A 57146-nucleotide genomic window follows, 5' to 3' on the forward strand; every position below is an offset into this window, starting at 1 on the left:
CAGTGTTTCGCCAAGTCTTGCCGCGCTGGAGGGCAGGAAGAAAACAAGGAAAATGTAGAATGCCAGGATCGAAGCGAAGAGCGTCACTTCGCGCGAGACAGGCACATTACCTTTCTCGGCCGCTTCCGTGAGTTTTTTGGCGGTCGGGTTTTCTGTTTTGCTGTCTTTATCTTCGTCCGACACGGTCCGGGACCACTCGACAATCGCGTTGCGGGGAAGTGGCCCAAACGAATCGGGTCGCCGCCCACGATCTTATCTGATCACCAGCTACCCGCGAATCGAGTCGACAAAAAGGCTGTGGGTACTTGGCTGATTCACGGCGAGGAAGTCGCCAAAACGAAAACGGAGCGGGATCGCCTCCCGCTCCGTCTCTTCCTCGTGCATTATCTTCAGTCTCAGGCGGCTTCGGCCGGCTTGTCGCCGTCCTTCTTTTCTTCCTTCAGAGTGATCTGACCAGAGCTTGCCAGCCGGATCGCTTCCTGGGCGACCGCGCGGCGGGCCATGGCCACTTCGCGCGGGTTGAGGTTTGCCGGCTGCGCGCTGAGATCGCTTTCGATCATGCGGCGCTGGCGCGGGCTGATCGCCGAGAGCACGCATTCCCTGATCTCGTTGCTCGCGCCGCGCAGTGCCATCGTGAGGATGTCGGCTGCAACGTCGTTGAGCAGCATGACGCGGCTGCGCTGCGGCATGTACATGAGGTCTTCGAAGAGGAAGATCTTCGGGCGGACCTTGTTGACCGATTCCTTGCTGATCGTTTCGAGCGACGAGAGCAGGGTATCGACCTGGTTCTTGTCGAGCTCGTTCATCAGCTCGGCGACCTTGTTGGAGCCGTTGGAATTGCGTTCCGCATCGACTGCGGCAATGAGTTCGACCACGCGCTTCTCGATGATTTCGGCAGCCTTGGGGCTGACTTCCTTCATGTTGACGGCGCGGTTCATGATGTCGGCGCGGCGGCTGTCAGGAAGCTGCAGCAGCACCTTGGCACCGAAGTTCGATGGCATCTGCGAGAGGATGTAGGCGACAGTCTGTGGATGTTCGCGGGAGAGGAATTTGCCGACGAATTCCGGATCGGCATCGCCGAGGCGATCCCAGATATTGCCCTGATAGTCATCGAATGCAGCGCGACGGCCGAGCAGTCCGTCGACTTCTTCAGGGGTCAGACCAGCTTCGAGAATGCCCTCGATCGCGGCCGCATTGTCCATGAGGCCCGTTCCTTCGGTGAACAGGTCCTCGAATTCGTTGACGAGTTCGAGAAGTTCGTCCGGCGGAATGGAGCGAAGCGACTGCGCACAGGCGATGATGTTCTGCAACTCGCTCTGCGTGAAATACTTCAGGAGCTTGCCGGCAACCCCCTTGCCCATGGCGAGGAGAACTGCTGCCGCCTTTTCGGCTTTGGACAACGGCGCCGTCGAGAGCGCCGTGCCTCCGAAATCCTCAAAGTCCATCATGGTCTTCCCTCTCTGCCCCAATCATCGGGGTCAGGCTTTTTTCGTGCTCAGTACTTCCGTCAGCCGCACGCCAAATCGCGTGTCGTCGTTTTCCAGAACGGTGATCTCGCCCTTGCCGATGCGCCGACCGTTCACCATGATTTCGACCGGCTCGCCGATCCTCTTGTCGAGTGCGATCGTCGCGCCTTCCTCAAGGCTCATAAGCCCTGAAACTTGCATGCGGCTTGTGCCCAGTACGATCTCGACATCAATCGGGATGTCCATGATGAGATCGAGGTTGGCATTCAGCGCGCTGCCCGGTGCCTGGTAGCTCGACGTGGCGGAAGAGGATGACCCGCCGAAATCGTTGCCACCAAAATCATTGCCACCGAAGCTGGAGCCGCCACCGAAGCTGTCGGCCTGTGCGCCGAAGTCGCTGCTCGGTTCCGGAAAGTCCGGAGCCGTGGTCGCGCCGAAATCCGCATCGAAGCCCGGTACGCCGCCGTCGGCGTCGGCCTTCAAGACGCCGCGCAGATCGTCGATGGCCTGATCCAGCTCGCCGTCATTGCCGAGCGGCATCAGTGCGTCGTCTTCGGTAAGGGGTGTCTTCTTCGTAGCCATGCGGTCATTATTCCTGTTGAAACTTGCGTCAGCCTGCCGTCACGATACAAAAACCGAGCGGCAGTCAGAAGCGTCCTAGCCTATCAGGTGCTGTAGAATTTCGTCGTCCGTGCTGATGTTATCCTTTACACGGACTGTATAGCGCTCGCCGGAGCGCCCAAATTCGCACGAATACATGTCTTTGCCATTTGCGCTGACCTGAACCCTCACGTCGTTGAGGTCCTGGAACGCGATGACATCGCCCTTGGAGAGCTTGGAAATCACGCCGAGCGTCAACTTCTGCAGTCGGATACGCGCTTCGAGCGTCACGTGCGAGCGGCGAACCTGATCGTTGATTCGGTCGGTAAATTCCTGCTGGCCTTTGGAGACCTGAGCCTTGGCTTTCGGAGCCGCAACCTTGGTCTTGAGGAAGGCGCGCTGCGGAATGACGAGCGCGAATTCGGACGTTACCTTGCCGAGTTCGAACGCCATGCGGATCGCAACGCCGAATTCCGGACGGTCGAATTCGTCCGGAGCCGCGCGATCTTCGGCGTTATAAGGGCGATCGAGGCTGGCTTCGAAGCCGCCTGGTGCGTTGACGCCGGAGCGAAGCACGCTGGCGATCTTTTCGAAAACCATGACAGCCAGATCGATCTCGATGTCCGACAGCGGACGCTCGATCGGCTGGAGAATGGTTTCCGGTGCCGCGCCGAGCATCAGCTCCATCAGCGCGATGACGAAGGTGTTGCCGCAGCCGAGCACGAAATTCGGGCTCCAGTTGCGCAGCGAACCGTCGGACAGTGCGAAACCGTCGCCGAGATCGCTTACCAGATCGTTCATCAGGCCCGACGTGCAGCTGACATAGGAAACGCCGATGCGGATGCCCGTTTCGCTGTGGAAGACGTCCGGCAGGAATTCGCTGTAGAGCTGGGCGAATTCGCTGCTGATCTTCTCGACGGTCTTCTTGTCGCCGAGGCCGCCGGTAAGTTTTGCAAGCAGCGCCAGGTCCATTCCCGGCGCGGGTGCAGAAGTTGTTTGGTTTGCAGTCGCTTGTGTGGTCGCCATCATGCCGCCTTTTCACCGCCAGGATTCATCATTTCCTGCTCGACCGAGTCGATCGAGGGTCTTTCCTTGTTGGAAATCGTCTTGCGTCCGTATTCCAGCGCAACCTGCGGCACGGAGCCGTTCATGTAGGCAAGCAGGGTCTGCTTGACGACGATGTAGAGGCGATGCTGCTTGGTACGGACGATTTTGATCTGGGACGTCAGCGGGTTGCAGAGGCAATAGGACAGGAAGATGCCGAGCATGGTGCCGACGAGAGCTGCACCGATGAGACCGCCGAGAACTTCCGGCGATTCATTGATCTTACCCATGGCCTTGATAACGCCGAGAACGGCCGCGACGATACCGATCGCCGGGAAGGAGTCGCCCATCGCGGTGATCGCATGATAGGGCTTCATCCTGTCGGCAAACATGGTGTCGATTTCCTCGTCCATCAGCGCCTCGATCTCGTGGGAGCGGGCATTGCCGATGATGATGAGGCGGACGTAGTCGCAGATGAATGCCGTCAGTTCCTTGTTCTTCAGAACGGTCGGAGCCGTCTGGAAGATCGAGGATTCTTCCGGATTGTCGATATGCGCTTCGATTTCGTTACGCGACTTCGTTCTGAGATCGCGCATCAGCGAATAGAGCACGCCGAGAATGTCGAGATAGTTGCGCTCCTTCGGCACGGCGTTCTTGAAGGCCTCGCCGAGCGCCTTGCCGGAATCCTTCACCACCTTCATCGGGTTTGCCATGATGAAGCTGCCGATACCGGCGCCACCGATGATCATCAGCTCGAACGGCTGGACGAGAACGTCGACGTGCCCGCCCATGGCCATGAAGCCACCGAGAATACAGCCGACGGTGATGACAAATCCGATAACAATATTCATCGCGTAACTCTGCCCGATCGTTTTGGTTTGGTGCTGAGATACGGCCTCTGGCTTGCGTGAGGCTGGTTGTGAGGCCTCTAATAAAGGTTAGCCCCGAACAGCTTCGCACAAGTCTTCGCGCATAGTTGTCGCCAGGATAGGAGCGGATTGTCTGCTTCCTGGACCTGGGCAGAACCACCGTGATCACGACCTATACCAGCTATGCAATGATCGCCCGCGACCTTCCGAAGTCGCTGGAACGCGTCGCGGAAAAGCCGGAAGTGGCCCGCGAGACCGACTATTATCTGGCCAATATCGGCAACGTCAAAAGCGTTGACGATTTCATGAACGACACGCGTCTCTACAATTACGCGCTGAAGGCTCATGGTCTGGAAGACATGGCCTATGCCAAGGCCTTCATCCGCAAGGTGCTGACCGAAGGCACTGACGACAAGGAAGATTTCGCCAACAAGCTGACCGACAGCCGTTACAAGTCGCTGGTCGATTCGCTGAACTTCGCCGCCTTCGGCGCCGGCGCCACCGCTTTCGACAAGGCCCAAAAGGGCGTCGTCGACAAGTTCCAGCGCCAGACGCTGGAGGAAGATGCCGGCGAAGACAATATGGGCGTCCGTCTGGCGCTCTATTTCGAGCGCACCGCGCCGACCATCAAATCGGGCATGGAAATCCTCGCCGACGACGCGCTTTCCGAAGTCGTCCGCACCGCACTTGCACTGCCGGACGAGATCATCGGCGCCGACGTCGATCGCCAGGCGAAGTACATCGAAGACAAGGTCAAGATCGAGGATTTCCAGGATCCGGCCAAGGTCAACAAGTTCCTCGAACGCTTCACCGCGATGTGGGAAATCAACAATCCATCGGACAATTTCGATCCGTTGACGCCGTTCAACAATCCCTCGTCAGGCGGCATTTCGACCGATCTCCTGATCTCCATCAACAATCTGAAACTCGGAGGCAAATGATATGCAATCCGGACTTTATGTCGGCATCTCCTCTCAGATCGCGCTGGAGCGCCGTCTGAACACCATCGCCGACAATATGGCCAACATGAACACGGTTGGTTTCCGCTCGACGGAGGTCAAGTTCGACGAAGTTCTGAGCAAGACCCAGAACGATATCAATGCAAAGGTCGCCTTCGTTACCCAGGGTAACGACTACCTGAACACCCGCACCGGCCAGCTGCAGCAGACCGGCAACCCGCTCGACTTCTCGATCAAGGGCAATGCCTGGTTTGCAGTCGACACGCCTGCCGGCCAGGTTCTCACCCGCGACGGCCGCTTTACCATGGACGAGACCGGCCAGCTGCGCTCGATCCGCGGTTTCCCGGTCTTGGATTCGGGCGGTTCGCCGATCCAGCTCAACCGCGAGGCAGGTCCGCCAAGTGTCGGCGCCGACGGTATCATCATCCAGAACGGCCAGCCGGTCGCGACGCTCGGCCTGTTCACGGCCGACATTACCAAGGGCTTCAACCGCTACGAAAACGAAGGCGTGATCCCGGTCGACAATCCGCAGCCGGTGCTTGAAGGCATGGATAACTCGGTTGTCCAAGGCTACATCGAGCAGTCCAACGTCAACGGCATCAGCGAAATGACGCAGCTGATCCAGGTAAACCGGGCCTTCGAGAGCATTTCCGCGCTCATGAAGGATAGCGAATCCACGCTCGACAGCGCCATCAAGACGCTGGGCGGGTCCAACGCTTAACCGTTAAGGAAGGAGCCCGACCATGACGGAAGCGGCTGTCCTCGACGCAGTCAACGGCGGCAAGCTGGCTCAGCTTGCCGGGCTGGCGGCGCGTTATTCCGATCCTGCATTTTCCATTGCCCATGGCGGTCATGTCAGGACCATCGCGGCAGGCCACTACACTGTGGCCGGCCTTTCCAAGCATGTACGCCTCGGCGAATTCGTCGCACATCGCAGCGCGACGGGCATTCATCTCGGCGAAGTCGTCCGCGTCGAACCGGATATCATCTATGTCTGCCCGATCGAACCGGGCGAACCGATCGGTATCGGCGATACCGTCATTCGCAAGGGCGCCTTCCGCGTGGCGCCCGACAATAGCTGGTGCGGCCGCACGATCAACTCGCTCTGCGAGCCGATCGATGGCCGGGGACCGCTCAGCAAGGGCTTCAATCCGCGCTCGATCGCCAATACGGCGCCGCCGTCAATGACCCGCAGCCGCGTCGAAACCGGCTTCAAGACTGGCGTCCGCGCCGTCGATATCTTCGCGCCGCTTTGCCTCGGCCAGCGTCTCGGCGTCTTCGCCGGTTCCGGTGTCGGTAAGTCGACGCTTCTGTCCATGCTGGCGCGCGCCGATGCCTTCGACAAGGTGGTGATCTCGCTGGTCGGCGAACGTGGCCGCGAAGTGCGCGAATTCATCGAAGACACGCTCGGCGACAACATGTCGAAGTCGATCGCCGTCGTTGCGACCTCCGACGAAAGCCCGATGCTGCGCAAGATGGCGCCGCTTGTGGCGATCACCATTGCCGAACATTTCCGCGATCAGGGCGACAACGTCCTTTTCATCGCCGACAGCATCACCCGTTTTGCCCATGCGATCCGCGAAGTAGCCGTTGCGGCCGGCGAGCCGCCGATCGCGCGCGGTTATCCGGCTTCCGTCTTCACCGAACTGCCGCGGCTTCTCGAGCGCGCCGGTCCCGGCGTCGAAGGTGCCGGCACGATCACCGCGATCATCTCCATCCTCGTCGATGGCGACAACCACAACGATCCGATCGCCGACTCGACGCGCGGTATTCTGGACGGCCATCTGGTGCTCGACCGCTCTCTGGCGGACGAGGGGCGCTATCCGCCGATCAACCCGCTCTCGTCGATCTCACGTCTGTCGCGTAAGGCCTGGACTGACGATCAGGAGAAGCTGGTCTCGCGCCTGAAGTCGCTCATTCATCGCTACGAAGAAACCCGCGACCTGCGCCTCATCGGCGGCTATCGCGCCGGTTCCGATCCCGACCTCGACATGGCGATCAAGCAGGTACCCGTCATTTACGAGGTCCTGAAACAGCTCCCGGGGGAAAAACCCGCAATCGATGCCTATGCGGATCTTGCCAACGCGCTGAGAGCAGCTGCGGGGCAGGGCGCTCCGTCATCGGCGATAGCAAGAAGGTGATCGCGCGATGAGCGACCAGAAAAAGGAAGATGTCGTTTCTGCCCAGCAGGCGGAAGAGGCGGCATCGCGGCTGGGAGACAAGGTGCTGATGGCCACAGGCGTTGCCCTGGCCGCAGCCTCCGCCTTCTTCCCGTGGTATGTCTTCCTCAATGCCGACAAGTTCGGGGTTCGCACCGAGGATTTCGGCCGCACCCGCGATCTGCCCCCGGGCATCGGCCGTCCGGTCGTCACCGTCTCGCCGCTTGCGATGACCGACAGTTCCAAGGACGACTGGGTGAAGATGGATCCGATGGACGGTCTGACCACCGCCACCACGACGTCCGCGCTCGGAGAAACCAAGCAGAACGGCAACATCCGTGAGGAACAGCCGTTCCCCGGAAAGAGTAACTTCCGTCTTCTGCATGTCGCGAACGGCCGGGCCCTCATCGAGGACAGTTCCGGTATGTACATGGTGCGGGTGGGTTCGATCCTCCCCGACAACAGTAAACTTGCCACGCTCGAGCAGCGTAGCGGCCGCTGGGTGATCATTACTTCGTCGGGAGCAGTTTATCAGGACGCGGGCGCTGCACGCCCGTAAGTCCGACACAAGGTTACATCGCTAGGCTTCAGACAAAAGATGGAGAGAAGCCTATGCAGGAGATTCAACTTTTCGCACTCGCATCCCGGCAGGCCGATTGGCTTTCGGTGCGTCAGGAAGTTGTTGCCGGCAATATCGCGAACGCCAACACGCCGAAATTCAAGGCGAAGGACGTAACGCCCTTCAACGCGGTGCTGGACCAGACCCAGCATATGGCGATGGCTCGCACGCATGCAGGCCACATGGCCTCGAACGACCTCAGTGACGAGGTCGACATCAAGGAATCGGCCCTGAACGACGAAATCGGCGTCCAGGAATCCGGCAATACCGTCTCGCTCTCCCAGGAATTGTCGAAGACGGGTGAAATCAAGCGCCAATACGAATTGAGCACAGGTCTCGTGAAATCGTTTCACAGCATGATGCTGATGACAGTTAAGAGGTAAGCAAATGGATCCGCTTTCAGCCTCCCTGAAGATCGCTGGATCGGGAATGGAGGCCCAGGCAACCCGCCTGCGCGTCGTTTCCGAAAATATCGCCAACGCCCGCACCACCGGCGACACGCCCGGTTCGGACCCCTACAGCCGCAAGATCATCACGTTCGGCAACGAGCTGGATAGGGCGAGCGGCACGGACATGGTCAACGTCAAGAAGATCGGCATCGATAAGTCGAAGTTCGTCGAGGAATACGATCCGGATCATCCGGCAGCCGACGCCAAGGGCATGGTCAAGATGCCAAACGTCAACATGCTGATCGAGATGGCGGACATGCGTGAAGCCAACCGCTCCTACGACGCCAACATCCAGACAATCAAGCAGACGCGCGAACTCATCTCCGCGACGATCGATCTTCTGAAGGCCGGCCAATAATGATTGAAAAGATTGCAAACGTCGCCTCGATCTCCATGCCCTCCGGGCTGGAAGAGATCGGCTCCACCTCTTCGAAGTCGATGCTCGGCGCACAGGCTGCGACGCCTGGCCAGAACACCGGCATGGATTTCGGCTCGGTCATGAGCCAGATGGCCACCGACACGGTCAACAACCTGAAGGGCGCCGAAGCGATGTCCTTCAAGGCGATCCAGGGCAAGGCGAACACCCGTGAGGTGGTCGATGCGGTTCTCGAGGCGCAGCAGTCGCTGCAGACCGCCATGGCGCTGCGCGACAAGATCGTCTCCGCCTATCTCGAAGTCACAAAGATGCAAATCTAGTAGTTTTTTGAGGACGAAGACATGAGAGCGCTTTCCGTCGCGGCAACGGGCATGGATGCCCAGCAGACCAATCTCGAAGTCATCGCGAACAACATCGCGAACATCAACACCACCGGTTACAAGCGCGCCCGCGCCGAGTTTTCCGACCTTCTTTATCAAAGCGAACGTGCCGAGGGCGTGCCGAACCGCGCCAACCAGGCAATCGTTCCGGAAGGCGCGAATATCGGTCTCGGCGTGCAGACGTCTGCAGTTCGCAACATTCATACCCAGGGCGAACTGACGAAGACCGAAAACGATCTCGACGTGGCGATCGTCGGCCGCGGCTGGTACCAGATCCAGACTCCGGACGGTCAGACGATGTACACCCGTGCCGGCGCGTTCAACAAGAACGCCCAGGGCCAGCTGGTGACGATCGACGGCTATTCCGTCCTTCCGAACATCACCTTTCCCGCCGACACCAGCGAAACGCAGATCACCCGCACCGGCCAGGTCATGGTGCGTGTCGGAAACTCTGCCGATTTCACCGAAGTCGGCCAGCTGACGGTTGCCAACTTCGTCAACGAAGCAGGTCTGCAGCCGAAGGGCGACAACCTCTTCCAGCAGACGGCAGCCTCGGGCGAGCCGATCATTGCCGCGCCGGAAGATCCGGGTTTCGGCTACCTCAAGCAGGGTTATCTCGAAACCTCGAACGTCGATGCCGTCAAGGAAATCACCGATCTGATTTCCGCACAGCGCGCTTACGAGATGAATTCCAAGGTCATCACCACAGCAGATGAGATGGCTACGATCGTCAGCAAGAACCTGAAGTAACACCACAGGAGACGGGCAGACATGATGTTTCGCCGGAAGAATGCAATTGCCGCCGGGGCAGTGAGGATGGCGCTTGCCATGCCGCTCGCCGTGGCCTTGCTTGCCGGAGCAGCAACGCCGGTATTCGCCGGAGCGGGCACCGCCGTAGTGCCGACCCGCACCATCTATCCCGGCGAGGAAATCGGCGCGGGCGCCGTCGAGGAAGTCGACGTGACCAACCCGAACCTGTCCGGCGAATATGCCCGTCAGTCTGCGGAAGTCGTCGGCATGGTGGCCAAGCGCACGCTCCTGCCCGGCCGCACCATTCCGCCCTCGGCGCTACGCGAAGCCTATGCGGTGACGCGCGGCCAGACGGTGCGTCTGACCTTCTCCATCGGTACGATGACGATCTCCGCTCAGGGCGCACCGCTCGAAAACGCTGCCGTCGGCGACATTGTCAAGGTTCGCAACGTTGATTCGGGCGTGACCGTGAGCGGCACCGTCATGGCCGACAAGACCGTAAAGGTGATGGCGAAATGAGAAACAGCCGCCTTTTCACGGCTCTGACCCTGCTTGCCGCGCTTGTCGGCGCAGCACCTGCAGTTGGCCAGGCACCGCCGGTCGCGCTGCAGGTCTCGGCACCCAGCCAGACCGCGCCGATTGCCGCGCGGATCAAGGACATCGCTTCGCTTCAGGCAGGACGTGACAATCAGCTCATCGGCTACGGTCTCGTGGTCGGCCTGCAGAGCACGGGCGACAGCCTGCGCTCCTCGCCGTTCACCGACCAGTCCATGCGCGCCATGCTGCAGAACCTCGGCATTTCCACGCAGGGCAGCCAGTCGAACGCCAAGAACGTCGCGGCCGTCATGGTGACCGCGAACCTGCCGCCGTTCGCAAGCCCCGGCAGCCGCATCGACGTCACCGTCAGCTCGCTCGGCGATGCGACCTCGCTGCGCGGCGGTACGCTGATCATGACGTCGCTTTCCGGCGCCGACGGCCAGATTTACGCCGTGGCACAGGGCGCACTCGTCGTTTCCGGCTTCCAGGCACAGGGTCAGGCAGCCACCTTGACCGAAGGCGTCACGACTGCTGCCCGCGTGCCGAACGGTGCGATCATCGAACGCGAATTGCCGTCCAAGTTCAAGGATTCGGTCAACCTCGTTCTGCAGCTGCGCAACCCGGACTTTTCGACCGCCGTGCGCGTTGCCGACGTGGTCAACGGCTTCGCGGCACGCCGTTACGGCGGCCCGATCGCCGAGACTCGCGACAGCCAGGAAGTGGTCGTCGCCAAGCCGAAAAGCGCCGATCTTGCCCGCCTGATGGCCGAGATCGAAAACCTCGTGGTCGAGACCGACACGCCGGCCAAGGTCGTCGTCAACGAACGCACCGGCACGATCGTCATCGGCGCCGACGTCAAGGTTTCCCGCGTCGCCGTGAGCTATGGCACGCTGACCGTTCAGGTCACCGAGACGCCTACGGTCATCCAGCCGGAGCCTTTCTCGCGCGGCGAGACGGCGGTCCAGCCGAATACAGATATCCTCGCTCTGAAGGACGGCGGCCAAGTTGCCATCCTTAACGGTCCCGACCTGCGCACGCTGGTCGCCGGCCTCAACAGCATCGGCGTCAAACCGGACGGCATCATCGCCATCCTGCAGGGCATCAAGTCCGCCGGCGCCCTTCAAGCGGAGCTTGTCCTGCAATGACCGAGACCCTGTTCACCATTACCATCTCGAAGCGCCTCGCACGCCGGGTACTTGCCACCGCTGCTGTTCTGACGATCGTCGGCCAGGTCGGTGCGCAGCAGCCGCCGGCGGTGACCGAGAACTCGACCGCGGACGAAATTCAGAAGTTCTGCACCAATATCGCCGATGCTGCGCGCGACCAGCGTTATCTCCTGCAGAAGCAGGAGCTTGAAAAGCTGCAGGCGGGTGTCGACGAGCGTATCAAGACGCTCGAAAACCGCACGGCGGAATATCAGGACTGGCTGAAGCGCCGCAACGACTTCCTGGCCCGTGCCCAGGCCGGCCTCGTCGACATTTTCAAGACGATGAAGCCCGACGCCGCGGCACCGCAGCTGGCCGAGATGCGCATGGAAATCGCTGCCGCGATCATCATGCAGCTCCCGGCACGCCAATCCGCACTTTTCCTGAGTGAAATGAATCCGGAAAAGGCCGGCATGATCTCCACGATCATCTCCAGCGCGACCAATCCCAATACATCCAAAGCACCTGCTGCTCCCAATACTCCGAAGGCACCCTCATGACGAAACGCATTTCCGCCATCATGGCTGTCCTCTTCCTGGCTGGCTGCAATAGCCAGACCATCAAGGAAATCGGCAATGCTCCGTCGATGAGCCCGATCGGCAGCGGTCTGCAATATGCGCAGGCGCCGCAGATGGCATCCTATCCCAAGCAGCCGCAGCGTATGGCCAGTGGCTATTCGCTTTGGAGTGATACCCAGTCGGCTCTTTTCAAGGATGCGCGCGCACTGAACGTGGGCGACATTCTAACGGTCAACATCCAGATCAACGACCGGGCGTCCTTCGACAACCAGACCGACCGCAGCCGCACCAATGCAACGAGCCTCAAATGGGGCGCGACGCTGAAGAACCTGTTCGGCTGGACGCCTGAGGCAGGCACGACCGGCGATCTTGGCACTGATTCGAACACCGATTCGCAGGGCAAGGGCACGACCAAGCGGTCGGAAAGCCTGAAGCTGCTTGTCGCGGCCGTCGTGACCGGCATCCTGGAAAACGGCAACCTCCTGATCAGCGGCTCGCAGGAAGTGCGCGTCAACCACGAGATCCGTATCCTGAACGTCGCCGGTATCGTGCGTCCGAAGGACGTCGATTCGGCCAACACGATCTCCTATGACAAGATCGCCGAAGCCCGCATTTCCTACGGTGGCCGTGGCCGCCTGACCGAAGTGCAACAGCCCCCGGTCGGTCAGCAGGTCGTGGATATGTTCTCGCCCTTCTGACGAAACCGCGCGAAGGCCTCTTGATTTGAAGGTTTGAAGATATGGCGGAAGACGCAAAATCGGCCGAAGACGGCGGTGGAAAGAAAAAGGGCGGCTCGGTCATGGTGATCGCCGCCGTTGCCATCGTCACGCTGGTCGGCGCCGGCGGCGGCTGGGTTCTGGGCGGCATGATCGCCCCGAAGGATCCGGCTGCGGCTGTGAAGCATGAAGAAGCGGCTGCCGCAGCAGGCGGAGAGCACGGCGGCGGCAAGAAGGAAGAGGGGCTTCCCCACATTTCCACCGCGGCTAATGGCGTGATCCTTCTGGAGCCTGTCACCACCAATCTTGCCTATCCGTCCACAAACTGGATCCGGCTGGAAGTGGCGCTTGCCTTCAAGGGGCCGCCGGAACTGACCATGGCGGAGAATATCCATCAGGACATTCTTGCCTATATGCGCACCGTCTCCCTGCAGCAGATCGAGGGCCCGCGCGGCTTTCAATATCTGAAGGACGACCTGGAAGAGCGCATCGATCTTCGTTCCCAGGGCAAAGTCGCCAAGGTGATGTTCCGCTCTTTCGTGATCGAATAAGCATCATTCCAGTGCAGACACAAAAAAAGCGGCCCGGAATTCCGGGCCGCTTTTTTGTGCTCATTTTCTGTAACCGCCGGCATCTTTCAATGCCGGCGGCAAACAAACGAATCAGCGAGTGCGCTTCAGGAAGCCGTCCGGAGCGACAGTGACGAGGAGCTTGTTCTCGACCGACTTGTCGATCTCGAATTCCGGATGCTTCTTCAGATATTCGAATACGGCGGTCTTCGGGTTGTCGCCCGGATTCCATGGACGGTCCAGGAAGAAATCCTTCGGCAGGTCTTCGACGAATGTATCGAACACGGCGCAATAGCAGCCGGGAGTGACGAGGGGAGCGTAGGCCTCCAACTCGGCCAGCACGTGATCGTGCGTATGCATGGAATCGAGGCAGACCATGACGCGCTTGTAAGGAGCGGCGGCCGCGTGCACGGCGTCGATGACCTCCTTGGAGATCGAGGAGCCTTCGAACATCTGGATGCGGCTTGCCATCGGGTGGCTTTCGATCGCTTCGCGATTATGGGCGCGAATATCGATATCGAGGCCGATCACCTTGCGGTTCGACTTGGCTGGGTCGATCGTTGTGCCGGCCTCGATCGCGTCGCACATGTCGAGGAGTGCGAGCAGGGAGGCGCTGAGAATCAGCGAACCGCCATGCGCGATGCCGGCCTCGATGATCAGGTCCGGCTTGGTGGCCCAGACGAGTTCCTGCATCGCCTGGATATCCTGCGGATACTGAATGATCGGGCGGCCGAGCCAGTCGAAGTTATAGACATACCGCTTGGCCATCGACATTTCGCGCCAGGCTGAGCTCAGTGCCTGGAATTCCGCATCCTGCGCATAACCGTCGCTGGTGGCTTTGCGCTCCTGGTTGAATTGTTCGATCGGGTTCATGGCTGAGGTACCTCTTTGTCGAAAGCTTGCTGATTCGGTTAGGCTGTATGGCGACTAGGCTGGTTGGCGATCGAGGATCGTCGGCAGGAAATTGAGAACGGGCGAGGGCGTAAACCCGAATTCGTCCACGATCCTCTCCGTCGCGATCCGCGGGAAGCCGATGACGGGCGCATTAGCGTCCACTGCCACCGAACAGCCGGTAATCCTGGCGATGCCGGATACCCACGCTTGGTGGGGAAGATCGGTCCCACTCGCCACATTATATATTGCTTGGCCGCCGTCGAGTGCGATCCGGGTCAGCAGGTCGGCGACGTCGCCGATCCAGATATAGTCCTTGGCTGAAGCCGGATCGCTTCTGAGCTGAATATGGCCGCGTTGCGCCTCGCGGCACAATTCTCCGACGAATGTGTCAGATTCGGCTTCGTCCGGGCCGATGACGTTGGAGAGCCTGGCGATCCTCACATTCTTCCGCCCCGACGAAAGGCAGATCGATTCGCCTGTCAGCTTGGAGAGATTGTAGAGATCCGACGGATTGGAAGGCCGTGCCGAAAGCGTGGTCTCCTCATGCGCCTCGCCGCTATTGGCATAAACGCGGGTAGAGGAAAGATAGAGGAACGAATCAAAATCCGAATCACGCAACAGGTTCGCCGCGACCGAGACATGTGCTTCGATCGTGTCAAACGGGCGTGTGCGAAAATCCGCTGTCAGTCCGATTGCGTAGATGCAGTGACCGAGATCGCCGCGCTGATCAAAAAAAGTTGAACGCGTCATGGCATCGACCTCGTGGCCGAGCGACCGGAGATGCGTGACGAGATACGCCCCGATAAATCCCGATGCGCCGAAGACCGTGAATTTCATTCGCGATGCCCCAGCGTTTTGAGCGGATTGCTGCCGACGATCGAATAGGCGGCGACTTCGCCACGCACAATCGATCCGGCTGCGATGACGCAACCCTGGCGCAGATGCGCGCCGTCGAGGATAACGCAATTCGCGCCGATCCAGACGTCGTCCTCGATGATGATGCCGCCACGGCTTTCAAGAAAACCCTGCTGGCGAATCAGTTTGCTCTTGTCCTTGAACGCATGGTTGACCGGCGCGAACGTGCAGTTCGCGGCGACCAGGACATGACTGCCGAAGGTAATGCCGTTGCCGGTATAAAGAACGCAGCCGCTGTTGATGTAGCAGAAGCTGCCAAGGGTGAGATCGCCGCTGCCGCCCACCGGCTTGATCTTCACGAAACTGTCGATGACGCTGTTTTCGCCGACGACGATCTTCGTGCCGCGGGTCGAATCCTCGATGTCGGCGAGCGGGCTTACTCGGGCTGACGGGTGGATATCGATCACGGCCTTCACCTTTGAATGCTGAACGCCCGCGATGTGCAGGCGCGAATCACCGCAGTAATTCCCTTATTGAACCTTCAGGCTCGGCACCGCCGTCACGAACTTGGTGCCCTTTTCGGCCAGATGCGCGAGCTGCTGGCGTACTTCCTCGGCAATATTCCAGGGCAGGATCATCACATAGTCCGGCCGGCGCTCGGAAATCACGTCGGGATGCAGGATCGGAATATGGCTGCCGGGCATGAACTTGTTCTGCTTGGCGGCGGCAGCATCGCAGACGAAAGTCAGCAAATCCGGTTTTACGCCAGCGAAGTTCAGGAGAGTATTGCCCTTGGCCGCTGCGCCGTAAGCGGCGACGGTCTTTCCTTCGCGCTTGGCCTGCAGCAGGAAGGCGAGCGCGTCGTCCTTGACCTTTTCGGCCTTGGTCTGGAAATCCGCATAGACCTTGGTGTCTCGCAGGCCGCGGTTTTCTTCTTCGTGCAGCATCGCCTTAACGGCGTCGGTCGTCTCGCGAGCATCGTCCTTGTGGCAGCCATAGACGCGCAGGCTGCCGCCATGGGTCGGCAGTTCCTCGACGTCGAACACGCGCAGGCCCGCAGCTTCGAAAATCGTTCCGACCGTAAACAGCGAGAGATAGGAGAAGTGCTCGTGATAGACTGTGTCGAACTGGTTCTGCTCGATCAGCCGCATGACATGCGGGAATTCCAGGGTGATCGTGCCGCCGGCCTTCAGAGCCGTCTTCATTCCACGGGTGAAATCGTTGATGTCGGGCACGTGCGCATAGACATTGTTGCCGAGGATGAGATCGGCGCTCTTGCCCATGCCGACCAGCGACTTGGCGAAATCCTCGCCGAAGAATTCGCGGATGACCGGAATGCCGAGCGCCTGGGCGGCCTCTGCGGTGCTGTCGGTCGGCTCGACGCCCAGGCAGGGAATGCCGGCGGCCACGAAATTTTTCAGGAGATAACCGTCATTCGAGGCGATCTCGATGACCATGCTGTCCTTGCCAAGGTTCAGCCGCTTGGTGATCATCTCGACATAACGCGCCGCATGCGCCAGCCAGCCCTTCGATGCGCTGGAGAAATAGGCGTAGTCCGGGCTGAAAAGTGATTCGGCGGATGCGTAATCCTCCGTCTGCACCAGCCAGCATTCCTCGCAGACCTTCAGCCGCAGCGGAAAATAAAGCTCCGGCGCGGAAAGGGCCTCAGCCGTGAGATAGGCGTTGGACGGCGGCGCGAAGCCGAGGTCGAGAAAATCGCAGGCAAGCGTGCTGTCGCAATGGCGGCATTTCATAACGTCAGTCCCGTAAATTGCTCTGTCAGGTTCGGGTGGCGGCGATCCCGCTCCGACATTTCGGTGATTTCGAGCGGCCAGCTAATGCCGAGCGCCGGATCGAGCGCGCTGAGCGCCCCTTCCGAGCCCGGCGCATAAGGCACGGAGTGAAAATACAGCATTTCGCAATCGTCCGTCAGTGTCTGAAACCCGTGCGCAAAGCCTTCGGGAATGAGCAGCGATCGGCGATTTTCGGCGGAAAGCTCTTCCGCATGCCATTTCAGAAAAGTCGGCGAATCAGCGCGAAGATCGACGGCGATATCGAGCACCGCACCGCGCATGCAGTTGACCAGCTTCATCTCCGAATGCGGCGGCTGCTGGAAATGCATGCCGCGCAGCGTGCCCCGTTTTGCAGTCATCGTCAGATTGATCTGCGCAATCGGTTTCGCCCATCCAGCCTGCGCCAGTTCTTCCGCACAAAACATGCGCGACAGGAAGCCGCGCGAATCGCCAAGGTTCTGACGTTCGACAAGCTTCAGGCCGGAGAGCGGCAGGTCGATGACGGTGAATCGGCTCAAGCGACAGCCTCGTATTCGGCGATCTCGGCCTCGCAAAGCGTACGGGCGTCGGCGCCATCATGCTGCGCACGATACCATTTCATGGTCCGTGATACGGCTTCGGTCAGCGCCCATCTTGGCTCGATATTCAGCACATGGCGAGCCTTGGCGGTTTCCAGCGCCAGCCATCCCGCTTCGTGCGGCCCTTCGGTGCCGTCGCCGTAAACCACCTCGCCGCGGCCATAAGCTGCCCGGGCGATCTCGATAACCTGGCGCACCGGTGCCGCCTCATGGCTTACCGGTCCGAAATTGTAACTGTCGGCAAGGCTCGCATCGCTCCAGAGGCGCTCGGCGAGGACCAGATAGGCGGAAAGCGGTTCCAGAACGTGCTGCCACGGCCGCTTCGCCTCCGGGCGACGAACGCTCAATAGGGTACCGGACTGCCAGGCGCGGACCGCATCCGGCAGAAGCCGATCCGTTGACCAGTCGCCGCCGCCGATGACATTGCCGGCGCGGGCGCTTGCCACCGCAACACCGTTCTCGCGCAGAAAACTGTCGCGATAGCTCGAAACCACGATCTCGCAGGCAGCCTTGCTGGCGCTGTAGGGATCGTGACCGCCGAGCTGGTCGGTTTCACGGTAAGGGAAGGAATGTTCGAGGTTGCGATAGACCTTGTCGGTCGTGACAGCGACGACGACGCGGGCCGACGGGATGGACCGGACAGCCTCGAGCAGATTGGCTGTGCCGAGCACGTTGGTCGCAAAGGTTCCGATCGGGTCCTGGTAGCTTGGGCGCACCAAGGCCTGAGCGGCGAGATGCAGCACAATATCCGGCGCGGCGTTGCGGGCGATTTCGGCCAGTTTCGCCTGGTCCCGGATATCCTGAAAATGGCTCGCTTCGATATGCGAACCTGCAAGTACGAAGAGGTTTGGTTCGGCAGTTGGCGCAAGCGAAACGCCCGTCACCTTGGCGCCCATCCGGGCAAGCCAGATGGCAAGCCAGGAGCCCTTGAAGCCGGAATGCCCGGTCAAAAGAACCTTTTTGCCATGCCAGAAAGCGTGATCAGGTCGGGCGCCACCGCTCATTACCAGATTTTCCACGGTGCTTTGCCGGAAGCCCAGAGGTCTTCGAGCATGTTCTTTTCGCGCAGCGTATCCATCGGCTGCCAGAATCCGTCGTGTTCGTAGGCCATCATTTCGCCCTGCGAAGCGAGATTCATCATGGGAGCGGATTCCCATGGAATGGTGTCGCCCTCGATCATGTCGAGGCATTTCGGCGACAGAACGAAGAAGCCGCCATTGATCAGGCCGCCGTCGCCGCGTGGCTTCTCCACGAAGCCGGTGACCTTGTTTCCGTCACGCTCCAGCGCGCCGTAGCGGCCCGGGGGATGAACCGCGGTGACGGTCGCCAGCTTGCCGTGTTCGCGATGGAACTTGATGGTTTCGCCGATATTGACGTCGCTGAGGCCGTCGCCATAGGTGAAGCAGAAGCTGTCTTCGGTCCGAAGATATTCGCCGACACGCTTCAGGCGGCCGCCAGTCATCGTGGCTTCGCCGGTATCGATCAACGTGACCTTCCAGGGATCTGCGCTGCGGCGATGCACCTGCATCTCGTTATAGGCCATGTCGAACGTCACGTCGGACATATGCAGGAAGTAGTTCGCGAAATACTCCTTGATGACGTAGCCTTTGTAGCCGCAGCAGATGATGAACTCGTTCACGCCATGGGCGGAATAGAGTTTCATGATGTGCCAGAGGATCGGCCGGCCGCCGATCTCGATCATCGGTTTCGGCCGAAGGTGCGTCTCTTCGGAAATTCGGGTTCCCAGCCCACCGGCCAGAATGACAGCTTTCACGTTTATCTCCCTGCCCATAGGGCGGAACCATCGCCCGTCGGCTCCGCCTTATTCGATCCGGTGCTACGGACCGGCTGACTTATGAGGCCATTCCTTCTTACAGGAGAATGGTCTGGATGAGGTCGTCCTGGGCGAAAACGAGGTTGGGATCATATCCCTGTTCCACGTAGCGTTCGCGCTGATCCGGCGTGAATACCAGTACGGCCGTCTTTTCGATGAAGTCCTTGGTGGGCGCCTCGGGTTCGTCCACGATCGCGATACGCTCCGGGAAATTGACCTTGCGGATGCGCTCTTTGAGGATGATCGTGTCGAGGAAGCCGGACAGGACAAGGTTTTCGACGCCGCCGGCTGCATTGACCTGCCAGGCAAGCGTTTCGAGCGCTGCAGCAAGCAACAGGCCTTCACGGGCCGCAACCACTTCCGGATGCTGGTCCAGGCCGCCGTACATCAGGCGTGTGTAGACTTCATAGGCCTTGACGAACTGACGCGAGCCGAGCAGCAGCCGAAGCGCTACCGTCATGCGGATCAGCGTGAACATCTTGCACATGTAATCCTGGGTGAACTTGTCGTTCTCCCCGCTGGCGATCTGGCCGCGCTTGGTGCCGAAATACAGGAAGTATTCCAGACCGCCGCGATACTGGTCCCAGCCGGACATTGCGATCTCGTGGCCACCCTGCGGACGGTCGCGGCCGAGTTCGGAGCGAATCACCTGCTGGTAGAACGGCGTCTTCAGGAATGCGATGTCGCCCTGGTCGAGGAAATGCGCCAGCAACGGGAAGGCGTAGAAGCAGATATCGCGCGGAACCCAGGTCGTGCGCAGCGCACTGGTGCGGAAAACGGCGATTTCCGGGAAAATGTGCTTGTTGTAGATGAAGTTGAAGACTTCGCCGAAGCTGCGGCGCTGGAAGATGACATCTTCTTCGAGACGATAGAAGATATCCATTTCGCGTTCGAGAATGCCGTCATAGGTCCACCACGGAGCATGGCAGACGTTGACCGCGGGGTTGTCGTCCATGAACTTCAGGGCGTTCAGCAGGCCTTCGTAGATCAGTCGGTCGTCATCTGCGACATAGACCGAATATTCGCCATGGGCGCGCCGGTAGGTGCCGTTGACGTTGACGAACGGGCCGTTATTTTCCGGGCGCAGAAAGTAGCGGATCGGCATGTCAGCCGCGAACTCCTGCACGACTTCCGTCGTGTTGTCCGTTGAAGCATTATCCGAGATCACGATTTCATAGGCGAAATCAAACGAGAACGCCTTGATCCGCTGCAGGCAGGTCCGCAGGTGGGCGGCTCGATTATATGTCGGAATGCAGATGCTGAGCTTGATGGGATTCACTGAGGTTTCCTCGACCGGGGTTTCGAGCGGCGGGTTCCCGCTTCAGGGCGGAACACGTGCGAATGGGATGTCGGTGCTCTGATTCGGTTTCCCGGTCCAATCACCGTCTGATTCGTTCAGGTTCCCGCGCCATCATGACATTGTTGAATTCGACCCTAGGGATTGAGGCTTGTGCAAAACTGAAGCCCAGCCGGGCAAATCTCGGAGAAAATTGGACGCTGCCCGGCCCTGATGACCATCTTTCTGTTCACGACTTTTGGACGGGGCCGTTAAGACGTTGACCGCAAATCGCCACGGTGTCTAACCAAGGTGACCAAAAGGACTTCGTGATCGCATGATTCGGCTGATCTATCTGCTTGTCGCCCTGATCGCGATGCCTGGGCTCGCACTTGCCCAGCAATCGCCGGCGGATCTATTGAATCTGCCGGTAGACGGCTCTGCCGCCGCCTGGATTATCCGTACGTTCGGCCTTCTGACCGTTCTTTCGGTCGCGCCGGGCATTCTGATGATGGTCACGAGCTTTCCGCGCTTCGTGATCGCTTTCTCCATCCTGCGTTCCGGCATGGGCCTGGCAACGACGCCATCGAACATGATTCTCGTGTCCATGGCGCTCTTCATGACGTTCTACGTCATGGCGCCGACCTTTGACCGGGCCTGGAATGAGGGCGCGCAGCCTCTTCTCCAAAACCAGATCACGGAAGCCGAGGCGGTGCAGCGCATTGCGGAACCCTTCCGTGTCTTCATGTCTGCCAATACGCGTGACAAGGATTTGCAGCTTTTCGTGGAGATTGCCCGCGAAAGGAATCAGTCCGTCGGCACGCCGCAGGCGATCGACTATCGCGTTCTGGTCCCGGCTTTCATGCTTTCGGAAATCCGCCGCGGTTTCGAAATCGGCTTCCTGATCATCCTGCCGTTCCTCGTCATCGACATGATCGTCGCCGCCATCACCATGGCGATGGGTATGATGATGCTGCCGCCGACCTCCATCTCCCTGCCGTTCAAGATCCTTTTCTTCGTCTTGATCGACGGCTGGAATCTTCTGGTCGGAAGCCTCGTGCGGTCCTTCGGTTAAGCGCAAAACACCGGACAAAAGAAAAGCGGCCGGTTAAACCGGCCGCCGTATTGTATTGCATTATCAACGATGAATGCGCTGTTCAGAAGCCGCCGCGATCGCTGAACGGACCCTCGCGCGGCGGCAATGCCGGCACGGAGAAATGCTCCGGCTTCAGCTTGGCTTTCGCCCGTTCGACCATCATTTCATAACCGTTTTCCAAGTGACGGCAGAAGCGGTCGGCATCGAATAGCGGCTCCGTGAAGCGGTTCTTCTCAAGCCGGTCGCGGACCAGCTTCAGCTCGTCGCGATGTTTGAAATAGTGGACGGCGCGCTCGACATATTCGTCCGGCGTCTCGCAGACCATGTCCGGCAGGCCGACGGCGTTGAGCAGGCTTTCGCTGACGCGGGACGCGAAGTTGACGCCCTTGAACGCCAGCATCGGCAGGCCGGCCCAGAGTTTTTCCGAAGTGGTCGTGTGACCGTTATACGGATAGGTGTCGAGGCCGAGATCGGTAAGCGCGATGCGGTCGAGATAGGCTGCATAATCGACCGTGCGGTCGCCGAACAGGATGCGCTCGCTGGCGATGCCGGCGTTGGTAAAGCCCTTCAGCAGGTTCTTGCGCGAGCCGAAGGTTTCCTTGCAGATCAGGAAGAGATAGCTGCCCGGCGTCTGCTTGAGGATGCGAATCCACAGGTCCAGCGTCGTACGGCTGATCTTCCAGTGCGTATGGAAGGACGAGAAGATGAACGCATCCTGCGGCATGCGGCAGACGCTGCGGTCGATCGGCCGCGGCAGCGGGCGGTGGATCGCATCGTTCGGGAAGAACGTTTCCGGCATCCAACATATCTTCTCGTGATAATGCTTGAAGGAGCTTTCCGGAACGACCGTGCGGTCGGCGATCAGATAGTCGATATCGATATTGACCACGGTGCCGGGATAACCGAGCCAGGTTGCATGAACCGGAGCCGTCTGCTGGTTCATGATCGGCACGCGGGTATCGGCGGTATGGCCCTGGAGATCGACGAGAACGTCGATATTGGCTTCCTTGACGGCCTCCACCGCTTCGTCGTCCGTCATGCCGCGGATTGAAACGATTCGGCCCCAATTTTCACGGATTGCCGAATTGCTGTCCGTCAGGCTCTTTTCGGCTGCGTTGCAGAAGAGCGTGATATCGAACTTGCTGCGATCATGGGCTTCGAGAACGCCGCGGAAGGCTTTCATGACCGCGTGATCGGTCCAAAGGTCGGCGGAAAGATAACCGATTCGGATCTTCTCGCCCCATTTGTGCGGCATGGTCCGGCGCTTGTCCTTGATCCCGGCCGGAATCTTGACGCGTGCGGCGCCGGCGACGGAGTTGACCGCCTCGTTCGTGCACCAACGGATGTTGTAGAGCGAAATCTCGTCAAGGAACGGCGTGATATCGCGCTTTACCTCGATCTCGTCTTGCAGGATCGGATCGAACTTATCCGTGACCTCGTAATTGTTGATGTCACGCATGATCGTCAGGTAATAATTGCGGACGATCTTGTCTTCGGGATCTTTTTCGAACGTGTCGATGATCATCTTGTGTTCGGCTTCCGTGCGCGTCGCAAGACGGACGGAGCGGACGGAGAAGCGACGGTGCTCGGCATTGTCGCTTTCGGCAAGCGTCTTCTGGAAGGCTTCCATGCCATCCATTTCCTGCCGCATCAGCGCGCCGGACATCAGCATCGCCATGTCGGGATCATCGAGTGCTTCGTTGAGAATTTTCGCACCGATTCGCAGCAGGCTGATATCGTCGTTATTCGCGAAATGGAGGCGCATCGCCTCGCGCAGATATTTTATCTGATGACGGCCTTCCTGCTCGCCGGCAAGCTGGAAGGCCTGCGCGGCCTCGGTCTTCATCCTGAGCTTTACCAGGGTGGCGCCCAGAAGCGCGTAGTGTCGCGGATCGCGATCAACGTCCAGCAGGCGGTTTATGATGCCCAGAACGTCGTAATAATCGGCTTTGTCGAAGCTCTTTTGGGCGGCCGCATAATCCCGTTGTACCTTGAGGCTTTTCAATTCGTGCAACTCCAATCCATCACCTCGCAGCCGGGCCCGGCGCAGAGGGTTCCTTTCGCATCATTGCTCGCGAAGCTTGCTTGAAGCCGACGTCGCGACGCTGGCGAGGGGGAGGGCACGAAATGTTAACCATACAACCAGACCAAGCATTAACCATAAGGAAAGAGCTTATTTGGAAGACGCCCATTTTAAAGAAGTTGGCAAGGATTGGCTGCGAGATTTCTCCTCACACAACGGGTTCGGCCTCACTTCCGAGTTGAAGGAGCCGAGTTGGCATGACGCCGGACCGAAGTGACCGGTAAACCCGGAATGTCCCCCCAAAAAGTATTTCGTTCAAAGGGACAAACAACTATGACGAGCATTCTTACTAACGTCAATGCAATGGCCGCTCTCCAGACGCTGCGCGGCATCAGCGGCGAAATGGAATCCACGCAGAACGCTATCTCTTCTGGTAAGCGCGTCGGTTCGGCTTCGGACAACGCTGCCTACTGGTCGATCGCAACCACCATGCGTTCGGACAACTCCGCTCTGTCGTCTGTTCAGGACGCTATGGGCCTCGGCGCTGCTAAGGTTGATACCGCTTACTCCGGTATGGAAGCCGCTATCGACGTCGTTCAGGAAATCAAGAACAAGCTGGTTACCGCCGGCGAATCTTCTGCCGACAAGTCCAAGATCCAGGAAGAAATCACCCAGCTGCAGAACCAGCTGAAGTCGATCACCTCTTCCGCTTCGTTCTCGGGCGAAAACTGGCTGCAGGCTGACATCAGCGGCAAGACCAACGCTGTTACCGGTGTTGTCTACGCTTCTGACGACATCAACAAGCAGATCGTTGGCTCCTTCACCCGCGACAACAAGGGCAACGTTTCGGTCAAGACCGTCAACATCACGCTCAACGAATCGAACGTCCTGTTCGACCTTTCGGGCGGCGATGCCGGCATTCTCGACGCCAACTCGCTGAAGGGCATGCGCGTTGTTTCCGACTCGCTCGGTGCAGATCGCTACGCCAAGGTTAACACCGCTGCGATGAACGATACCAACATGGTATGGCGCGATATCGGCGGCGACGTATGGCAGAAGGGTAACACCCTCGGCGTCTTCTCCGACGGCACGAACGGCACCTTCCTGATGAAGACCGGCGGCGCATTCGTTGACGCAGTATTCTCGGCTACCGCCAACGAATACCAGGTCAACACCAACGCCCTGATCGCTACCAACGCTTCGGTCACGCTGACCTCTGGTGTATCGGTTTCCGAACTCGACATCACCAAGCTCGACGACTACCGCAAGTCTGGTGACGTCAAGAACCTCGGCATGGGCGACGGCACGAACGCTTCGGACGACGATATCATCGCCGCTCTGACCTCGTTCGTCGATGGCCAGCTCGAAAAGATGACCAGCGCAGCTGCAAAGCTCGGTGCCGTCTCCAAGCGTATCGACATGCAGAACGACTTCGTCTCGAAGCTGTCTGACTCGCTTGATCGCGGTGTAGGTCGTCTCGTCGACGCCGACATGAACGAAGAGTCCACGAAGCTCAAGGCACTGCAGACCCAGCAGCAGCTGGCGATCCAGTCGCTCTCGATTGCGAACTCCGACTCCCAGAACGTCCTGTCGCTCTTCCGTTAATCGGAACAGACATAGGAACAGGCGAAGTGGTGCGGAGGCTGACCGCACCACCGAGCTTAAAAAAGGCCGCGCCCGACACCGGGCGCGGCTTTTTCATTTTTCTTTTCCGGCTTCAATCTTCATTAACCAAATTGGGGTTACCTAGAGCCATCGAAACGGCGAGTTAACCAAGAAAATTAACCGGTTAGCAAGCATGAAGCTGTCCGCCGTTCCCGGTGTTAATCCGGAATGTCCCTTTTCGTAATCAGCCACTCAAGGGGCACTTTCTAATGACCAGCATTCTGACTAACATTGCAGCTATGTCTGCACTCCAGACTCTCCGCCAGCTCGGCTCCGACATGGAGAAGACGCAGGCTCACGTATCCTCCGGTCTCCGCGTTGGTTCCGCTTCGGACAACGCTGCCTACTGGTCGATCGCAACGACCATGCGTTCGGACAACGGCGCTCTCGGCGCTGTTCAGGACGCCCTCGGCCTCGGCGCCGCTAAGGTCGACACCGCATATGCCGCTATGGAATCGGCTATCGACGTCGTCCAGGAAATCAAGAACAAGCTCGTTGCTGCTTCTGAACCGGGCGTTGACAAGTCCAAGGTTCAGGAAGAAATCACCCAGCTGCAGAACCAGCTGAAGTCGATCACCTCTTCCGCTTCGTTCTCGGGCGAAAACTGGCTGCAGGCTGACGTCAGCGGCAAGACCAATGCCACGACCGGTGTTGTCTACGCTTCTGACGACATCAACAAGCAGATCGTTGGCTCCTTCACCCGCGACGCCAAGGGCAACGTTTCGGTCAAGACCATCAACGTTGTTCTGAACGAAACCAACATCCTGTTCGACCTTTCGGGCGGCGATGCCGGCATTCTCGATGCGAACTCGCTGAAGGGCATGCGCGTTGTTTCCGACACGCTCGGTGCAGATCGCTACGCCAAGGTCAACACCGCTGCGATGAACGATACCAACATGGTATGGCGCGATATCGGCGGCGACGTATGGCAGAAGGGTAACACCCTCGGCGTTTACTCCGACGGCACGAACGGCGCCTTCCTGATGAAGGTCGGCGGTGGTTTCGTCGACGCAGTATTCTCGGCTACCGCCAACGAATACCAGGTCAACACCAACGCCCTGATCGCGACCAACGCCACGATCACGCTCACCAACGGTGTATCGGTTTCCGAACTCGACATCACCAAGCTCGACGACTACCGCAAGTCTGGTGACGTCAAGAACCTCGGCATGGGCGACGGCACGAACGTCTCCGACGAGCAGATCATGGACTTCCTGATCTCCTTCACGGACGGTCAGCTCGAAAAGATGACGAGCGCTGCTGCACGTCTCGGCTCGATCTCCATGCGCATCAACATGCAGGAAGACTTCGCTTCCAAGCTGTCCGACTCGATCGACAGCGGTGTTGGCCGCCTGGTCGACGCGGAAATGAACGAAGAGTCCACGAAGCTCAAGGCACTGCAGACCCAGCAGCAGCTGGCAGTTCAGTCGCTCTCGATCGCCAACTCCGACGGTCAGAACATCCTGTCGCTCTTCCGTTAATCGGAAGGCCGCAAGGCTTCAAAACCAAAAAGGCCGCGCCCCCCGGGCGCGGTTTTTTTATGCGCGCGATTTTTTTCTTAATCTTCGTTGATTTTCCTTAACTTAAGTTGATTTCGCTTAACCTCGGTTGATTTTTATTAACTTTGGTAAATTCGGTTTAAGGTTTGTTAACCATTCGGGCGCTAAATGACCTCATCGAAACGATGGGTTAACCAAGACAAAGAAGAGGTTAACAGGCATCAAGGCCGAGCCAACGTTCCCCGGTGTAATCCCGGAATGTCCCTTCATCTAGCCAATCCAAGGGGCACTAGAAAATGACCAGCATTCTGACAAACACCGCAGCTATGGCTGCTCTCCAGACCCTCCGCACGCTCGGCACCCAGATGGAAGACACGCAGAAGCGCGTTTCCACCGGCCTGCGCGTCGGCACTGCTTCCGACAACGCCGCCTACTGGTCGATCGCGACCACGATGCGTTCGGATAACGGCGCTCTCTCCGCCGTCCAGGACGCTCTCGGCCTCGGCGCCGCGAAGGTCGATACCGCCTACGCCGCCATGGAATCGGTCGTCGACGTCGTCACCGAAATCAAGAACAAGCTCGTCGCCGCTTCCGAAGCCGGCGTCGACAAGTCCAAGATCCAGGCTGAAATCTCGCAGCTCCAGGATCAGCTTACGAGCATCGCATCTTCCGCTTCCTTCTCCGGTGAAAACTGGCTGCAGGCTGACATCGGTGGCCGCACCAACGGCACGACCGGCGAAATCTACGCCAGCGACGCCATCAACAAGCAGGTTATCGGCTCCTTCATCCGCGATGCGAACGGTAACGTCTCGGTTCAGCCGATCAAGATCCGCCTCGACGAAACCAGCGTTCTGTTCGACCTTTCCGGCGGTGACGCCGGCCTGCTGGATGCCAACATCCTGAAGGGTTACCGCAAGACCGAAGATACGCTCGGCAACGACCGCTACGTCAACATCAACACCAGCGCGATGGCCGACACGACCGTTTCCTGGGTCGAAATCGGCGGCGAAATCTGGGCGAAGGCCGATACGACGGGCAATCTGATGACCGGCGCGGCAGCGGACTACCTGCTGAAAATCGGCGGCGCATTCGTCGACGCAGTCTACAACGGCACGGCCGGCGGTTACGACATCGACACCAACGCCTTCGTCGCAACCAACGCTTCGATCGCATACTCCAGGGGTGTTTCGATCTCCGAACTCGACATCACCATGCTGGACGACTACCGCAACAGCGCCAAGGCAACCTACCTCGGCATGGGCACGAAGGCGACCGACTCGAACATCATGGATGCCCTGATCTCCTTCGTCGACACGCAGCTCGAAGGTCTGATCAGCGCCACCTCGAAGCTCGGTTCGATCTCCATGCGTATCGACATGCAGGAAAGCTTCGTCTCCAAGCTCACCGACTCCATCGACAGCGGTATCGGTCGACTGGTCGACGCGGACATGAACGAAGAATCGACCAAGTTGAAGGCACTGCAGACCCAGCAACAGCTCGGGATCCAGTCGCTCTCGATCGCCAACACCAATTCCGAGAACATTCTGTCGCTCTTCCGTCAGTAAGCGACGCCGTTGGCTAGAGCGGTCGTCCCGCTCTGACACGACAGAAATCCCGGAAAGAAGACCGCGTCCCCAAAAGGGGCGCGGTTTTTCGCGTTTCGGTCAATATTTTGCAGGATTTGCCCACATCGGCCGCCGTAACTTGCGCGAAGCCTGCACGGCCGATGCGACCAGGCGTTATGTATCTTGCCAATCTCCGCCCGCCTTTGCTAACTGTCGTTAACGATTTGTTAAGAACGACAGGCTGCCCGCATCGTGGATGCACATGGGCGGTTCGCATGATGCCTCCCGTCGTTTCCGGTGAAAAACTCCGGATCTTCCAGCATATTTGACCGAGGCACGGCCAATGACGAGTATCTTGACGAACACTGCCGCCATGGCGGCACTGCAGACCCTCCGTTCGATCGACCGCAACATGGAAACCACCCAGGCGCGCGTCTCGTCCGGTATGCGGGTGCAGACCGCCGCCGACAACGCGGCCTACTGGTCGATCGCCACGACGATGCGTTCTGACAACCATGCGTTGTCGACCATTCAGGATGCTTTGGGTCTCGGCGCCGCGAAAGTGGACACAGCCTATACCGCGATGGAAAGTGCCATCGACACGGTCATGGAAATCAAATCCAAGATCGTTGCCGCTTATGGCGTCGGCGCCAACCGCGGCAAGATCCAGGAAGAAATCACCCAGCTGCAACAGCAGCTGAAAAGCATTTCCGAATCGGCCACCTTCTCCGGCGAAAACTGGCTGCAGGATTACGTCAGCGACGGCGGCACCAATGCTGCCGAAAAGCCGGTCACCAAACAGGTCGTTGCCTCCTTCACCCGTACGGCTTCCGGTGAAGTCGCAGTCAAGACCGTCGACTATACCCTTGATTCTGGTACGGTTCTCTTCGATTTGAGCGGTGGCAACATCGGCATCCTCGACTCCTCGGTCCGGTTCGTTGCCGAGAACGAAACCGCTGTCACCGTGACGACGAAAACCGGCACGTTGGCGTCCGTGGACAAGAGTTATGCAGCCACCTTCCTGACGGAAAGCCAGCTCGCGGCGCTCGGTACCGATGCGAATGCCGCCGATGCTCGCATCTATCAGGTTGGCGCCACCAGCTATATGAAGGTCGCCGAGGGCCAGTGGGTGCAGGTAACGACCACCGACCCGAACCTTCCGACCGTCACTACTCCGGTGCATCAGCAGGGTGCGACGAAGTACTATTTCGTTGTCACGGCCGGTAACAACCTCGACAACCGAAAGTTGGGGATATCCGTCACCAATCTCGATATCAACAAACTGGCCGACGTGGCGACGCAGATGAACGGCATGGTCGCCGGCTCGGCGCCGGATAACGAAGCCGTTCTTGATATGATGGAGCGGTTCCTCGACAAGCAGCTGCAGGGCATGACCAGCGCTGCTTCCAGTCTCGGCTCCATCCAGAAGCGTATCGATCTGCAGGAAAGCTTCGTCGCCTCGCTGACCGACGTTATCGATAAGGGTGTCGGCCGACTGGTCGATGCGGACATGAATGAAGAATCGACCCGGCTCAAAGCGCTGCAGACCCAGCAACAGCTCGGCATCCAGTCGCTTCAGATCGCCAATACCAATGCGGAAAACATTCTGCAGCTCTTCCGGCAGTAAGACAAACGGTCAGAAGCACCGCAGCGTTCACCGCTCCCTATTATTCGAAGGCCGCTTGATGCGGCCTTCTCGAATTTTCGGAGGAAGGCCCCGAATTTCGGCAACGGGAAGGGGTGCGGCTCGGTATCTTCATCCTCGCACAAGTTTGACTTTCTACCGTTCCGCCTAGAACCCACGACTACGACGTCATCGTGGGCACAAACGCAACTAATCGGGATGATGCGATGATTGCAGCGGCGACATATCGCGCTTTCGGCCGGCTCATGAAGAGCCGCGGTCCGAGGGGCCATGCGGGTCGGGGAGTAGCTCCATGAGTGCTGCCCTTGCGCGTTATCTGAAGGATTTCAGCGAGCCTGAAACCCTGCCGGTCCCCATGATGGAAGCCACCTTCGGCGGAGGCTTTGACAACGATTTGATCCTTCCGGAAGTTGTGGAAGATCCGGTCGACCTCGAGGCTGAACGCAACGATGCCTATTCGAAGGGCTACGTGGCTGCATCCGACGAACTGCAGCAGCGCTTCGACGAAGAGCGTGCAGCACTCCTTGCGGCACATGCCGAGGAGATGGCGGCTCTGCGCGAACGTTACGAGACCGACGCAGCAGCCATGATCGCCGCAAAGTTCCAGGAAATTGCCGGCCATACGGCCCAGGCGATCAGCGATCAGACGGCGCGGATATTGTCTCCGCTGCTTGACGAGGCGCTCGTTGCGAAGGCGGTCTCCGATATGGCGGACATTATCCGCAATGCAATGCTGGATGGCGATCTGGGAACGCTTACGGTTCGCGGGCCTATCCATCTGTTCGAAAAACTGAAGACAGCATTGGCTGAACCCACCCTGGTTTGGCGCCATGTCGAAGCACCCGATCTCGATATCTCGGTGGATATCGGTGAGACCGCGCTCGTCACGCGCATGTCTGCCTGGTCGGCGAGCCTTAAGAAGGTACTGGCATGAGCGAGGGCGAAAATCATCATCACGGCAAGAACGAAGTCATCATCGTCAAGAAACATGGCGGTGGCCATGACGATGGCGCCCACGGCGGTGCCTGGAAGATCGCGTTTGCCGACTTCATGACCGCGATGATGGCCTTCTTCCTCGTGATGTGGCTGGTCAACGCCGCCAACGAGGAAACCAAGGCCTCGATGGCGAGCTATTTCAATCCGATCAAGCTTTCCGATTCCACGCCGGCCGAGAAAGGGCTCGAAAAGCCCGTCGATGCGTCCGAGGGACAGGAAAGCGGCGAACGTTCACGCGTCAAGGCGGACGGCACCGTTCAGGGTTCTGCGGCCGCGACCGGTGAGGATATGACCTCGACATCCGGTGACGAACCGAATTACTCCGAGGCGAATTTCTTCGAAAACCCGTATTCCGTTCTGGCAGAGATTGCTCAGGAAGTCGGTCAGCAGGCAAACGTCAGCGCCAAGGGCGAGGGCGGTGCCAGTGATTCCGGTCCGGCGACCGGTGCCGATGGCGGCGAGGCCTATCGCGACCCATTCGATCCGGATTTCTGGACGAAGCAGATGCAGGTCACCAGCGCAAATGGTCCGGAAACTGCCGTCAAGGTTCTGCCGAGCGACGATCCGCTTGCCCAGATGGGCGCGCCGCAATATCGGGCCACGCAGGATCAGGAACATCCGGAACAGAACCTGACGCCGCAGCAGCTGGCGCTCGCTGTTCCGACGCCACGTCCGGTGCCTGGCCAGCAGGATAAAACCCAGCAGCAGAATGGCGCTCCGTCAGACAAGCAGGCCAATCTGAACGGCCAGAAGCCACAGGACGGCGCAAAAGCCGACCAGCAGGAGCAGAAGGCCGCTGATCAACTGAAGCAGGAAATCGAACAGCAGATCTCCGGTGTCGCGGGCAAGCTTGCCGAAGGGCTCGTCGTGACGCCTGCCGAAGGCGGGATCCTCGTGTCGATCTCCGATCAGACCAACGACCCGATGTTCAATGTCGGATCGGCTGTTCCGCGGCGCGAGATGGTTCTTGCCATGGAAAAGATCGGCAAGATCCTGAAAGATCGCAAGGGCAGCGTCGTGCTACGCGGACACACCGATGGCCGCCAGTTCAAGGGCACCGAAAACGATAACTGGCGCCTCTCGATGTCGCGTGCTCACAGCGCCTATTATATGCTGGTGCGCGGCGGGCTCACCGAAGATCGCATCAAGCAGGTCTCGGGTTTTGCCGATAGACGCCTGCAGGTGCCGAACGATCCGCTCGCTGCGGCCAACCGGCGTATCGAAATCCTGCTCCAGGCGGATGAGGGATAAGAGATGGCGCTCAAGGGCATCAGACGTCTGCTGCTGGCCGGTCTTGTCGTCGGGGCATCTTCCGCGATTCCGGCCCTTGCGCAGCAGCAGGATCGCGGCGATCTGGCGCCCTATGCCATGCTTCGTTCGTTGCAGTTCGTCCAGGATTCGGTCGTGCTCGGCGATCATTCGGCGGCTGAAATGCAGCGCTACATGCTCGCGACGATCGACCAGCGGCTGCGCACCGCCGATCCTTCCATTTTCGAAGACCCCAGAAACGTCGATGCAGCCCTTGTCTATGCGATGAGCGGCGGCAATCCGGCAACGCTGGAGTTTCTCGCCTCGCGTGACGTCGCCGGCAATTTCGACAACCGCGTCGCCGACGCGCTGAGGAAATACCTGAGCGGCAAGGGTACGCTCGCAGCCAAGACCATTGCCGACATGGCGGTGGAATATCGTGACGAGAAGATCGGTCCTTATCTGTCGCTCGTCAGCGGTAACGTCGCCATCACCAAGGATCCCAAAGGTGCGCTCGTCTATTATGACTGGGCGCGTCTGACGGCTCCAGGCACTATTATAGAAGAAGCAGCGCTTCGCCGCTCCGTGGCGATCACCGTGGAGGCCAACATGGTTCCGCAGGCGCTATCTTATTCCACCAAATATGCCCGTCGGTTTATTCACTCTCCTTACGCCAGCCAGTTTGCCGATTTCTTCGTCCAACTGACCGTCGCTCATTTCGGTGAGATTACCGAGGACAACATCGACGGCGCGCTCGAATTCATGGATGCCGACAGGCGTCGCGAGATCTTTCTGCGGATCGCCCGTGCGGCGACGATCGCCGGCAAGAACGAGCTGGCCCGGCTGGCATCCGCGAAAGCCGAAGAATTGAAGGGAAGCCCCACCCCGGCGGCACTCGCGAAACTCTATGGCGGCATGGCAGATATCCCGACCAAGGACATCAGCACGGCTATGCAGGCCATCTCGAATGTGCCGGACGAGGCGCTTTCGCCGCGTGACCGCGCTCTGCGTCAGGCCGCAAAAACTATTGCGGACCAAGTCGTTACGCTTCCCACCGCCGAAAGCTTCGCGCAAGAGAAGCGTTCCAATATGCCAAACACAGTAGACGCGAAACCCAAAGTCGCGTTACCCAGGAATGAGATCGCTGGGTCTGCCCCCGCCGCGGAAGGTCCGCAGGCTGGCACCGCTGCCAAGTTCGATCCGGCCTTCCAGACATACGTCGATAGCGGTCGTTCGAAATTGAATGCCATCGATGATATGCTGAAGGAGGAGCGCGCTTCCAAATGATTACCGACATTCTGGGTAGTGCCAAAACCGGTGCGGCCGATGCCGCCTCGTCCGCAAAGGCTGTTGCAGGTCGCGACGCCAATTCCAAGGGCTTCTCCAACGCTCTGTCCGATCTTGATCGTGACGAGCCGCAGCAGGATGCCGATATCGCGGACGATCATCACAAACCCTCGTCCTCGCATGACCAGCTTGCGAGCAGCGACGACTCTTCGCGCAGGAAGAAGCCGATCGTCGATATTCGGCCGGAATCCCTTCGCCGCGCATCCCTCGAGCAGGAGGCGACCGACGCGAAGCAGGCCGCAGCCGGTGCGAAGACCAACGAGCCGCATATGACGCTGGCGGAGAAGAAGCTCCGTGAAGCGCTAGCGGCCGCCAAGGCGATTACCCAGAAAGCCGACGAGCAGACCGGTAACAAGAAGACAGATGAGACGCGCGGGAAAAATGCCGAGCGGATTGCCAAGGAAGATAAGCTGAACGCGCAGCAGGACGACGATATCGATCAGTCGATCCTCGCAGCAGACGATGCCAAGATTTCCGACATGCTGTCGATGTTGGGCGGGAGTGCCCAGGCCGAGGTTGGCCAGGGGCAGGTGCTGACGCACAAGGACGCCCGGTCACAGCAGGTTAAGCACGCCAAGGATGATGAGGATCATTCTCTTCAGAAGGACGGCATTGCCGTCCCGGAAGGCGGACAGACCAAGCGCCTGCACATTGTCGATCCGCTCGGCCCGGATCCGCTTTCCATGCCATCTGATGCCGAAGTGCCGGGAACGAAGCAGTTTCGCTTCAGCAATGCGCGTGATGGGCAGAGCATGTCCATGACGGTGGGCGAAGGCCAGGGCGATCGTAACACGGTGGAGTTCAGGCAGGGCGCGAACGGTGCGGCCGAGAATGTTACGGTTCTTGATTCCCGTCGCTTCCTCGGTCTTGCACCGAATTCCAACAGTTCCAATCTGTCTGCGCTGATGTCCGGCGATTCCGAATGGGCGGCTGCAATGCATCCGACCTCGGCACTTTCCAATGCGGCGATCCAGAGCAGCACCGGAAACGTCGTGAATACGCTCAAGCTGCAGATGAACCCGCATGACCTCGGTTCCGTCATGGCAACGCTGCGTCTGCATGGCGAAGAGCTGAACGTTCACCTAACGGTGGAGACGCGTGCGGCCTATCGTCAGCTCAGCGAAGACAGTGGTGGCATTCTGGATGCATTGCGCGCCCAGGGTTTCTCTGTCGATCAGGTGACCATCAGCATCGCTCCTACGGCCGACTCTGACACGAACAACAGTCAGCAGCCCGGTCAGAACAACCAGGCCGGCCAGCAATTCACGGAAGGCGGACGCCAGGGACAGGCTGCAGATCGCGGCCAGCAACAGGCAGGCAATAATCGCCAGCCGGCGGACGATCGCATGAGGACAACGAATGAAGCAGTACAGGACAATGCGCAGGCTCCGGCTTCTGGCGGCGCTCGCCCTGGTCAGCTTTACCTCTGACGCCTGCGCAGGCTCCCTGTTCAGCCCCGGTGGCTGGGGTAACGGCACTGTCGCCGTCCCGGCCACTCCCCAGGCAGCTGCAAGGCCGCAGGTCAGCCCGCGAGCGAGCTTGACGACTTCCGGAATGGCTCCGGCAACCCGTCGCACTCCGGTCAGCCTGCCGCAATCGACAGGCGTTCCGGCCAACCCGGGCGCCTGCGAAAAGGAAATCCAGTCGGCTGCAGCCAAATACGGCATACCGGAAGGTATCCTTTATTCGGTCGGGCTGACGGAGACGGGGCGCAAGGGAAGCCTTAGCCCCTATGCCATGAATATTGAGGGCAAGGCATATTTTCCGCCCTCACCACAGGCTGGGATGACCGCATTCTATGAGGCAAAACGCCAAGGAGCGAAGCTGATAGACATCGGTTGCATGCAGATAAATCACCACTTCCATGGAGAGAATTTCTCCTCTCCGGAAGAGATGTTCGACCCCCGGCGCAACGTGGAATACGCTGCCAAGTTTCTCCGGGACCTTCACGACAGGCATGACACCTGGACCATGGCGGTAGCAAGATACCATGCGGGGCCAAACAACAATCCGGCTCAGAAGCAGTATGTGTGTCGCGTCATCACCAATATGATCGCGACAGGCTACGGACAATGGACGTCGAATGCGTCCAAATTCTGTAACGCGTGAAGCAATTACAGGTTGAATTCGCTCCGATAAGAATCGCAAAATTGCATCCCCACTGCTTTTATGACAAAGTGGCGGTGCAAGCATTCTTTTACAAAGTGTTAATTTGTCCACTGGATTTTTGTGGCCCATATTGGGTCACCCACTACATCTAGTGCAAATCGCGAGACAGTTCTTAATCAACTATTAATTTGTTTGGTTAATTTCACACAGCTTGTCTCGGAATCCCTCGATTCGTACCCATACAGCCATCGAAACACCACAACTGATTCGGAGGCGGACGAATGATCGTAGTGGTTGATGAGCGTGAGCTCGTGAAAGACGGATACACATCTCTGTTTGGTCGTGAAGGTATTCCTTCGCAGGGATTTGATCCAAGTGAATTCAGTGAATGGGTAAACACGGCAGCTGACTCGGATATCGCCGCAGTCGAAGCCTTCCTGATCGGCCAGGGCGAGCGTTCGCTCGAACTGCCGCGGGCCATTCGCGACAGGACCATGGCACCGGTGATCGCAGTCAGCGATCAGCCGTCGCTGGAGGCGACCCTTGCCTTCTTCGATTCGGGCGTTGACGACGTTGTTCGCAAGCCCGTTCATCCTCGCGAGATCCTGGCGCGTGCCGCTGCGATCCGTCGCCGTCTGAAGGCGATTTCCAACTTCACCGACATCGGTCCGATCCGCGTCTTTTCTGACGGCCGCGATCCGGAAATCGAAGGCGACGTCTTCCCGTTGCCGCGTCGCGAGCGCCGCATTCTGGAATACCTAGTCTCGAATCGCGGTCGCCGCGTTTCCAAGACCCAGATCTTCAATGCCATCTACGGCATCTTCGACGAAGAAGTCGAAGAGAACGTCGTCGAAAGCCACATCAGCAAGCTGCGCAAGAAGCTGCGCAAGAAGCTCGGCTTCGATCCGGTCGATTCCAAGCGTTTCCTTGGCTATTGCATCGACTGGAGCTGATTTTTCAGCGGGGCCTTGCCGCAATTTTCGGCGGGGACGAGAAGCAGACAGCTTCACGCAAGGCCCATCCCTTACTCTCTCCATCAGTCAAAAAGGAGATTTCCTATGAGTATTTTCGGCACGATGAAGACGTCGGTCTCGGGCATGAACGCTCAAGCCAACCGTCTCGGAACTGTCGGCGATAACATCGCCAACTCTTCGACGGTCGGTTACAAGCGCGCCTCCACGGCATTTTCGTCGCTGGTTCTGCCGTCTACCCAGGGTTCTTATTCCTCGGGTGGTGTTGAGACCAACGTTCGCTATAGCATTGCCGAGCAGGGTGGCATCCAGTACACGACGTCGTCGACCGACCTTGCCATCCAGGGCGAAGGTTTCTTCATCGTCAGCGACCCGAACGGTTCTCCTTTCCTGACCCGCGCCGGATCCTTCCAGAAGGATCCGAACGGCTTCCTCACAAATACGGCCGGTTACAAGCTGATGGGTTATCCCTACGGCTCCAACCCGCCGGCGGCCGTCGTCAACGGCTTCAACGGTCTGGAAGAAATCAACATCAACGATTTCGGTCTGGTGTCGTCGCCGTCCAGCCAGGGTAGCTTCCCGGCCAACCTGGACAAGGAAGCAGATATCGTTCCGGCAGGCACTCGTCCGAGCGACAACGTCGCCGGCAGCGTCATCGGCAACAAGGCCTCGCTTACCGGTTACGATCACGCTGGTGCCAAGGTCCTTTACGACTTCTACTACACGAAGACCGGCACCAACGAATGGGAAGTCTCGGTCTACCGTCAGGATCAGTCGACGAACGGCGGCTTCCCCTATACTGCTACGGCGCCCGCAAGCCTTGTTCAGACGAAGGCAGTGCTGCGATTTGACCCGAACACCAACAAATTGGTGAGCGCTCCTTACGTCGCAGGCCCGCCGTCGACCGGTTCCATGAAGGATCTTACCATCACGGACCCGAACGATGGCGCGACACCCGCGCAGAAGATCAAAATCGACCTGTCCGAAATGACGCAGTTCGCCAGCGACTTCACACCGGGCAAGGGCATCATCAACGGTAACGCGCCGAGCCCGATCTCCGACGTCGAAATCGGCGGTGACGGTGTTGTTACGGCGGTTTACCAGGACGGCGGTCGTCGTGCGATCTATCAGGTTGCTCTCGCCACGGTTCCGGCCATCGACAAGCTCAAGCCGCAGAACGGCAACGTTTATCTGCCGACCAACGACTCGGGCGTCGTCACCATCGGCTTCCCGGAATCGGGCGCATTCGGCCAGATTTATTCCGGCGCGCTGGAAAGCTCCAACGTCGATATCGCCGGCGAGCTGACCGAAATGATCGAAGCCCAGCGCGTCTACACGGCAAACTCCAAGGTCTTCCAGACCGGTTCCGACCTGATGGACGTCCTGATTAACTTGAAGAGATAACCGGTAGACTTAATCGAGAGAATAAGTCTCAAGAGGTCAGTAAAAAATGTCGCTCGCATCCGCATTGTCCACGGCTCAGTCGATCTTCACCAACTCCGGCACGCAGTCCGGCGTGGTTTCAAAGAACATCGCCAATGCCCAGAACCCGGATTACCATCGCCGTTCCGCGATGGTAATCACCGGCGGCAACGGAGCGAGGATTGATGATATTGTCCGCGCTCAAAATTCTCCGCTGCTTCGTCAGGCGGTCGAAAGCACGGGTATCGCCAGCGGCCAGCGTACGTTGCTGGACGGACTGACCGAAATCAAGAACCTAATGGGGGGGAACGACAATGAGCTCTCCCCCGCCAATCTGATCGCAAAGTTCCGTGAAGGTCTCGATACCTTCGCGTCGAAGGCGAATGAAACGGCAACCGGCGCTGCGGTCATTTCGGGCGCGCAGGATCTGGCTTACGCCCTCAACACGTCCGCCAACAAGCTTCAGGCGATCCGCAAGGATGCCGATGATCAGATCAAACAGAATGTTTCCGACCTGAATTCGCTCCTCGCCAAGTTCGAGGGGGTGAACAACCAGGTCAAGAACGCCACCGCGGCAGGCACCGATCCCAATGATGCGCTGGATCAGCGCGAGGCGCTTGTAAAGCAGATCTCCGAAATCGTCGGCGTGACCTCTTATGTCCGCGGCGACAACGACATGGTGCTCTACACGACGAGCGGTGTAACGCTGTTCGAAGCCATTCCGCGTAAGGTCACGTTCCAATCGACCGCCGCATTCGATGCCTCGACCGTCGGTAACGGCGTCTATATCGACGGTGTCCCCGTGAAGGCTGGCGACGGCCCGAATACCACGGCAAAGGGTTCCATCCAGGCTTACCTCCAGCTGCGCGACGACGTCGCGCCGGTGTTCCAAAGCCAGCTGGACGAGATCGCTCGCGGCCTGATCACCGCATTCCAGGAAACCGGCCCGACCGGCGCGCTGACCCCGAAGACGGGTCTGTTTTCCTACAAGGACCCTTCGGGCACCGTGCTGACGAACATTCCGGCTGCCGGAACCATCGTTCCTGGCATCGCGTCGCGCATCTTCGTCAATCCGGTGGTTATTCCACCGGCCGGCACGCCCGACAAGCTGCGGGACGGCGGCATCAATGGCACGACCTACGTCGTCAACACGGGCGGCGGCAGCAGCTACGGCGACCTGCTCGACAAATATAACGAGAACCTCACCAATCCGATGACCTTCTCGGCTGCGACCGAGATCGCCGACGCACCGGACCTGATGTCCTTCACGTCGGACTCCATGGGTTGGTTGGAACAGCTGCGCAGCACCGCGACCGCAAGCGACGATACGAAGACGGCGCTGCTGACGCGCACGCTCGAAGCCTATTCCAGCACAACTGGCGTCAGCCTCGATGAAGAACTGTCGCTGCTCCTTGATATTGAACAATCCTATAAGGCCGGCGCCAAGCTGATGTCGACGATTGACGATATGATGAAAGCCCTCTTGGATATTGCGAGCTGATCATGAAGACCTCTTTCATTTCCACATTGTCGGTACAAACCACGATGCGAAATTCGATCGCAGGCGTGCAGCGCGAGATGGTGAAGGCCAACCAGGAGGCCGTCACTCAAAAGCACGCCGATCTCGGCGTGACGCTCGGCGCAAGTACTGCCCGTGCGCTCGATCTGTCCCGCGATATCACGCGCATCGAGTCCCTGCACAGCACCGCCGCTCTCGCCACCCAGCGACTTGATAGCGCTGAACTGGCGATGGATAACATGAACAAGGTCGGCCTGGACATCCAGAGCGCGATGTTGACACTTGGTACATCCTCGGACGCAACCAATCTTGCGACGGCGCGTTCGGCAATGAAGGACGCTCTGGAATCCTTCACACAGTTTGCCAACACCTCGGTACAGGGCGAGTACATTTTCGCCGGCATCAATTCTGACGTGAAGCCGCTGCAGGATTATTTTGCGCCGGGCTCGCCTGCGAAAGCTGCCTTCGATACCGAACTCAATTATTACGTAGTGACCGTCAAGGGTTACGCCAGCAAAGATCAGATGACCGCTGGCGATATGGGCCAGTTCCTTGATGATCTTGAGAAGAAATTCAACGGAACCACTCCGTTGACTGCTCCTCCTCACCCGGCGGCGATGGCCGGCAAAGATCTCTGGACCAGCTATTTCTCCAGCGCCAGCGACGAGAACATGAAGTCGCGCATCGGCCCGACTGAAGTGATCGACAGCTCGACGAATTCGAACAGCCAGGGAATGCGCAACTTTGCCTTCGCTTCGATCGTTTCCTATGAGCTGCTGCAGCCGACTGCCAAGCAGGAAGCACGCGATATCGTAGCGGAGCGCACCCGGACTGCCATCAGCAAGGCGATGAACGGTGTAGACAGTATTAACCAACAGCGGACTAATGTTGGTATCGCTTCCGAACGTGTCTCCAAGGCTGAGGAAAGGTTGGAGGCGCAAAAGGATATTCTGACGAAGAGTCTCGGCAGCATGGAGAACGTCGACCCCGAAGAGGCGGCGACCCGGCTGAACACGATGAAGACGCTTCTCGAGACCGCATACACCGTAACGGCAAAGATACAGCAGTTGAGCCTAGCCAACTACCTTTGATGATTAAAGGTAGGCTCGTGAAGAGGATACATGAATGTACCAATTTTCATATGCCGAGATCATGGAAGATGGCGTCGCAAACGCCAAGGATCGTGAACGGCAGGCCCTTGATCGCTCGATAGAGCTTCTTGGCGTCGCTCGCGACGAGGGCACTTATACCCGAACTACGGTTGAAGCTCTGTTTTATACACGGCGCGTCTGGATTCGCTTCGTCGAAGACTTGCGTCAACCGGACAACGAGTTGGCTGGTGAACTGCGTGCGGACCTGATTTCGATCGCTATCTGGATTTTGAAGGAATGCGAGAAGATCAGAAAACGTGAATCGAACAATTTCCAGGGCATTATCGACGTGACCACCATCATCAGGGATGGACTTAAATGAAAAGTACGCTTCGCATCTCTCTGAAATCCGGCGAGCGGATCTTCATCAACGGCGCGGTGTTGCGCGTTGATCGCAAGGTTGCGCTGGAATTCCTCAACGACGTCACGTTCCTTCTGGAAAACCACGTTCTCCAGCCGGAAGATGCGACGACGCCGCTTCGGCAGCTCTACTTCATCGCCCAGATGATGCTCATCAATCCGGAAGGCAAGGATCAGTCGATGGCACTGTTCCGCAAGTCGGTGGCCATGCTGCTGAGCTGCTTCCACGACGACGATATCCTGGCCGAACTCAAGCGTGTCGATGGAATGGTGGCTTCGGGTCGCGCCTTCGACGCCCTGAAGGCGATCCGCGCGCTCTACCCGGCCGAAGACCGCATCCTCAACAATCAGGAAATCGCGCCGGCGACCGTCGAGCGCATCCGCAAGGAGATTGCACCGTGGCGGTAGACGCAATCAACAACAACAATCCCTATGCGTCCGCCAACGGCAAGGCCGCCTCGGCGGATGCCACTTCGTCGACGCTCAACTACAACAACTTCCTGCAGTTGCTCATCGCCCAGATGAAGTATCAGGATCCGACGGATCCGATGGATGCCAGCGAGCAGATTGGCCAGCTGGCGACCTTCTCGCAGGTCGAACAGTCGGTGAAGATGAACTCGAACCTGTCGTCGCTCATCCAGGCGCAGTCGTTCTCGCAGGCTTCCGACATGATCGGCAAGTACATCACCAGCGCCGACGACAAGGTCACGGGCCTCGTCAAACAGGTGGAAGTCTATTCCGACGGTGTTGTCGCCATCACTGAAAAAGGCGATAAGGTTCTGGTTCAGCCGGGAATCATTCTCTCGAATCAGGCGCCTTCCAGCACGCCTCCGAAAGACGATACCAGCGGCGGGGACGATTCCTCGGCATGATGCCGAAATACCATTGAAAGAAGGAGCCGGCGCAATGAATGAAGCCGATGCCCTCGACCTTATGCAGGCGGCGATCTGGACCATCCTGGTCGCCTCTGGTCCCGCGGTCATGGTGGCCATGGCCGTCGGCGTCATTATCGCCTTCATCCAGGCACTGACGCAGATCCAGGAAATGACCCTGACCTTCGTGCCGAAAATCGTGTGCATCATGATCACGATCGGCATTACGGCGCCGTTTATCGGCGGCCAGATCAATCTTTTCGCCAATCTGGTCTTTTCGCGGGTGCAATCAGGTTTCTAGCCGCCAGGCTTGGAACTGATTGTCGCCCGCTTCGCTTTTTCGCCTTCCCCACCTTCGCGCAAGCTTCGCCCTTTAGTCAGGGTGTTGAACTGGCAGGAAAACCTCTTGCCCCATCTCATGAAGAGACGGAAAAGCTATGGCGCAACCACCTTCAATATCTGTCCCGAAGGCCAGTCCGCAGGGCCGCGATGTCGGCTTCGCCCTTGGCATCGTTGCAATCCTCTGTATCCTGTTCCTGCCGATCCCACCGTTCCTGATCGATATCGGTCTGGCGATTTCCATCGCCTTGTCGGTCTTGATCCTGATGGTCGCATTGTGGATTCAGCGGCCGCTCGATTTCTCGTCCTTCCCGACGGTTCTCCTCATTGTCACGATGGTGCGATTGTCGCTCAACATCGCGACAACGCGTGTGATTCTGTCTCACGGCAACGAGGGTCACGGCGCAGCCGGTAACGTCATTCAGGGCTTTGCCGGCCTTGTGATGTCCGGCGACTTCGTGATCGGTGTGATCGTCTTCATGATCCTGATCACGGTCAACTTCATCGTCATCACCAAGGGTGCGACGCGTATCGCGGAAGTCGGCGCGCGCTTCACCCTCGATGCCATCCCCGGCAAGCAGATGTCGATCGACGCCGATCTGTCCGCCGGCATCATCGACGAGAAGGAAGCGCAACGCCGCCGTTCCGAACTCGAAGAGGAAAGCTCCTTCTTCGGTGCGATGGACGGTGCGTCCAAGTTCGTCCGCGGCGACGCGATCGCCGGCCTGATCATCACCGCCATCAACGTCTTCGGCGGCATCATCATCGGTTATTTCCGCCACGGCATGCCGATCGGCGAAGCGGCCGACGTCTTCGTCAAGCTGTCAGTCGGTGACGGTATCGTTTCGCAGATTCCGGCTCTTATCGTTTCGCTCGCAGCCGGCTTGCTTGTCACCCGCGGCGGTACGTCCGGTTCGACCGACAAGGCCGTTCTCGATCAGCTTGGTGGTTACCCGCGCGCACTCTGGACGTCCGCCGGCCTGATGGGCCTGCTTTCGATCATCCCGGGCCTGCCTTTCCTGCCGTTCATGACGCTCGCTGGCCTGCTGGGTTTCGGTGCCTGGGCCATTCCGCGCCGGATTGAGGCAGAGAACAAAATCCGTCGCGAAGACGAGGAAAAGAAGGTCGTCCAGACCAAGGAAGCCGAGAAGGATTCGGTCAAGTCGGTCCTCAAGACCTCCGAAATCGAACTGGCACTCGGCAAGCAGGTCTCGACCCGTCTGCTCGGCCAGCATCAGGAACTCGCCTTCCGCGTCGGCAAGATGCGCAAGAAGTTCGCGACGCAGTACGGTTTCGTCGTGCCGGAAATCAAGGTTTCCGACGACATCTCCATTCCGGAAAAGTCCTACGGCATCCGCATCCACGGCACGACGATTGCGTCGAATACGCTGCGTGTGGGCGACGTTCTCGTCGTCACCGGCTCTGGCCGCAAGCCGAGCATTCCCGGCGACGAAATTCGCGAACCCGCGTTCGGCATGCCGGCCGTCTCGATCCTCGAAACCTTCGCCGAAGACCTCAAGCGCGAAGGCTTCCACCCGATCGACAACGTCTCGGTCGTGCTGACGCACCTGTCGGAAGTCATCCGCAACAACCTGCCGCAGCTTCTTTCCTATAAGGACGTCAAGATCCTAATCGAGCGCCTCGATCCGGAATACAAGAAGCTGGCGGACGAAATCTGCTCGTCGCACATGTCCTATTCGGGCCTGCAGGCGGTGCTGAAATTGCTTCTGGCGGAGCGCGTCTCGATCCGCAACCTGCACCTTATCCTGGAAGCGGTCGCAGAACTCGCCCCGCATGTCCGCAAGACCGAACAGATCGTCGAACACGTCCGTGTCCGCATGTCGCAGCAGCTCTGCGGCGACTTGGCCGACAACGGTGTGTTGCGCGTTCTTCGCCTTGGCAACAAGTGGGACATGCTGTTCCACCAGGCTCTCAAGCGCGACAACAAGGGCGAAGTCATCGAATTCGACATCGACCCGCGCACGCTGGAAGAATTCAGCGAACAGGCGACCAAGGTTATTCGCGAATTCATGGACCGCGGCCTGCCGTTCGTGCTGGTCACCTCGCCGGAAACGCGCTCCTATGTCCGAATGATCATCGAGCGTCTGTTTGCGACGCTGCCGGTTCTCTCGCATGTGGAACTGGCAAAGGGGCTCGAGATCAAGATTCTCGGCGCGATTTCGTAAGTGTGCATATCGGGGTCGAGTGATTTCATTCGGCCCCGAAGCAATCTATCCTGTCCGCAAAGGACGATTCTTTCATGCTGACCGACCCGCAGGGGACCATTCTCGCACTTTTCCTGGCGTTTTGCCGGATGGGCGGGTGCATTATGGTTATGCCGGGTTTCGGCAGCGCCCGCATCCCAATGCAGATCAGGCTCTTCACCGCAGTGGCGGTATCGATGGCCATCCTGCCGGTGCTCTGGGATTCGATTTATCCGAAGGTTTCCGGGCCGGGTTCGGTCTATGTGGCGCTGATCTTTACGGAAAGCCTGATCGGTGTCGTCTACGGGCTGATCGCCCGGCTCTACACACTGAGCCTGCAGTTTGCCGGCACGGTTTTGACGATGTCGATCGGTTTTACGGCTCCAGGCGGCCATGACGTCATCGAAGACACCAACGACAACCAGATGATCAACCTCTTGACGCTGAGCGGTCTGCTGATGCTGTTCATGATGGATTTCCATCACGTCGTCTTCAAGGCTCTGGTCGATTCCTACACAGCGACGCCGGTCGGCGGGATTATCGATTCTCAGAAGATGCTGATCACGCTGACCGACACGCTGCGTGCCTCGACCATGATCATGTTGCGGCTCGCGAGCCCGTTTCTGATCTATGGCCTGATGTTCAACGTCGCGGTTGGCCTGGTCAACAAGCTTGCGCCGCAGATACCGGTCTATTTCATCTCGACGCCGTTCCTGCTCGTCGGCGGGATTTTCCTTCTTTACCTCTCGATCGCCGCGCTTATCCGTCAGTATGTGGATGGGTTCATGCCGATCTTTACCTCGTTTTAGGAGCCGATCATGGCAAGCCCAGTCAAGCGGTCCGACAAGCTGAAGCGCCTCGTGGCGGTGCAACGGCATATCGAGAGAATGTCGGAGAACGAGCTGGCGGCCACGACCCGCTACCGCGCCGAAGTCAACCAGTCGATGGAAGAGACGATCGTCGCGATCGGCTCCATGGATCCTGTCCACCGGCAGTTCGCGCAGCAATATGCCGAACGCTTCGGTCGCCTGACGACCAAGGAAAAGCAGCTCGCGGGCGTCCAGCAGATTCAGGAAATGAAGGTTCTCAAGGAACGCACAAAAGCCGACCGGCTGGAAGAGAACATGAAGGAAGCCCGCGATCACGAGGACCGTGAGGCTGCCGACAATTCCATCTACGAGCTGATCGAGATCACGCTCGCGTCGCAGATGATCAAATAAGCTTCATGCGCGGTTTGAAATGAACGCGCCAGCCTCCAGCAAGCTTCGAAAGTCATAGTCCTGCCATCGCACTGACCCACGGGCTCGAATCGAGCTTGGGATGGGTCATGTGCCATCTCAATCTGTTGCTGTGTGCCGCGCCTGTTCGCACGGGCATACGGCCGTCATGAAAGGATCTGACGTGGCGATTTCACCTCCGAGCGATTTGGTCATGGATGTCGTCCGCGCTGCGGACCCCACGGCTGTCCAAGAGGCGCAGGCAAAGCTGAAGGCGCACAAGGCGGCGTTTGCCGCCACCAGCCTGGCAGAAAACGGCAAGGGCTTCGGTGCCGCGATGAACGTCATCGACATGCCCGCGACCCGCGCAGGCCTCGGCAATCCGGAGCCGGCCGGCAAAGCCGCCGAGATGCCGGACGAATATCGCAAGTTCGAGGCCTCCATTCTCTCGACCTTCGTCAACTCCATGATGCCGAAGGAATCTGAGGATGTTTACGGCAAGGGCTCTGCCGGTGAATTCTGGAAGAGCATGATGTCGGAGAAGATCGCTGACGAAATGTCCAAGAAGGGCGGCGTCGGCATTGCCGAGCAGATGTATTCGCAGGCCGTGCGCCGTGCCGAAAACAACGTCAATCCGACCACCAATGACGACGATCGCAGCCGTGCGGTGAGCATGATTACCGATTTCCAGCGCCAGGTGCTTGGCGTCGGCAAGAAGAATGAGGCCTGATATGATTCAGACTGGGGTAGAGCATATGGAAGTTGTTTCGAACGATTATCGCATCAAGACCGTACTTGGCCGGCTGGAGATGATAATCGACAACGAAAATCAGCGGATCGGTCGCGATCCGGAATTCGACCTCAAGGTCTCGAACGCTCACAAGAGCCGCTGCCTCTATGAACTCACCATGCTGTTCCGCGGCACCGATCCGAAGGAACTGGCGCTCGGTTACATCGACCAGATGCATGGCCTGAAGAACAAGCTGGCCCTGAACGCCCGCCGGGTCGAAGCACATCTGCATGCCGTCCGGGCCGTTGCCGACCTTCTGAAGAGCGCGGCTCGCGAAGCTGATGGCGACGGTACCTACACCCAGGAACAGTTCACCTACGGCGAAGCCTGATGATTAAGCTCCTTCTGACAGGTCTTTGGGTTTGCGTGATCACGCTCGGGGCGGTTTATGCTTCCGTGCAGATCAACAAGCCTGCCCCACCGGTTGATCCGGCAACCAAGAAGAAGGAGATGGAGGAGCTGGTGCGTGGTGAATCGATCACCATTCCGGTTATCTCCAATGGCGCTATCTCCGGATATTTCCTTGGCCGTGTATCGTTCATGATGGACAAGGAAAAGATCAAGGGCCTCAAGCTGCCGATGACGGAGCTGACGACCGATGAGCTCTTCACGCTGCTGATCGGCAACAAGATGGTCGATCTCAGCAAGCCGGGTGCGTTCGATCTCGAGAAATTCCGCTCGAACATCAAGGACAGCCTGAACAAGAAACTGGGCGACGGGCTCGTTGCCGAGGTTCTGGTCGAGCAGCTGGATTATCTTTCGAAGGAAGACATCCGCAACAACGCCTCGCGCGGCAATAAGAACCCCAATCCGGGACAGAAGATTGTCGAAGGCGTAAAAATTGAAGAAGCGCCGAAATCATCGGGCCATTGATCCCAGCCTGACAGCGCCGATTGAAGCCCGCCCCGTGCGGGCCTTTTTCGTACCAGAACCGGGTTGAATCCCGGATAAGAACGGATCGCTCGAATTTTAGCGATTGGTTTAAAGCCGGTTTCAGAGCGCCCTGTTAGAGAAGATGAAATTCGTCTTCTAGGTGGAGCGCATCGATGAACGCATCCGGAGAGTTCCTGGTATCGGAAACGCCCCGAACCCTGTTCGGCCTGCGTGTCTGCGATCTCGGATGGAATGCCGCGTTGGGTCTGGTCGAAGGCCTGATCTCGCTCCGCGGCAACCGCACGACGCTGTCATTTCTTGATGAGCGTGCCTCGCTTCGCCAGATGCTGGATCTCTCCTATCATCATCAGCTCGATCGCAGGCTCCTTCTGCCGTCCGGTGGACGTGCCTTCGGGTTCGTCGCGAAGGCCCTCAAGAAGCGTTATGCCGGCTTGCGATATTCCGCCGAGACTTTCGTGCCGGCATTGCTGACCTATCTGGAACGCCGCTGCATCATCGGGATTGCCGGTGAGGATATGGGGCGGCTTGAGGCTCTTCGCGAGCACTTTGCCCGGCATGCGCCATGGCACGAACTGGTCGTCATCCCACCGGATCAGGATGTTTCGCGCCGCTTCGACGTGGTGATTGTCGACGCTGCAAGTCTTGCCGCAGAGCGGCGCGTCGAAAGGCATCTGGCCGTTATCCGCACCGGAATGGTGGTGATGGCAGGCGACGGACTGTCGAAATTTGCTCGCCGCAAGCTCGATATGCAGGCTGTGCGACGCCAGCATTCGCACAGTCTTCCGTCTTTCGCCTGAGGCGTTAACGCTTTCTTTGCCATAGAAATTTAGACTGTCTTAATTAACGGACCGCCCGAAAGGCGGCAGCGTCAGTTACAGCGGTCATTCCATGTATCAATCGGCCATGTATCAATCGGTGCAAATCGACGAAGACCGGGCGATCGAACCCGCAGCGGAACCGTCAGTCTCCCGGTTCGCGGGGATGCGCGCTGCTGCCGTGAAGATCGGCGCCTTAACCCTGTTCTGCGGCGCGTTACCGCTGCTTTTCACCGACTCCGTGCCTCAGAGATTCACCGCTGCCAGCCGCCTGAAGGTCGAGGCCGCAACCGATGCAGCGATCAATGAAGCGGCCGGCGCACTTCGTTCGAAGGCCAATCTCGACAACCTGATCCATGCGTTGAACCTCACCAATGCCAGCGAGTTTGCCGTCGATCGCCCGAGCGCGGTCCGGATCGTCTCCGACATCGTTTCCGGTCAGGAAATGACGGTTTCACAGGCGGAAAACCGCCTTCGCGAGCGCCTGGCCCAGGCGATCGCCGTCTCTTATGACCGACCAAGTGGCCAGGTATCGATTGCGGTAACAGCCGACGAGGCCACCGAGGCAGTGCGTATCGCCAATATGCTGGGCGGCACGTTCCGTGATGAGATCGCGGCGTCCGGCGCCAAGACTTCTCAGCCGTTGGTGGAAAAGCTGCGCCAGACGCTCGACCGCGCCAGTGCCGCCTTGTCGGGCTTCGTTGGCGAGACCGATGAACAGAAGCTTGCTGAGATGCGCCGCGCCGAAGGCGAGGGGCAGCAGCGCGCCGACGATCTGCAGCAGGCCCAGGCCGAACTCGCCGACCTGAAGCAGAAAGTGCAGCAGGCGGCGGCGATGAAGCTGGAGGACGTGCTGAGCAGGCCGCTTCCTGACAGCCTTGAATATACGGGTCTGGACTATGAGCGTCAGCGGCATGTGGAAGCCAAGCTCGCGCTTGATCAGTTGACCGGCAATCTTGGCCCGCGTCATCCGCGTCTCCAGGCCGCGCAGGCAGCTGTCGATGATATTCGCAGCGATATCCAGACCGCCCTGAAGCAGCTCGTATCGTCGTTGCGGCAGCAGGAAAGCGCCGCCGCAAAGCGTCTCGCCGACCTGAAGGCAAAACAGGTGAAACGTCCCGACGACAAGGAAATCGTTGACGCGGCTGCACGCCTGTCAAACCTGGAAGCTGCGGTCGATGAAGCGCGTCGTAACTATCTGGAAGCTCTGCATCGTGCCGAGGCCGATACCGGCAAATCGGCGCCGCAGGTGAAGGTTCTTGCCGCGGCGACCGTCGAGGATGCCGCGCGGCTAGGGCCGTCCGTTCTCGAAATCTGCGCCGGCGGCGCGTTGATCGGCTTCTGCCTCGGTGGGGCTCTTACCTTCCTGACCCGCCGGAAGGTGGCAGCAGAAGCCGAAGATGCGGAACTCGCTGCCGAACCGGAAGCGATCGACGCTCATTGGCAGGTCGATCTGCTCGATGAAGCGGACGACACCGACGAACGGCTGGAGCCACAATATCAGGAACCTGTCTATCGTGAACCGGCCCACAGCGAGCCCGCTTATGTTCCGCCGAAAGACTATCGGCAGGAGCAGGTCCGCAATCGCCATCCGGCTCCCGCAAACGACACTCCGTTCGGTGACCATATCCGCGATATGCTGATGGCGAACCGCCGACCTGCTGAAAGTGATGATCTTCCGCCGCTGGTTGCAGCGGTCCTGTCCGGCCGCGTCAGCCAGTTCCCGGAATATGCCGCGCCGCGGATTTCCGAAGAGGAGCTTCACAAGGCTGAAGAGCTTCGCGAACTGCGCCGCAACATGGCGGAATTGCGCGAGCGCGTCGAAACCTATTCCGCTAGCCGTAGCAGCGGCCGACGTTAAGAGCTGCGACATCGAATCCGCTTGCTTTTGCCCCCGGCGACCAGCATAGCCGTTGGTAATAAGCTCAGTCTGCCTTATGTATACATGAGCGGCGTTTTTGAAGCGGGAGGTTCGCGTGGCGACAGTGATCGATGGGAAAGAAGCGGCAGCATCCGTGATCGCTGCGGTAACTGAAGCGACCGGCTCCCTGGAGAAGGCAACTGGCGTCAAGCCCGGCCTCGCGGTCGTCATCGTCGGCAATGATCCGGCCAGCCACGCCTATGTGAATTCCAAAAGCAAGATGGCCAAGCAGTGCGGTTTCAACTCGATCCAGCACAGCTTGCCGGAAGAAACCTCCCAGGAAGCGCTTGAAAAGCTTGTGGCCGAGCTAAATGCCGATCCGGCAGTGCACGGCATCCTCGTTCAGCTTCCCCTGCCGAAACATCTGAATGCCGAGCCGGTCATCCTCTCCGTCTCGCCTGAAAAGGATGTCGATGGCCTGCACGTCGTCAACGCCGGCAAGATCGCCACCGGCGACCTGTCGACCGGTCTTATCTCCTGCACCCCGGCGGGCTCCATGCTGCTGGTCAAGCGTATACACGGCGAAGACCTGTCCGGCCTCAACGCCGTCGTTATCGGCCGCTCGAACCTGTTCGGCAAGCCGATGGGCCTGCTTCTGCTCGCTGCCAATGCGACCGTCACCATGGCGCATTCCAAGACCAAGGATCTCGCCGGCGTCTGCGGCAATGCCGATATCCTTGTCGCAGCCGTTGGCCGTCCGCAGATGGTCAAGGCCGATTGGGTAAAGCCCGGCGCGACCGTGATTGATGTCGGCATCAACCGTGTTCCGGCGCCAGACAAGGGCGAGGGCAAGAGCCGCCTCGTCGGCGACGTCGCTTATGCGGAAGCTGCTGAAGTCGCGGGCGCCATCACTCCGGTTCCTGGCGGCGTCGGCCCGATGACCATCGCCATGCTGATGGCTAACACCGTGATCGCTGCCTATCGCACGGCCGGCAAAACCGCTCCGAAATTTTGATCTTTTCCGGACGGATTTTTTCATTTGTTCCACGTCGCAGCCGGAGGGGTTGACTCCTCCGGTAGCGCGTTAAATCTCTCCCATGAACTGGAACTCCCGGCAGGGTAGTAAGCCGGGGCAATGGGAGGATAATTTCATGAAGGCATCATTTTGGATCGGCACGGCTCTTGCGGCTCTTGTCGCCGGCGGTGCGGTCGCTCAGGAGTTGAAATTTCCTCCGGGCCAGGATTCTCGTTTCAACTGGAAGAGCTACGAAGACTTCAAGGCTGCCAATGCCAGCCTGAAGGGCCAGCCACTGACAATCTTCGGCCCCTGGCGGGGTGAGGATGAGGCACTTTTCACCAGCGTGCTCGCCTATTTCAAGGCCGCGACCGGTATCGACGCAAAGTATTCGTCCTCCGAAAACTACGAACAGCAGATCGTCATCGACACGTCCGCGGGTTCGCCACCGAACATCGCCATCCTGCCGCAGCCCGGCCTGCTCGCCGACCTCGCGAGCAAAGGGTTCCTGGTGCCGCTGGGTGACCAGAACGCCAAGTGGATCAAGGACAATTACGGCGCCGGCGACAGCTGGATCGGTTACGGCACCTATAAGGGCAAGGACGGCAAGGACGCTTTCTACGCCTTCCCCTACAAGGCCGACGTGAAATCGCTGGTCTGGTACGTGCCAGAAAACTTCGAGGAAGCCGGCTACGAAGTGCCGAAGACCATGGAGGACCTGTTCAAGCTCAGCGATCAGATCGTCGCTGACGGTGGTGTTCCGTGGTGCATCGGCCTCGGCTCCGGCGGCGCCACGGGCTGGCCGGCAACTGACTGGGTGGAAGACATGATGCTCCGCACCCAGAAGCCGGAGGTCTATGACAAATGGGTGAGCAATCAGATCAAGTTCGACGATCCGGCCGTGGTTGGCGCCATCGAGGAATTCGGCAAGTTCGCCAAGAAGGCGGAATATGTCAGCGGCGGCGTGGCAGCGGTCTCCTCGACCGACTTCCGCGACAGCCCGAAGGGTCTCTTCGACATTCCGCCGAAATGCTACCTGCATCATCAGGCATCGTTCATCCCGTCCTTCTTCCCGGAGGGCAAGCAGCTCGGCAAGGACGCAGACTTCTTCTACATGCCGACCTATGCCTCCAAGGCCGATCTCGGCAAGCCGGTGCTCGGCGCCGGTACGCTGGTGGCGATCACCAAGGATAGCCCGGCCGCCAAAGCCTTTGTCGAATTCCTGAAAACGCCGATCGCTCATGAAGTCTGGATGGCTCAATCCGGCTTCCTGACGCCGTTCAAGGGCGTGAAGCCGGAAGCCTATGGCAACGACACGCTGCGCAAGGAAGGCGAGTTGCTGATTACCGCCACGACCTTCCGTTTCGACGGTTCCGACCTGATGCCCGGCAAGATCGGCGCCGGCGCCTTCTGGACCGGCATGATCGATTTCGTCGGCGGCAAGGATGGGAAGACGGTCGGAACGGCCATTCAGAAGGCTTGGGATGGGCTGAAGTAGCTGCCCCTCACCCTAACCCTCTCCCCGCACACGGGGAGAGGGGACGTGCCCAATGCGACGCCTGAGATTGGGGAGCCGGTGCGGCATATCACCTTCTCCCCGCGGGCGGGGAGAAGGTGGCGGCAGCCGGATGAGGGGCGCGCCACGACCATTGAAAGCAGATAAAACAAGATCCGCATAGAACGGTGAATGGAGGAGGGGAGCATGGTAACTCAAATCGCCACAGCCATTGGGGTCATGGTGGCCGGGGTATTCGCCTGTGCCTTGTACTATTGGCTGTCGGACAAGACCCTCCAGCTCGTTTTCCCCGTGCCGGACGACAATGTCCGCACGGCTTCGCGCAACCTCAACCGTCGCGCTGTCGTCCGCCCCTGGCTCTTCCTGGGTCCCGCACTTCTTCTACTCGTCGTCTACCTCGTTTATCCGGTCGTCGCGACGTTCATCCTCTCCTTCTACGATCGCTCAGGGACCAATTTCGTCGGCCTTTCAAACTACGCCTGGGCCGTTCAGGATGCGCAGTTCCGCCAGTCGATCTTCAACAATATCCTCTGGCTCGCCGTCGTGCCGGCGGCTTGCACCTTCTTCGGCCTCGTCATTGCCGTGCTGACCGACCGTATCTGGTGGGGCAATATTGCCAAGAGCCTGGTCTTCATGCCGATGGCGATCTCCTTCGTCGGCGCTTCTGTCATCTGGAAGTTCATCTACGAATATCGCGGCGGCACCGAAACGCAGATCGGCTTGTTGAACTCCATCGTCACCTGGCTCGGCGGCAACCCGCAGGTATGGATCTCGCTGCCGCTCTGGAACAATTTCTTCCTGATGATCATCCTCATCTGGATCCAGACGGGTTTTGCCATGGTCATCCTCTCGGCTGCACTACGCGGCATTCCGGAAGAGACGATCGAGGCGGCGGTCATCGACGGCGCAAACGGCTGGCAGATCTTCTGGAAGATCATGGTGCCGCAGATCTGGGGCACGATCGCCGTCGTCTGGACGACGATCACCATCCTTGTCCTCAAAGTCTTCGATATCGTCCTGACCATGACCAACGGCCAGTGGAACACGATGGTTCTGGCAAACCTGATGTTCGACTGGATGTTCCGCGGTGGCGGCGATAGCGGCCGAAGTGCGGTCATAGCACTGATCATCATGGCGGCCGTCACGCCGATCATGGTCTGGAACATCCGCCAGGCGAACCGCGAAACGGGAGGTCATTGAGATGAGCGCAGTCGTCAATCTCCGCCGCATCGGCCTTCCTCGCCTTTTCGTGCATGCATCGGTTCTGCTGATCTGCATCATCTGGCTGATCCCGACGCTCGGCATCCTCGTCACCTCGATCCGCGAAAAGGATCAGATTGTCGCTTCCGGCTGGTGGACCGCCTTCAGCAGTTCGACCCAAACCACGCAAGGTCGCCTGGGTGCACCTTCCACCGCCAAGCAGGAAGGTTCCAACTATGTCATCACCGGCTCCGTTTTTGAGCCGGGCAAAAGCGGTACGGTCAAAGCCTTCGGCAGCCGCGTCGCTGCACCTTCTGAATTCGCAGCCGGCACCAATGCCGATATCCGCAATGGCGAAATGCTGCAGATCAACGAGGACGGCAGCTATCGTTATACCAAGAACGCACCCTTCACCGGCGATCAGGGTCGCCGCATCTATCTCGCGGTCGCCAGCCCGCCGAGCTTTACGACGGCAAACTACAACACTGTCCTGAACGCCGAGGGCATCGGCCAGTCCTTCATCAATTCGCTGACGGTGGCGATCCCCGCGACGATCATCCCGATCCTGATCGCCGCCTTTGCAGCCTATGCTCTTTCCTGGATGGAGTTTCCCGGCCGCGCATTGATTATCGCCGTCGTGGTCGGCCTGATCGTCGTGCCGCTACAGATGTCGCTGATCCCGCTGCTCAAACTTTATAACGAGGTCGGCAATCTCTTTGGCGTGCCGTCGAAGACCTATGCTGGCATCTGGCTGGCGCATACCGCCTTCGGCATGCCGCTCGCCATCTATCTGCTGCGCAACTACATCGCCGGCCTGCCGAAGGAGATCATCGAATCCGCCCGCGTCGATGGTGCCAGCGATTTCGAAATCTTCATGAAGATCGTCCTGCCGCTATCCTTCCCGGCTTTGGCCTCTTTCTCTATCTTCCAGTTCCTCTGGGTCTGGAATGACCTGCTGGTGGCGATCGTTTTCCTCGGCACCGCCAAGGATCAGCTCGTCCTGACCGGCAGCCTGAACGCGCTTCTGGGCTCGCGCGGCGGCAACTGGGAAATCCTCACGGCCTCGGCGTTCATCACCATCATCGTACCGCTTCTGGTCTTTTTTGGCCTGCAAAGATATCTGGTTCGTGGACTGCTGGCCGGCTCCGTCAAGGGCGGCTGAGCGCAACGGATCACACTCGAAAACGACGGGATATTGAATGACGATTGCAGCAGAAACCTCCGCGGTGCCCGACAAGGATTGGTGGCGCGGAGCCGTTATCTATCAGATCTATCCGCGTTCCTATCAGGACTCGAACGGCGACGGCATCGGCGACCTGAAGGGTATCACTGCGCGCCTGCCGCACATCTCGGCCCTAGGCGCCGATGCCATCTGGATTTCGCCCTTCTTTCCGTCGCCGATGAAGGATTTCGGTTACGACGTGTCGAATTACACGGACGTCGATCCGATGTTCGGCTCGCTGTCGGATTTCGACGGACTGATTTCGGAAGCCCATCGCCTCAACATCAAGGTGATGATCGACCTCGTGATGTCGCACAGTTCGGACCAGCACCATTGGTTCATCGAAAGCCGCTCCAGCCGCGTCAATCCCAAGGCCGACTGGTATGTCTGGGCCGATGCCAAGCCGGACGGCACGCCGCCCAACAACTGGCTGTCTATCTTCGGCGGGTCCGCCTGGCACTGGGACCCGACCCGCATGCAATATTACATGCACAACTTCCTGACCTCACAGCCGGACATGAACCTGCATAATCCGGAAGTTCAGGACGCGTTGCTGGACATGACCCGCTTCTGGCTGAAACGCGGCGTTGACGGTTTCCGGCTCGATACGATCAATTTTTACTTCCACGACAAGGATTTGCGCGACAACCCGGCGCTCGATCCGTCGCGCCGCAACGCCTCCACCGCGCCAGCCGTCAACCCCTACAATTTCCAGGAACATCTCTACGACAAGAACCGTCCGGAAAATCTGGAATTCCTGAAGCGTTTTCGCGCCGTGCTCGACGAGTTCCCGGCCATCGCGGCGGTCGGTGAAGTCGGCGACAGCCAGCGCGGCCTGGAAATCGTCGGCGAATATACCGCCGGCACCGACAAGATGCAGATGTGCTACGCCTTCGAATTCCTGGCGCCGGATCCGTTGACGCCGGCGCGTGTCGCCGAGGTGCAGAATTCGTTTGCGGTCGCGGCCCCCGATGGCTGGGCGTGCTGGGCTTTCTCCAACCACGACGTGGTCCGCCATGTCAGCCGTTGGGGCCAGGATGTGCTCGACCGTGATGGTTACGCCAAGATGGCCTCCGCCATCCTGATGACCCAGCGCGGTTCGGTCTGCATCTATCAGGGCGAAGAGCTTGGCCTGACCGAGGCGGATATCGCCTATGCCGACCTGCAGGATCCTTACGGCATCCAGTTCTGGCCGGAATTCAAGGGCCGCGACGGTTGCCGCACGCCGATGGTCTGGGACAGCCAGGCCATGCAGGCGGGCTTCTCGACGGCGGAAAAGACCTGGCTGCCGATCCCGGTCGAACACCAGTTGCGTGCCGTCGGAGCACAGTATGGCGACCCGGCTTCGGTGCTGGAGCAATACCGCCGCTTCCTCGCCTTCCGCAAACAGCATCCGGCCTTTGCCAAGGGCGAGATTGCTTTCCTGCCCGAGGATGGCGCGGTACTCGGTTACGAGCGCCGGTTCGGCAACGAGACCGTGCTCTGCCTGTTCAACATGAGCGCGTCGGAGGCTGCGATCGATTTGCCGGCTGGCGATTGGGAAGTGCTGACCGGCCACGGGTTCGAGGCCGGTCTGGAAGATCGGCGAGTGACACTGCCGGCCTGGGGGGCGTTCTTCGCCCGCCATGTTTGACTATGGAAACATTGTACCGGCGGGCCCCTCATCCGCCTGCCGGCACCTTCTCCCCGCTGGGGAGAAGGGACAGATGCCGCAGCGTCGCCGCTTCTCCTCTCCCCTCGGGGAGAGGGTGGCCGAGCGAAGCGGAGGCCGGGTGAGGGGGTTACGGATCGAAGCATTCAAGAATAAATGGGAGAGGAAATCATGGCTGCAGTGACACTCAAGGACATCCGCAAGGCATATGGCCAGGTGAAGGTGCTGCACGGCATCGATCTGGACATTGCCCAGGGTGAGTTCGTGGTTTTCGTCGGCCCCTCGGGCTGCGGCAAGTCCACGTTGCTGCGCATGATTTCCGGCCTCGAAAGCATCACCGGCGGCGAGATGTCCATCGACGGGCAGCTCGTCAACGACGTGCCGCCGTCACGACGCGGCATCGCCATGGTCTTCCAGTCCTACGCGCTTTATCCGCATTACACCGTCTACGACAACATGGCCTTCGGCATGCGGATTGCCAAGGAAAA

58 protein-coding genes and 1 pseudogene (2 of these 59 only partly in view) are annotated in these 57146 nt (G+C 59.1%); 45 read left to right on the forward strand and 14 right to left on the reverse strand.

Going from position 1 to position 57146, the window contains the following annotated elements; all coding sequences use genetic code 11:
• From flhB to motA, 5 genes are all read right to left on the reverse strand, one after another.
• Positions 1-183 carry the start of a flagellar biosynthesis protein FlhB gene (gene flhB, locus KX729_RS04550; protein ID WP_219741262.1) on the reverse strand. 897 nt of this gene lie to the left of the window's left edge, so only the first 183 of its 1080 coding nucleotides appear in the window; its start codon is at positions 181-183; its stop codon lies off the left edge, out of view.
• A 212-nt stretch (positions 184-395) separates the two neighbouring features.
• Entirely contained in the window at positions 396-1448 is a 1053-nt protein-coding gene (gene fliG, locus KX729_RS04555) for a flagellar motor switch protein FliG (RefSeq protein WP_025603099.1), read from the reverse strand.
• A gap of 30 nt (positions 1449-1478) precedes the next feature.
• On the reverse strand, positions 1479-2048 hold the full coding sequence (gene fliN / locus KX729_RS04560; RefSeq protein WP_219741263.1) for a flagellar motor switch protein FliN: 570 nt from the start codon (positions 2046-2048) through the stop codon (positions 1479-1481).
• Between the two features lie 75 nt (positions 2049-2123).
• Positions 2124-3092, reverse strand: coding sequence for a FliM/FliN family flagellar motor switch protein (locus tag KX729_RS04565; RefSeq protein WP_219741264.1), 969 nt, complete (start codon positions 3090-3092; stop codon positions 2124-2126).
• Positions 3092-3961: a flagellar motor stator protein MotA gene (gene motA / locus KX729_RS04570; protein WP_219741265.1), complete on the reverse strand. Its 870-nt coding sequence runs from the start codon at positions 3959-3961 to the stop codon at positions 3092-3094. Before motA ends, KX729_RS04565 begins: the two co-directional genes overlap by 1 nt.
• Positions 3962-4140: 179 nt before the next feature.
• On the opposite strand from motA, the gene KX729_RS04575 reads away from it, so the two are divergent.
• The 13 genes and pseudogenes from KX729_RS04575 (at position 4141) to KX729_RS04635 (ending at position 13198) form a co-directional block, all read left to right on the forward strand.
• Positions 4141-4920 carry a DUF1217 domain-containing protein gene (locus KX729_RS04575; protein WP_219741266.1) on the forward strand — a complete coding sequence of 260 codons (780 nt, stop codon included), beginning with the start codon at positions 4141-4143 and terminating at the stop codon, positions 4918-4920.
• A gap of 1 nt (position 4921) precedes the next feature.
• On the forward strand, positions 4922-5659 hold the full coding sequence (gene flgF, locus KX729_RS04580) for a flagellar basal-body rod protein FlgF (protein WP_219741267.1): 738 nt from the start codon (positions 4922-4924) through the stop codon (positions 5657-5659).
• 22 nt (positions 5660-5681) lie between these two features.
• Positions 5682-7079: a flagellar protein export ATPase FliI gene (fliI, locus tag KX729_RS04585; protein WP_219741268.1), complete on the forward strand. Its 1398-nt coding sequence runs from the start codon at positions 5682-5684 to the stop codon at positions 7077-7079.
• 7 nt (positions 7080-7086) lie between these two features.
• A complete protein-coding gene (locus tag KX729_RS04590; RefSeq protein ID WP_219741269.1) occupies positions 7087-7656 on the forward strand; it encodes a flagellar protein in 570 nt (189 codons plus the stop codon).
• 53 nt (positions 7657-7709) lie between these two features.
• Positions 7710-8099, forward strand: a complete 390-nt coding sequence (flgB, locus tag KX729_RS04595; RefSeq protein ID WP_219741270.1) for a flagellar basal body rod protein FlgB — start codon at positions 7710-7712, stop codon at positions 8097-8099.
• A gap of 4 nt (positions 8100-8103) precedes the next feature.
• Positions 8104-8523, forward strand: coding sequence for a flagellar basal body rod protein FlgC (flgC, locus tag KX729_RS04600; RefSeq protein ID WP_219741271.1), 420 nt, complete (start codon positions 8104-8106; stop codon positions 8521-8523).
• Positions 8523-8861: a flagellar hook-basal body complex protein FliE gene (gene fliE, locus KX729_RS04605; protein WP_219741272.1), complete on the forward strand. Its 339-nt coding sequence runs from the start codon at positions 8523-8525 to the stop codon at positions 8859-8861. Before flgC ends, fliE begins: the two co-directional genes overlap by 1 nt.
• 21 nt (positions 8862-8882) lie before the next feature.
• Entirely contained in the window at positions 8883-9671 is a 789-nt protein-coding gene (gene flgG, locus KX729_RS04610; RefSeq protein WP_219741273.1) for a flagellar basal-body rod protein FlgG, read from the forward strand.
• A gap of 21 nt (positions 9672-9692) precedes the next feature.
• Positions 9693-10190 carry a flagellar basal body P-ring formation chaperone FlgA gene (flgA, locus tag KX729_RS04615; RefSeq protein ID WP_219741274.1) on the forward strand — a complete coding sequence of 166 codons (498 nt, stop codon included), beginning with the start codon at positions 9693-9695 and terminating at the stop codon, positions 10188-10190.
• A gap of 125 nt (positions 10191-10315) precedes the next feature.
• Positions 10316-11353, forward strand: a pseudogene (locus tag KX729_RS04620) (flagellar basal body P-ring protein FlgI); the annotation flags it as partial.
• On the forward strand, positions 11350-11913 hold the full coding sequence (locus KX729_RS04625) for a MotE family protein (RefSeq protein WP_219741276.1): 564 nt from the start codon (positions 11350-11352) through the stop codon (positions 11911-11913). The pseudogene KX729_RS04620 and the gene KX729_RS04625, both read left to right, overlap by 4 nt.
• The gene (gene flgH, locus KX729_RS04630) at positions 11910-12629 is read left to right on the forward strand and encodes a flagellar basal body L-ring protein FlgH (protein WP_219741277.1); all 720 of its coding nucleotides are present in this window, start codon (positions 11910-11912) and stop codon (positions 12627-12629) included. The genes KX729_RS04625 and flgH overlap by 4 nt, the downstream gene beginning before the upstream one ends.
• Before the next feature lie 41 nt (positions 12630-12670).
• A complete protein-coding gene (locus tag KX729_RS04635) occupies positions 12671-13198 on the forward strand; it encodes a flagellar basal body-associated FliL family protein (RefSeq protein WP_219741278.1) in 528 nt (175 codons plus the stop codon).
• Positions 13199-13309: 111 nt separating this feature from the next.
• On the opposite strand, the gene KX729_RS04640 is transcribed toward KX729_RS04635, so the two are convergent.
• The 8 genes from KX729_RS04640 to KX729_RS04675 form a co-directional block, all read right to left on the reverse strand.
• Positions 13310-14089, reverse strand: coding sequence for a cephalosporin hydroxylase family protein (locus KX729_RS04640; protein ID WP_219741279.1), 780 nt, complete (start codon positions 14087-14089; stop codon positions 13310-13312).
• A 54-nt stretch (positions 14090-14143) separates the two neighbouring features.
• Positions 14144-14947 carry an NAD-dependent epimerase/dehydratase family protein gene (locus KX729_RS04645; RefSeq protein ID WP_219741280.1) on the reverse strand — a complete coding sequence of 268 codons (804 nt, stop codon included), beginning with the start codon at positions 14945-14947 and terminating at the stop codon, positions 14144-14146.
• Positions 14944-15432 (reverse strand): acyltransferase, encoded by a 489-nt coding sequence (locus KX729_RS34375; protein ID WP_219741281.1) that lies wholly within the window; start codon positions 15430-15432, stop codon positions 14944-14946. The genes KX729_RS04645 and KX729_RS34375 overlap by 4 nt, the downstream gene beginning before the upstream one ends.
• Before the next feature lie 63 nt (positions 15433-15495).
• Positions 15496-16719, reverse strand: coding sequence for a class I SAM-dependent methyltransferase (locus KX729_RS04655; RefSeq protein ID WP_219741282.1), 1224 nt, complete (start codon positions 16717-16719; stop codon positions 15496-15498).
• A complete protein-coding gene (locus KX729_RS04660; RefSeq protein WP_219741283.1) occupies positions 16716-17276 on the reverse strand; it encodes a dTDP-4-dehydrorhamnose 3,5-epimerase family protein in 561 nt (186 codons plus the stop codon). The genes KX729_RS04655 and KX729_RS04660 overlap by 4 nt, the downstream gene beginning before the upstream one ends.
• Entirely contained in the window at positions 17273-18340 is a 1068-nt protein-coding gene (gene rfbG, locus KX729_RS04665; protein ID WP_219741284.1) for a CDP-glucose 4,6-dehydratase, read from the reverse strand. The genes KX729_RS04660 and rfbG overlap by 4 nt, the downstream gene beginning before the upstream one ends.
• On the reverse strand, positions 18340-19110 hold the full coding sequence (rfbF, locus tag KX729_RS04670) for a glucose-1-phosphate cytidylyltransferase (protein WP_219741285.1): 771 nt from the start codon (positions 19108-19110) through the stop codon (positions 18340-18342). The genes rfbG and rfbF overlap by 1 nt, the downstream gene beginning before the upstream one ends.
• Before the next feature lie 97 nt (positions 19111-19207).
• A complete protein-coding gene (locus KX729_RS04675; protein WP_219741286.1) occupies positions 19208-20449 on the reverse strand; it encodes a glycosyltransferase family 2 protein in 1242 nt (413 codons plus the stop codon).
• Positions 20450-20783: 334 nt separating this feature from the next.
• Between KX729_RS04675 and fliP the strand changes: the two genes are divergently transcribed.
• Positions 20784-21521 (forward strand): flagellar type III secretion system pore protein FliP, encoded by a 738-nt coding sequence (fliP, locus tag KX729_RS04680; RefSeq protein ID WP_219741287.1) that lies wholly within the window; start codon positions 20784-20786, stop codon positions 21519-21521.
• Positions 21522-21603: 82 nt separating this feature from the next.
• Here the strand turns inward: fliP and KX729_RS04685 are convergent, their stop codons facing one another.
• Positions 21604-23547 carry an O-linked N-acetylglucosamine transferase, SPINDLY family protein gene (locus tag KX729_RS04685; RefSeq protein WP_219741288.1) on the reverse strand — a complete coding sequence of 648 codons (1944 nt, stop codon included), beginning with the start codon at positions 23545-23547 and terminating at the stop codon, positions 21604-21606.
• Positions 23548-23898: 351 nt separating this feature from the next.
• Between KX729_RS04685 and KX729_RS34225 the strand changes: the two genes are divergently transcribed.
• The 31 genes from KX729_RS34225 to KX729_RS04840 all read left to right on the forward strand — a co-directional run.
• On the forward strand, positions 23899-25170 hold the full coding sequence (locus KX729_RS34225) for a flagellin N-terminal helical domain-containing protein (RefSeq protein ID WP_219741289.1): 1272 nt from the start codon (positions 23899-23901) through the stop codon (positions 25168-25170).
• A 269-nt stretch (positions 25171-25439) separates the two neighbouring features.
• On the forward strand, positions 25440-26711 hold the full coding sequence (locus KX729_RS04695) for a flagellin N-terminal helical domain-containing protein (protein ID WP_219741290.1): 1272 nt from the start codon (positions 25440-25442) through the stop codon (positions 26709-26711).
• Between the two features lie 314 nt (positions 26712-27025).
• Positions 27026-28294 carry a flagellin N-terminal helical domain-containing protein gene (locus tag KX729_RS04700; protein ID WP_219741291.1) on the forward strand — a complete coding sequence of 423 codons (1269 nt, stop codon included), beginning with the start codon at positions 27026-27028 and terminating at the stop codon, positions 28292-28294.
• Between the two features lie 343 nt (positions 28295-28637).
• Entirely contained in the window at positions 28638-29921 is a 1284-nt protein-coding gene (locus KX729_RS04705) for a flagellin N-terminal helical domain-containing protein (protein ID WP_219741292.1), read from the forward strand.
• Positions 29922-30231: 310 nt separating this feature from the next.
• Positions 30232-30873: a hypothetical protein gene (locus tag KX729_RS04710; RefSeq protein ID WP_219741293.1), complete on the forward strand. Its 642-nt coding sequence runs from the start codon at positions 30232-30234 to the stop codon at positions 30871-30873.
• On the forward strand, positions 30870-32186 hold the full coding sequence (locus tag KX729_RS04715) for a MotB family protein (protein ID WP_219741294.1): 1317 nt from the start codon (positions 30870-30872) through the stop codon (positions 32184-32186). The genes KX729_RS04710 and KX729_RS04715 overlap by 4 nt, the downstream gene beginning before the upstream one ends.
• 3 nt (positions 32187-32189) lie before the next feature.
• A complete protein-coding gene (motC, locus tag KX729_RS04720; protein WP_219741295.1) occupies positions 32190-33470 on the forward strand; it encodes a chemotaxis protein MotC in 1281 nt (426 codons plus the stop codon).
• Positions 33467-34960: a flagellar hook-length control protein FliK gene (fliK, locus tag KX729_RS04725; protein ID WP_246617416.1), complete on the forward strand. Its 1494-nt coding sequence runs from the start codon at positions 33467-33469 to the stop codon at positions 34958-34960. The genes motC and fliK overlap by 4 nt, the downstream gene beginning before the upstream one ends.
• 124 nt (positions 34961-35084) lie before the next feature.
• Positions 35085-35639: a transglycosylase SLT domain-containing protein gene (locus KX729_RS04730; protein ID WP_219741296.1), complete on the forward strand. Its 555-nt coding sequence runs from the start codon at positions 35085-35087 to the stop codon at positions 35637-35639.
• A gap of 281 nt (positions 35640-35920) precedes the next feature.
• Positions 35921-36592 carry a transcriptional activator Rem gene (rem, locus tag KX729_RS04735; protein ID WP_219741297.1) on the forward strand — a complete coding sequence of 224 codons (672 nt, stop codon included), beginning with the start codon at positions 35921-35923 and terminating at the stop codon, positions 36590-36592.
• 105 nt (positions 36593-36697) lie between these two features.
• A complete protein-coding gene (locus KX729_RS04740; RefSeq protein ID WP_219741298.1) occupies positions 36698-38014 on the forward strand; it encodes a flagellar hook protein FlgE in 1317 nt (438 codons plus the stop codon).
• 46 nt (positions 38015-38060) lie between these two features.
• Positions 38061-39533, forward strand: a complete 1473-nt coding sequence (flgK, locus tag KX729_RS04745; RefSeq protein WP_219741299.1) for a flagellar hook-associated protein FlgK — start codon at positions 38061-38063, stop codon at positions 39531-39533.
• 2 nt (positions 39534-39535) lie between these two features.
• Positions 39536-40642 (forward strand): flagellar hook-associated family protein, encoded by a 1107-nt coding sequence (locus KX729_RS04750; protein ID WP_219741300.1) that lies wholly within the window; start codon positions 39536-39538, stop codon positions 40640-40642.
• Positions 40643-40676: 34 nt separating this feature from the next.
• A complete protein-coding gene (gene flaF, locus KX729_RS04755) occupies positions 40677-41024 on the forward strand; it encodes a flagellar biosynthesis regulator FlaF (protein ID WP_219741301.1) in 348 nt (115 codons plus the stop codon).
• Complete coding sequence (gene flbT / locus KX729_RS04760; RefSeq protein WP_219741302.1) at positions 41021-41470, forward strand: flagellar biosynthesis repressor FlbT; 450 nt, start codon at positions 41021-41023, stop codon at positions 41468-41470. The genes flaF and flbT overlap by 4 nt, the downstream gene beginning before the upstream one ends.
• On the forward strand, positions 41461-41934 hold the full coding sequence (flgD, locus tag KX729_RS04765; protein ID WP_219741303.1) for a flagellar hook assembly protein FlgD: 474 nt from the start codon (positions 41461-41463) through the stop codon (positions 41932-41934). The genes flbT and flgD overlap by 10 nt, the downstream gene beginning before the upstream one ends.
• Before the next feature lie 34 nt (positions 41935-41968).
• On the forward strand, positions 41969-42235 hold the full coding sequence (gene fliQ / locus KX729_RS04770) for a flagellar biosynthesis protein FliQ (RefSeq protein WP_219741304.1): 267 nt from the start codon (positions 41969-41971) through the stop codon (positions 42233-42235).
• A gap of 136 nt (positions 42236-42371) precedes the next feature.
• Complete coding sequence (gene flhA / locus KX729_RS04775; RefSeq protein WP_219741305.1) at positions 42372-44459, forward strand: flagellar biosynthesis protein FlhA; 2088 nt, start codon at positions 42372-42374, stop codon at positions 44457-44459.
• A gap of 74 nt (positions 44460-44533) precedes the next feature.
• A complete protein-coding gene (gene fliR, locus KX729_RS04780) occupies positions 44534-45286 on the forward strand; it encodes a flagellar biosynthetic protein FliR (RefSeq protein ID WP_219741306.1) in 753 nt (250 codons plus the stop codon).
• Between the two features lie 9 nt (positions 45287-45295).
• On the forward strand, positions 45296-45697 hold the full coding sequence (locus KX729_RS04785) for a hypothetical protein (RefSeq protein ID WP_219741307.1): 402 nt from the start codon (positions 45296-45298) through the stop codon (positions 45695-45697).
• A 181-nt stretch (positions 45698-45878) separates the two neighbouring features.
• Positions 45879-46424, forward strand: coding sequence for a rod-binding protein (locus KX729_RS04790; RefSeq protein ID WP_219741308.1), 546 nt, complete (start codon positions 45879-45881; stop codon positions 46422-46424).
• A gap of 25 nt (positions 46425-46449) precedes the next feature.
• The gene (locus KX729_RS04795; RefSeq protein ID WP_219741835.1) at positions 46450-46815 is read left to right on the forward strand and encodes a hypothetical protein; all 366 of its coding nucleotides are present in this window, start codon (positions 46450-46452) and stop codon (positions 46813-46815) included.
• Positions 46815-47357, forward strand: coding sequence for a hypothetical protein (locus KX729_RS04800; protein ID WP_219741309.1), 543 nt, complete (start codon positions 46815-46817; stop codon positions 47355-47357). The genes KX729_RS04795 and KX729_RS04800 overlap by 1 nt, the downstream gene beginning before the upstream one ends.
• Before the next feature lie 173 nt (positions 47358-47530).
• Complete coding sequence (locus tag KX729_RS04805) at positions 47531-48175, forward strand: hypothetical protein (RefSeq protein WP_219741310.1); 645 nt, start codon at positions 47531-47533, stop codon at positions 48173-48175.
• A gap of 184 nt (positions 48176-48359) precedes the next feature.
• Complete coding sequence (locus KX729_RS04810; protein WP_219741311.1) at positions 48360-50054, forward strand: GumC domain-containing protein; 1695 nt, start codon at positions 48360-48362, stop codon at positions 50052-50054.
• A gap of 115 nt (positions 50055-50169) precedes the next feature.
• Entirely contained in the window at positions 50170-51069 is a 900-nt protein-coding gene (gene folD, locus KX729_RS04815) for a bifunctional methylenetetrahydrofolate dehydrogenase/methenyltetrahydrofolate cyclohydrolase FolD (RefSeq protein WP_219741312.1), read from the forward strand.
• Positions 51070-51205: 136 nt separating this feature from the next.
• On the forward strand, positions 51206-52567 hold the full coding sequence (locus tag KX729_RS04820; protein WP_219741313.1) for an ABC transporter substrate-binding protein: 1362 nt from the start codon (positions 51206-51208) through the stop codon (positions 52565-52567).
• A gap of 204 nt (positions 52568-52771) precedes the next feature.
• The gene (locus KX729_RS04825) at positions 52772-53785 is read left to right on the forward strand and encodes a carbohydrate ABC transporter permease (protein ID WP_219741314.1); all 1014 of its coding nucleotides are present in this window, start codon (positions 52772-52774) and stop codon (positions 53783-53785) included.
• Position 53786: 1 nt separating this feature from the next.
• Positions 53787-54947, forward strand: coding sequence for a carbohydrate ABC transporter permease (locus KX729_RS04830; RefSeq protein WP_219741315.1), 1161 nt, complete (start codon positions 53787-53789; stop codon positions 54945-54947).
• Positions 54948-54984: 37 nt separating this feature from the next.
• Positions 54985-56640, forward strand: a complete 1656-nt coding sequence (gene bglA / locus KX729_RS04835) for a beta-galactosidase BglA (RefSeq protein ID WP_219741316.1) — start codon at positions 54985-54987, stop codon at positions 56638-56640.
• 189 nt (positions 56641-56829) lie between these two features.
• Positions 56830-57146, forward strand: partial view of an ABC transporter ATP-binding protein gene (locus KX729_RS04840; protein WP_219741317.1) — the 5' portion only. 772 nt of this gene lie beyond the right edge of the window; the window shows 317 of its 1089 coding nt (coding positions 1-317); its start codon is at positions 56830-56832; its stop codon lies off the right edge, out of view.

The sequence above is a fragment of the Neorhizobium populisoli genome (assembly GCF_019430945.1).
GTDB lineage: Bacteria > Pseudomonadota > Alphaproteobacteria > Rhizobiales > Rhizobiaceae > Neorhizobium > Neorhizobium populisoli.

What these genes read in the sequence shown, in the direction of transcription:
- KX729_RS04655 (WP_219741282.1), bottom strand. Translation starts at nt 16,719, where the DNA reads ATGAAATGCCGCCATTGCGACAGCACGCTTGCCTGCGATTTTCTCGAC.
- flhA (WP_219741305.1), top strand. Translation starts at nt 42,372, where the DNA reads ATGGCGCAACCACCTTCAATATCTGTCCCGAAGGCCAGTCCGCAGGGC.
- flgG (WP_219741273.1), top strand. Translation starts at nt 8,883, where the DNA reads ATGAGAGCGCTTTCCGTCGCGGCAACGGGCATGGATGCCCAGCAGACC.
- KX729_RS04800 (WP_219741309.1), top strand. Translation starts at nt 46,815, where the DNA reads ATGATTAAGCTCCTTCTGACAGGTCTTTGGGTTTGCGTGATCACGCTC.
- fliQ (WP_219741304.1), top strand. Translation starts at nt 41,969, where the DNA reads ATGAATGAAGCCGATGCCCTCGACCTTATGCAGGCGGCGATCTGGACC.
- fliI (WP_219741268.1), top strand. Translation starts at nt 5,682, where the DNA reads ATGACGGAAGCGGCTGTCCTCGACGCAGTCAACGGCGGCAAGCTGGCT.
- fliK (WP_246617416.1), top strand. Translation starts at nt 33,467, where the DNA reads ATGATTACCGACATTCTGGGTAGTGCCAAAACCGGTGCGGCCGATGCC.
- KX729_RS34225 (WP_219741289.1), top strand. Translation starts at nt 23,899, where the DNA reads ATGACGAGCATTCTTACTAACGTCAATGCAATGGCCGCTCTCCAGACG.
- KX729_RS04810 (WP_219741311.1), top strand. Translation starts at nt 48,360, where the DNA reads ATGCGCGCTGCTGCCGTGAAGATCGGCGCCTTAACCCTGTTCTGCGGC.
- KX729_RS04820 (WP_219741313.1), top strand. Translation starts at nt 51,206, where the DNA reads ATGAAGGCATCATTTTGGATCGGCACGGCTCTTGCGGCTCTTGTCGCC.
- KX729_RS04740 (WP_219741298.1), top strand. Translation starts at nt 36,698, where the DNA reads ATGAGTATTTTCGGCACGATGAAGACGTCGGTCTCGGGCATGAACGCT.
- KX729_RS04795 (WP_219741835.1), top strand. Translation starts at nt 46,450, where the DNA reads ATGGAAGTTGTTTCGAACGATTATCGCATCAAGACCGTACTTGGCCGG.
- fliE (WP_219741272.1), top strand. Translation starts at nt 8,523, where the DNA reads ATGATTGAAAAGATTGCAAACGTCGCCTCGATCTCCATGCCCTCCGGG.
- KX729_RS04590 (WP_219741269.1), top strand. Translation starts at nt 7,087, where the DNA reads ATGAGCGACCAGAAAAAGGAAGATGTCGTTTCTGCCCAGCAGGCGGAA.
- fliN (WP_219741263.1), bottom strand. Translation starts at nt 2,048, where the DNA reads ATGGCTACGAAGAAGACACCCCTTACCGAAGACGACGCACTGATGCCG.
- fliR (WP_219741306.1), top strand. Translation starts at nt 44,534, where the DNA reads ATGCTGACCGACCCGCAGGGGACCATTCTCGCACTTTTCCTGGCGTTT.
- flgC (WP_219741271.1), top strand. Translation starts at nt 8,104, where the DNA reads ATGGATCCGCTTTCAGCCTCCCTGAAGATCGCTGGATCGGGAATGGAG.
- KX729_RS04805 (WP_219741310.1), top strand. Translation starts at nt 47,531, where the DNA reads ATGAACGCATCCGGAGAGTTCCTGGTATCGGAAACGCCCCGAACCCTG.
- KX729_RS04710 (WP_219741293.1), top strand. Translation starts at nt 30,232, where the DNA reads ATGAGTGCTGCCCTTGCGCGTTATCTGAAGGATTTCAGCGAGCCTGAA.
- KX729_RS04645 (WP_219741280.1), bottom strand. Translation starts at nt 14,947, where the DNA reads ATGAAATTCACGGTCTTCGGCGCATCGGGATTTATCGGGGCGTATCTC.
- flgA (WP_219741274.1), top strand. Translation starts at nt 9,693, where the DNA reads ATGATGTTTCGCCGGAAGAATGCAATTGCCGCCGGGGCAGTGAGGATG.
- flgF (WP_219741267.1), top strand. Translation starts at nt 4,922, where the DNA reads ATGCAATCCGGACTTTATGTCGGCATCTCCTCTCAGATCGCGCTGGAG.
- fliP (WP_219741287.1), top strand. Translation starts at nt 20,784, where the DNA reads ATGATTCGGCTGATCTATCTGCTTGTCGCCCTGATCGCGATGCCTGGG.
- KX729_RS04785 (WP_219741307.1), top strand. Translation starts at nt 45,296, where the DNA reads ATGGCAAGCCCAGTCAAGCGGTCCGACAAGCTGAAGCGCCTCGTGGCG.
- KX729_RS04830 (WP_219741315.1), top strand. Translation starts at nt 53,787, where the DNA reads ATGAGCGCAGTCGTCAATCTCCGCCGCATCGGCCTTCCTCGCCTTTTC.
- flgH (WP_219741277.1), top strand. Translation starts at nt 11,910, where the DNA reads ATGACGAAACGCATTTCCGCCATCATGGCTGTCCTCTTCCTGGCTGGC.
- rfbG (WP_219741284.1), bottom strand. Translation starts at nt 18,340, where the DNA reads ATGAGCGGTGGCGCCCGACCTGATCACGCTTTCTGGCATGGCAAAAAG.
- KX729_RS04715 (WP_219741294.1), top strand. Translation starts at nt 30,870, where the DNA reads ATGAGCGAGGGCGAAAATCATCATCACGGCAAGAACGAAGTCATCATC.
- rem (WP_219741297.1), top strand. Translation starts at nt 35,921, where the DNA reads ATGATCGTAGTGGTTGATGAGCGTGAGCTCGTGAAAGACGGATACACA.
- flgK (WP_219741299.1), top strand. Translation starts at nt 38,061, where the DNA reads ATGTCGCTCGCATCCGCATTGTCCACGGCTCAGTCGATCTTCACCAAC.
- KX729_RS04635 (WP_219741278.1), top strand. Translation starts at nt 12,671, where the DNA reads ATGGCGGAAGACGCAAAATCGGCCGAAGACGGCGGTGGAAAGAAAAAG.
- fliG (WP_025603099.1), bottom strand. Translation starts at nt 1,448, where the DNA reads ATGATGGACTTTGAGGATTTCGGAGGCACGGCGCTCTCGACGGCGCCG.
- motC (WP_219741295.1), top strand. Translation starts at nt 32,190, where the DNA reads ATGGCGCTCAAGGGCATCAGACGTCTGCTGCTGGCCGGTCTTGTCGTC.
- KX729_RS04700 (WP_219741291.1), top strand. Translation starts at nt 27,026, where the DNA reads ATGACCAGCATTCTGACAAACACCGCAGCTATGGCTGCTCTCCAGACC.
- bglA (WP_219741316.1), top strand. Translation starts at nt 54,985, where the DNA reads ATGACGATTGCAGCAGAAACCTCCGCGGTGCCCGACAAGGATTGGTGG.
- flgB (WP_219741270.1), top strand. Translation starts at nt 7,710, where the DNA reads ATGCAGGAGATTCAACTTTTCGCACTCGCATCCCGGCAGGCCGATTGG.
- KX729_RS04705 (WP_219741292.1), top strand. Translation starts at nt 28,638, where the DNA reads ATGACGAGTATCTTGACGAACACTGCCGCCATGGCGGCACTGCAGACC.
- KX729_RS04730 (WP_219741296.1), top strand. Translation starts at nt 35,085, where the DNA reads ATGGCTCCGGCAACCCGTCGCACTCCGGTCAGCCTGCCGCAATCGACA.
- KX729_RS04695 (WP_219741290.1), top strand. Translation starts at nt 25,440, where the DNA reads ATGACCAGCATTCTGACTAACATTGCAGCTATGTCTGCACTCCAGACT.
- KX729_RS04825 (WP_219741314.1), top strand. Translation starts at nt 52,772, where the DNA reads ATGGTAACTCAAATCGCCACAGCCATTGGGGTCATGGTGGCCGGGGTA.
- motA (WP_219741265.1), bottom strand. Translation starts at nt 3,961, where the DNA reads ATGAATATTGTTATCGGATTTGTCATCACCGTCGGCTGTATTCTCGGT.
- flbT (WP_219741302.1), top strand. Translation starts at nt 41,021, where the DNA reads ATGAAAAGTACGCTTCGCATCTCTCTGAAATCCGGCGAGCGGATCTTC.
- KX729_RS04750 (WP_219741300.1), top strand. Translation starts at nt 39,536, where the DNA reads ATGAAGACCTCTTTCATTTCCACATTGTCGGTACAAACCACGATGCGA.
- KX729_RS04565 (WP_219741264.1), bottom strand. Translation starts at nt 3,092, where the DNA reads ATGGCGACCACACAAGCGACTGCAAACCAAACAACTTCTGCACCCGCG.
- KX729_RS04625 (WP_219741276.1), top strand. Translation starts at nt 11,350, where the DNA reads ATGACCGAGACCCTGTTCACCATTACCATCTCGAAGCGCCTCGCACGC.
- flaF (WP_219741301.1), top strand. Translation starts at nt 40,677, where the DNA reads ATGTACCAATTTTCATATGCCGAGATCATGGAAGATGGCGTCGCAAAC.
- KX729_RS04640 (WP_219741279.1), bottom strand. Translation starts at nt 14,089, where the DNA reads ATGAACCCGATCGAACAATTCAACCAGGAGCGCAAAGCCACCAGCGAC.